The following is a 57,671-nucleotide window of genomic DNA, read 5'->3' as shown; positions in this document are numbered from 1 at the left end:
AAGCTCGATTCATTTGGTGAAGTGTATTCCGATATGACGAACCTGCGCATGCATTCGGAAGATTACGGCTTTGCTCTGGGGGCGAAAGCAGAACGATTCACGAACCCAGAACAACCGCAGCTTATCAATGAGTTGTGGGGCACAATGGGTAGTTGTTCTTCTCTCGCTTTAATTGCCTTTGCGGTCAGAGAGCACCACTTTAAGCAACCAACTACATTGTTAATGTTCGACTTTCATGGTGACAAAGGAGTTCTCCAATTACTGCAATGTTAGTGGGCACTCATCGATCAAATGGCAATGAAAATATACTCATATTATTAGGTTGAAGTTTGTAACACGAAAAAGCGTATAACTCATGCAGTGAAAGCGTAAGTAAAAAGGTCTAATAAGTTAGTAATAATAACTAAAATAATAGGCTTACTGTTTGTTTTAAATACCAACCTTGATACAAGTACGTTCAAGAAAATATTATTCAACTCTAATAATATTTATTCTATGAAAGAGTACTAAGTGTCTAATAATCAGAGTACAGCCAAAGGATATATCGATCAGTTGGTTGTTAAAGCTATTGAGAAAAAGAAACTGAATGAGCAAAGGCTAGCAGAAAAAAATAAGCCGAAGCTTGAGTACGTGCTTTTTTCACAGTTTGATGTATTAGACAAGCTTCCTTCTAAAAATGGTAAGACAACGGTTTACCATCTTGCAAAAAAAGGGCAGCCAGAGAAGCAAATCTGTTGCAAAGTTATCAATGATGACTCGCCAGAATTTGCGAGCAAAATGTTGATTAACGAAGCGAGCAGGCTGGAGCTTTCTCAACACCCTAGCGTGGCTAACTTTGTAAAAATCGGCAACGAATTCGAACGCCCATATTTGATGTACGAGTGGATCCAAGGTGAATCACTGGCAGAAAAAATGGAGCGTCATTCTTCTAAAGGCTTCCGCCACGACCACATCGCTTGGTTGGTGTATCAACTCGCTGGCGCTCTAGAGTTTATGCATACAAGAGGTATCTGCCATCTTGATATTAAACCATCTAACGTATTAGTGAGTGAAGGCGATTACGTTAAGCTCATTGATTTCGGCGCTGCTCGTTACATTGGAGAGACAGAACCTTACGCAGAAGCAAGCTTGAGCTACGCTTCCCCTCTTTATATAGAAACTGGCATCGCGGAACCGCAAGATGATGTTTACTCTCTCGCTTTGCTCGCTGGACACCTATTTTTAGGATCAATATTTGGTGATGCTTGGAATAAGCAGTTAAAAGATCGAAAGCGTCCGGCTTTGATCCCGGCTCATATTTGGAAATTGCTGAAAGAAGTCATCAACAAACCAAGAGGGCATGGCTATACCGCTATTTCTTTTGCTCAACAGTTAGCGCGAATCGATACGCAATCAATTAGCTCAAATTCTAACGCACCAATTTTCAGTAGCTTGCGTAACGCGGACTTGCTGCTTACACACTGTAAGCCAAATGATAAAACGGCGTATGGTCGCTTTAAAATATTAGAGGCGAGCTTAGTGTTGAGTGTGCTGGCAACAGCAGGAAGTTATTTGTATCAACAGAATAAAGATCAATTGGATGCCATTTTTTCCCGAGGTGTCACTACTGTAACTCACGTTATTACGCCCTCTGAAACGGCTTCTTTTTTGGCTCAGCCTCCATGGAAAATCAAAGAAGAATTGTCTCAAGCTACTCAGAGTATTGATATGACAGTAGCTTATCGAACAGCATATCAAGCTCAGCAGTTAAGCCTCTCGAATTTATATGAAGAAAAACAGGCTCAGTTAACGTCGTATCAATCGTTAGCGGATGGCTTACCAATGGCATTAGTCGAATTACGTAAGGAGCTTGTCACCTTGCGAGAAACCCTTGTTAGTGACGGTGCTCTGTTTCCATATGCGGATGAGGCGTTGACTAAAGTGATGTCTGGTTTAAATGTCGCGTCTATCGATTCCATGAAAGTATCTGCCATAGCTGGCAGTCGAGATAAGCAGATTGCTCGCTTAATTTTAGATGGTGAAGCTAAGCTCGCAGAAAATGAAATGAAAGAGACATGGTTGTTAAACCAGTCACAAGCCTATTTCTACAACCAAATCTTACCAAAGGCTGTGATGGAAAATATTAATGACTCCATCGATAAACATGCAGAGGCGCACTTTTACACCAAAGCAATTGAAGAAGCCGAATTAGCCAAAGCCTACTTCGGTAATACGCCAGAACTAGACAAAAAAATAAAGGATTTAATCGTCGCAAGAAGCGAATTTATTTTGTTTAGCACCGTGATGGAGCAATCCGTTTACGACAAACAAAAGCTACATGAATCCCTTGCCGATTTAGAACGGAATGCACCAAGTAAATTTACAGAAATCACGAAAATTCTAGATAGCATGGCGTCAGATGCGATTGAGCAGAGCCATCGATTATCTAAGCCAGCAAATGGCGCAATTGCGGTAGCGCGTGCGTTGAGAGATTACTTGACTGAAGGAGACGTGAATTTTGTCCAACATTGATATCGATCGTCTGCTTAATCCTATTTCTGATGAATCTCCAGTGGGAAACGATGCCCGTTACGAGTTTTGCTACGAAATGATGGAGTCCGAAGTGAAGAAATTCGGTTCCTTGTTTGGCGAAACAGTAGATTGGAGCGTGGTAAAAACGCACGCGACTGAAGTTCTAGAGCACCACAGTAAAGACTTAAAAGCCATTTGTTACCTCGTTCGCGCGCTAACAGAAGAGTTTGGTCTGCAAGGCTTTGAACAAGGTCTAAAGCTGCTTAGTGAGGCGTTAAGTCGCTTTGGCGTTGAATTGTATCCTTCGCGAAAGCGGGGGCGAGATGGCGCGGTCGAATGGTTGAACCATCAGTTTAAACTGGTCAGCAGCAAGTTAGCGGAAAGCGCTCAGTCATGGGATTTGGTATCAAACTGCATTTCGACTATTGAAGAAGTGCAGCGCCAGTACGACGAGGTTTACCAAGACTCAGAAGCGGATTTCTTTGAGATTCGCACTCAACTCAATGTTTTATCTCAACAAGCGGCGGCTGATGAGCAGAGCGATGATGCAGTCGTTAACGTTGAACAAGCGGCGCCTGCACCAGCTACGCAGTCTGCTGCCGAAGAAACGCCAGCGCAGAATGAAGTGCAAACCGCACCGGTGAAGGCGGTTCCGCCGGCCCCTAAACCTGCGCCAGTTAAGAAAGCGGTAGCAAAAGAAGTCGATGTCGATACGGACTTCTCTTCGCCTACGGCTTCTAAGCGCACCTTGAAGAAGGTTGCGGAAGTCATGCTTCATGCGAACCCAAGTGATCCGCTGGCTTACCGGATTTATCGTCATCTGACTTGGGATGACATTGATGGTCTACCCGACCACCAAAATAATCAAACGCCTTTGAGCTTGGCAGTGTCGTCCGATCAACAAGCGGAATACCGAGATAAAGCTGAACAAGAAAGCGACATCGACACCATTAAGCGTTTGGAGCGCACATTAACGGATGCGCCGTTTTGGCTGACGGGCCATTACTTCGTGTATTCGATGCTTAATAACTTGGGCTTTGATGATGCAGCGCTTGCTGTGAAACAAGAAGTGACGCGTTTTGTTGAATCGCTAGAGGGCATCGAGCACCTCTCATTTAAGAATTCTATACCATTTGCAGATGAAGCGACCTTGAGCTGGTTATCGACTCAAGATACTACTTCTTCGACTTCTCAACCCGTTGTTCAAACGGTTGTGATTTCGCAGGAAGACTCGCTGCCAATGGAGGATATCACTCTAGAAAATCTAGGGGAATGTGCCGCAGAGCTTGCCCACAAACTTGAGCTGGATAGCTCGGGACGAGGGCAGTTCATGCTGTATTTACAATTGATAGCAGCTTACCAGTCTGTTGGATTATACCCGTTGTGTTTGCCGTATCTTGAGAAGGGGTGGGAAGTACAAAAAGCGTTTAATCTCGTGAGCTGGGAACCCCACTTATCGTCACAGTTAGAAGACCTAATTCGAAAAACACTCCATCGGTTATTTGGAAGCAAGGATCTTCTACCTGAGAAGTATGAAGAGTGGAAAGCAATTTACGACTAATTAAAGAGTTAGATAAGGAACGAATTATGTCACGTGACGGCTCGGTGGCTCCTAAAGAGCGAATTAATATCCGTTATGTTCCAGCAACTGGCGATACGCAAGAAGACGTAGAGCTGCCGCTAAGCATGATGGTAGTTGGCGACTTTACTGCGCGTGCAGATGAGACACCAATTGAAGAACGTACTCCAATTAACATCGACAAAGACAACTTTAACGAAGTGCTAGAGGGCATGTCTCCAAACGTTAAAGTCAACGTTGAAAACCGTCTTTCTGATGAAGAAGGCGGCCAGATTGGTGTTGATCTGACGTTCCAAAACATGAAGGACTTCTCACCTGAAGCGATCGCGAAAAGTGTACCTGAACTAAACAGCCTACTTGAGCTTCGCGAAGCCTTGGTTGCACTTAAAGGTCCTCTAGGAAACGTGCCTGCGTTCCGTAAGAAGATCGCATCGGTTCTTCAAGATGAAGAAGCGAGAAAGAAACTGTTGGATGAACTAAGCATTGGCAACGACCAAGACGCGAAAGAAGAGTAAGGGATATCATGTCTGCAGAAGCACAAGCGCCAGAACAAGAAGCAGCCTTAGTTGAATCAGGCTCACTTCTGGATAGCATTCTTAACGAAACACGTTTAAAGCCAAGTGATGAAGGTTTTGACGTTGCAAAACGCGGCGTAGAAGCATTCATCAGTGAGCTACTAAGCAGTTCGAACACAGAGAAAGTCGACCAATCTCTGGTTGATCTGATGATCTCTGAAATCGACCAAAAATTGTCTAAGCAAGTTGATGCAATTCTTCACAACGAAGAAGTTCAAGCGATTGAATCAACGTGGCGTGGCCTTAAGTACCTGGTTGATCACACTGACTTCCGCGAGAACATTCAAATTGAACTGATCTCTGCGAAGAAAGACGAAGTTCTTGATGACTTCGAAGACGCTCCAGAGGTGGTGAAGTCTGGCCTGTACAAGCAAATCTACACACGTGAATACGGCCAGTTCGGTGGTAAACCTGTTGGCGCCGTCATTTGTGATTACGCTATGTCTGCCTCTTCGCCTGACATCAAACTGATGGAATACATGGCGAACGTAGGCGCAATGTCTCACGCACCATTCATCACGTCGGCATCGGCTAAATTCTTTGGCCTAGACAGCTATGAAGAGCTGCCAAACCTAAAAGATCTGAAGTCTGTATTCGAAGGTCCACAGTACGCGAAATGGCGTGGTCTGCGTGAGCACGAAGATGCACGTTACCTAGGTCTATGTACGTCTCGCTTTATGTTACGTACGCCTTACTCTGTAGAAGATAACCCAATTAAGGCGTTTGACTACGATGAGCAAGTGACAGACAGCCATGATAACTACCTATGGGGCAACTCAGCGTACGCGATGGCGTCTAAGATCAGTGAATCATTTGCTAAGTACCGTTGGTGTCCGAACATTATTGGTCCTCAAAGCGGTGGTACTGTACAAGATCTACCGGTTTACAACTTTGAAGCTATGGGTCAAATCGAGACTAAGATCCCAACCGAGATCCTGGTTTCTGACCGTCGTGAGTATGAGCTAGCAGAAGAAGGCTTCATTGCGCTAACCATGCGTAAAGGTTCTGACAACGCGGCGTTCTTCTCTGCAAACTCTGTTCAAAAGCCGAAAGTGTTTGCGAATACGCCGGAAGGCAAACAAGCCGAGATGAACTACAAGCTAGGTACTCAGCTTCCTTACATGTTCATTATCAACCGTTTAGCGCACTACATCAAAGTGCTACAGCGTGAGCAAATTGGCTCTTGGAAAGAGCGTTCTGACCTAGAAATCGAATTGAACAAGTGGATTCGTCAATACGTTTCTGACCAAGAGAACCCGCCAGCGGAAGTTCGTGGTCGCCGTCCGCTTCGTGCTGCGAAGGTTGAAGTATCAGACGTAGAAGGCGATCCAGGCTGGTACAAAGTATCGATGTCTGTACGTCCTCACTTCAAGTACATGGGCGCAAGCTTCGACTTGTCTCTAGTTGGTAAGCTAGACCAATAACCCATTACTGAAACCATCAAGCAGCCAGTGAAGACTGGCTGCTTTTTTCGTAGGATCGCATATGGAAAAAGGTTACCGTCTTTTAGAGCGGATCGAGCTAGGAGAACCAAAAAACTGCTACGAGAAAGTGGTGTCTCATAAGCATTTGATTGAATCCATTCACTCGCATCTCGCTGACTTGTTGAATACGCACTCCGGCAACGCAATGATCGACAATGAGTATGGTCTGCCAGATTTTAACGACGTACTTTCTAACAACACAAACCTCGTTCGCCATATTCAAAAAAACATCACGTCAACCATAGAACGCTTTGAGCCCCGACTGTTTAATGTCGAGGTTCATTACCGTGAAGACCACCATAATCCATTACAACTCGGCTTTGGTATTCGCGGCGAAGTTTCCCATAACGGCGGTAAAGTCCCAATGTCGATCGATGTCTACATGGGAACCGACGGCCAATTTAACGTTTAGTAGGTGCCACTTGAGTAACAGTAAATACTTTCAAGATGAACTCACGTATTTACGCGAGTCGGGTAGTGAGTTTGCCAAATATCATCCGAAGTTAACTCACTTTCTCTCTGAAGGAACTTTTGATCCAGATGTCGAACGATTGCTGGAAGGTTTTGCTTTTTTGACCGGACGCATCCGCGAAAAGATTGACGATGAACTTCCTGAGCTAACGCAATCTCTGATGACTTTGCTGTGGCCACATTACATGCGTTCGATCCCGTCTTTGTGCATTAGCGAACTAAAACCGCATACCGGAAGTGTTACTGAGAAAACCGTGGTGAAACGTGGTGCGGAAATGGCTAGCGAGCAGGTAGAAGGCACGCAGTGTTTGTTCCGTACTTGTTATGACGTCAATCTATACCCAATTACGATTACTAACATTGAACAAACTAACAGCCGCACCAGTTCGATGATTGATGTAACGTTATCGACGGAGCATGGCCTTGAGCTGTCTCGGATAGGTTTAGACACGCTGCGATTGCACCTGCATGGTGAGATTCATATTACTCGCACTGTCTTCTTATGGCTGTTCCGTTATCTAGATTACTTCGAGTTGGATGTTGGTGGCGGCTACAAACATCGTTTAGGGCCAGAATACGTTAAGCCAGTCGGGCATGAAGAGGACGAGGCGCTGTTGCCCTACAGCAAAAACTCCTTTGCAGGCTACCGTTTGCTGCAAGAATTCTTCTCTTTGCCAGATAAGTTCATGTTCTTCGACATTAAAGGCTTAGAGTGGCTAAAAGGCATTCCACAGCGCAGTACGGTCAAAATCAAATTCCACTTTAAGCGTGCTTTGCCTTCAGAGGTGGTGCTTAAAGATAAACACTTAAGGTTGCACTGCACACCTGCGGTTAACTTGTTTGAAAAAGACGGCGATCCAATCCGTTTAGAGCATCGACGAAACGAGTACAAGGTGCGTCCACAAAGTAACACTCAGGAGCATTACGAGGTTTATTCCATTGAGCAAGTGGAGAGTTGGAGTAAAGACGAGCGTCGCCGAAAACCACTGATTGAATTTGAATCGTTTGAGCACCAAATCAACCAGCGTGATAAGCGAGAGTTCTACAAATCCAAAGTGGGCGAGCGAGTAAGCGGAAGAGGGTTAGAGCGCTATATCTCATTCCATACTCACAATGGCGACATCGCGGATTTAGGGACTGAAACAGTATTGATGAAACTGCAATGCAGTAACGCGGACTTAGCGGAGCGCCTGTCAGTAGGGGACATCACGTACGCGACGCACAAATCGCCAACGTATGCGACGTTTAAAAACATTACTAAGCCAACACAGTCAGTAAGTCCTCAGGTTAATGGTGAACTTCAATGGCAGTTGATTGCCAACATGTCGCTCAACTACTTGTCTTTGGCCAATATCGATGTGTTGAAAGTGTTGCTCTCGACTTACGACTTCCACTCTCGAGTCGATAGACAAGCCCACCGCGCGTCGATTCATCGACTTGATGGCATTATTTCTTCAGAGATGAAACCAATCGATCGCGTATTTCGTGGTGTATCTGTGCGTGGTAACCAATTCAAGCTCGTGACGGACTCTAAGTTCTTCGTAAATGAAGGCGATATGTTCCTTATGGCCACGGTATTGAATGAATTTATCCGTTTATATTCGAGTGTGAACTCCTTTACCGAACTAGAGGTGTTCGATGAAGCGACGGGCGAGGTTTACAACTGGGCAAGCCTAATCGGGCAGCAGACGATACTATGATTAACACACTTTCTGATAAGTCGAATGAGTTTAGTTTCTACCAAGCGGTGTTGCTGTTAGAGAAACACTACCAGCTGGAGCCAAACTCAAATTTTGTTGCCGTGGGCGAGAACAAATACTTTCACCAAGAGCGAATTGAGTTCAGCGTGTCGCCAAACCTGTGCTTTCCAAAGAGTGATATGGACTTTATTACTCATATGGAAAGAAACGGACAGCAATATTCACGTATTGAGACGAACTTTCTTGGCTTGCATGGTTCAAGCTCGCCCCTGCCAGCGTCTTACACTGAGAAACTCGTCGGTCGTGATCCCGATGATAACCCAGTGAAGGATTTCTTCGACTTTTTCCACAACCGCTATACAAGCTTACTGTATCGTGTTTGGAAGAAATACCGATATCACGTGCAGTACAAAAGCGGGGCAAGCGATGCGTTTTCTGGGCGCATACTGCATTTGGCTGGTCTCTCTAGTGTTATGCAAGATTGTGAAGTCGCGGAGTTAGATCGAGCGAAAGTTCTGTCTTACGTGAACCAGTTATCTACGCGTACACGTTCACCTAAGCTTATTTCCGGTATTGTTTCGCACTACTTTTCACTGCCGAATGTGCGAATCGAAGAATGGGTTTATAGACGCGTAGAAATCGCTGAAAGCCAGCGTAACAAACTCAATCGTTCCAATTGTGTATTGGGGCAAAGCTTACACTTGGGACAAAGCATTGCGGATTTGAACGGCAAGTTTAACTTGTGTATCGACAACATTGATTTTGAAACGTTTAAGCAGTTTTCCTACGATGGTGAGTTACATAAGACGCTGGTGGGCTTGATGCGCTTTATTCTGCGTGACCCAATGTCGTGGGACCTAAAGTTGACAGTTAACCTAGACAGTATTCCAGAAAACAAACTGGGTAATGGAGAAGGGAACCAACTAGGTCAAACGTTCTGGCTTGGCAACCCAGGTGATAAAGACGCCAAAATTCGACTTATCGGAAGCATATAAGAAAGCCGCTCAACGAGCGGCCCTTTATGTTTTCCTCGAAGAGGTCAGAAAAGCTTAACGACTGATCGGCTGATGCAGTACAACGGTAGTATCAAGCCTTTGAATGCCGTTAAATGATTCAATTTCATTACAAAGATGATGAATAGACTGCAGGTCGGGCGCTTCAATTAGGGCAATAATATCAAAGTTGCCACCAACAACGCTCGTTAAGCGAACCTCAGGGATTTCTTTAAGTGCATTCGTTACATCATTCTTCTTACCCTTTTCACAAGAGATCAGTAGATAACTAGCGGCTTTTCGCCCTTCATTTTCTACGCGAATCTGTGCGGTATAGCCTTTGATAATACCGGTCTTTTCTAAACGATTAATTCTTTCTGCTACTGCTGTTCGAGACAAACCAATGTTTCGGGATAGATTCGCAATCGACTCTCGCCCATTCGACAATAGACTTGAAAGTATTTTTCGATCTAATTTATCTAAACCTTGTAAAGTCATGTTTGAAATCATGTGTTCTGCCTATTTTGTTTTTATATTGTTATTAAATCGACTCTGGGAGCGTAAAGTTATACAGCTCAGCAAGAGTGAATGGGTTTTTCTGTGTCAACGGAGTGATGCGTAAGCTCAAGTCCCTCCCTGACACTTTTATGTCACTGACAAAGCTGCCGTTATGAGTGTTTGTCAAGGTCGAGTCACCTAGCAATCTGTATATCGCCCATTGACCACTCTTATTTAAAACGTGCTGTCTGCCTTCATCGGTTACATCCTGGAGTGTGATACTAATATTGAAGTCACCATTTTGCGGTGGCCATGCCATTTCACGAATGCGGCTTGGACCGTGGTAGTAACTTATATTGGTATCTGCAATTTTTAAGCTCGCTCTAATCGCACTAGAATCAAGATCGAGTACTCTTGCACTAAACGGAATATGAACGCGGTTAGTGCTTTTATTAATTAATGTGTCTCGAATAACGTTATAGTTACGCAGTTGCACTAACAGAGCCGGAGAGATTGGCATCGTCTCGCCATCCACCTGTTTTGGCGTCCACAAATTGGTATCGTAGAACGGTGCAAAATTTTTCTGAATAAATGTGTCTAACAAGCCACCTGAAGCAAACAGTAATTCAAAATCTTCAATTGAGATTTCCTCAGTCGCTGTTAGATCAAATGGGTATCGTCCTAGCCCTATCTCTTTAAACTTGGTGTAAATCTCGCTGTACCATTGGGTTTGAATGCCTTTAGCGGACTCTTTAATCATGACTGACCAGCTTTGTTGAACCACATCTAACAACCAGCTACGAACGGGTTCCGGTGATTTTTGGGCAATCTGTTTAAGTTTGATTAATGGGTCAGCTTCACTGCTGTTCATTCGATGCTGAGCTGCCGCTAGCGCCGCCATTTGCGGGTCAGGTGCATCAGCGATGTCTTTCATATACGTGCGAACACGGCTTAGCGCAGTTACGGTCTCATCCCAAGGAGTAGGGGAGTTTGGTGTTTCACTGACCTGAAGTTGGTTTAATAAGTGAAAAGCTTGTTCAACACGTTTCATCAACAAGTAATCAGGCTTAACTACTTCCTCTACTGCGTCTGATGCGGAGTCTGCCGCTGCCACGAGTTTCGGGTCTAGCTTTGAAATCAGAGCATTTTTTTCACCAACGGGTGAAAATTGTGTGTTGGCATAGACCTGCTTCAGTACGGTTGTCATTGGTGAAGAAGGGCCCGAGATTAAGTCTATCGCGTTCGTTAGATCGCCGACATTGTCATAGTTCTGGACTTTTAGTTCACTCAGCGCATTGCGCCAATTACTGATGTAGTCGTCAGTATATTTTTTACGTACTTCCTCTTTGAAGGCTTCTTGTTCTTCACTAGTAGGAATAACGTGTTGTGACAGACCTAAAACCCAGTTGTCACTGATGACTTGTTGTGACATTAGGTCCACGCGTGGTCGATAAAAAGTGCTAAAACCAGTGGAGGTATAGATCTTATCTACGATCAAGCGTTCGCTATCGATTGGTGTGTTGAACACATTGCTAAACTCAAAACCCACAGCTCGTTGCAGATCTAGGGTTCCTAAATCAATCGAATTTGCTTCGTTTAAAATGCCTGCATAAACGAGATCAACATTCGAATTTGCTAGCAATGAGCGACGTGTTGCGCGAACAAGATCCATATTGATATCAATTGGATCAAACTGTGTGCGAAAGTAAGCGTCCAAATAGCGCATCGCCTGATTGACGACGTCATTTTGGTTGCTCAAGTCGTTCATCATTTGGAGAGTTTGATGACGCAAAAAACGGATATCACGCTTTGTTGGATCGTTTAGCATTAGATACCCCTTCAATAGAGGTAAAGCGCGTGTAAAAGTGTTTTGATTTTGTGTCAGTTGTAGACGGTAACCTTTCTCAATGATAGGTATCAACTGTTGAGCAACGTCCTTAAGTAATGCTTCGTAAGCGATGCGAGTGCTTTGATCCAAACGGCTAATGTTGAGTGGTAATATCTCTTCATCCAAAGCCTTAGAACCTTTAAGCCACGCCCCATAAGAAGGCTCTATTGCTTTCGTCGCCTTCGCTAAAAGCTCATCGAATCTTGCATCTTGCTCCACTTGTGATTTGTCATCGATACTCAAGAGTTGATTCATCACATGTAAGTTACTGTCTAATGTCGTGAAAAAGAAGTAACTGCCCCCAGTAAGCAGGATAATAGAGCCGAGTATTGCCAAACGGCTTTGTCTCTGAATTAGACGAAGATACGTCTTGTTTTCGCCCGCAAAGTCGCTTTCCGGCAATATTTGTGAATCAATCAGAAAGCGAGAGAAATAAGGCGTTTCTGTTAACTGAGTATGCTCTGACGCGATAATAGGTAAGTTGAAGTAATTACTACAACTTTTTGCAAGTAAATTGTACTTGCGACCGCCTTGCAGACTCGAACTAAAGAAAATCTCACGGATGTCTAGTGAATAGACACCGTTGTTAACATCACATAGACGCTCAAGCACATAGCTGACTTCAGACTGACATAGCTCAAACTGCTTAGGGAAAGCGAGTATTGCTTGTTTCTCATCAATGTCCGTTGAATTAGCGGATGCATCTAGCGCATTACTTTCAAGCACTCTCACTAGATTTCGATAGCTATCGCGGTAGTACTCTGCAAATACACCTTTGGCTTCTTTTAGTGGGATAGAGAGGAACTCAACACGTGTCTTGAGAGAGCTAAAGTGCATGTATTCTTTAAAGCCGTCTAACTTGTCTAGCTTTGACATAATCAAATAGATTGGCAATGCTGAAGACGTTTTAGAGTTGATGGTACTCAAGCGCGCCAATAACGACGAAATGGTGTACTCTTTTTGCTCTGGCTCAGAGACGATCATGAACTCGAAATCGGTGAAGAATAGACACCCAGAAAATGGCTTTCTAGGTCGATGATGAATAACTTCTTCAATGAACGTATTCCATAAAGAAGCATCACTGCTTGATACTTCCTGGAACACTAAGCGTTGGTCTGGTTTGATGTATACAGCGCTGTCAGATTCGTACCATTCAAAAAAGTCATTCTTAGCGGTTCTAGTGCGATCCATCGGTTTGATTGCACTAGAATTAAATAAAAATTGACGTCGCCCTGACCCTTTATTACCAAGCATCAGGTAAATTGGTTTCTTGCCTGAGTTAGCAAGAAGAGGCTGGATAACCATAGAAAGTGCTTCTTCCTCGGTTTCCAAATGTTGAGCTTTAGCGTTGTTCTTTTTCTTCAACCATAATGTGAATTGAAAAATGACGTAAACAATGGCGATAGCACCAAGGGTCAGCCAAAGATAAAGTTGATCGATTTCGTCAAGAAAAAGCAGATAAATAGTGGTGATAATTGCAGCCACTAAAAACATTAATATGGTAGAAATCACCACTGGATTTCTAAACAGTTTTTGTTTGAACATAAGCCTAAAACTTCTTTAATTGTATTGTTATTTATTGTCAGTTTTTTCAGCTTGTAGCTGACTCAATTTATATAGGTAGATGTTCAGTAAAAGGGTTGCGCGGTCAATTTCCTTTTGCTGTGAATACTTTTCAGCGTATTCAATACGACCTAAAAGCGGGAATAACGAGTTACTGTATTCGTACGCCTTTTCAGAGTTCTTATCTACATTCTGTCTAGCTACGTTGGCAAACACCGTTCTTGCGTCTGAGAATCGCTTATAAACATCCATAAACTGGTCTTCTAAATGGGCGCTCTGTGTCAAAAAGTTTTGACGTAGCTGCTGTGCAGAAGACGAATCCGGATAGATCGCGATTAATTCATTGGTCAAGCTATCGAGCTCGCTGACGTTACTTACTTTTGCCGAGTCCAAAAACCAGTTATTCATCATAATATCGACACGATTAATCGCCTGCGTTTTCAATGACTGAGCATATTTTTTATTTTCGTAATCTAACGAGGCGACCAAATTTACAAGTTCATTAAGTGAAGCTTGATTAATTTTTTGTTCCAATGTTCGATAACGTTGTTGCTCGTACATGAAATGTGAACATATCGCAGTAACAATCAAACCAATAACGAAGTAGATCATAAATCGACCAGACTTTGCCGGTGATGCTTTCTCTTGGCTATTTAGGTTGGGTGATGACACCGGTGCCGGAGAGGGAGACACATTCACTTTAATTTCAGGTGCCTTCTGCGTTGCTGCAGGAGCGCTAGTGTTGGCTTGTTTTTTCTCGCGTAACTCAGCCGCAATTTGTTGTTCTTTTATCTGCTCAATCCATTGATTCAAAATACGGCGAATGCGACCTAATGACGGCGCTTCAATACCGTAATGAAGACGAAGCTCTTCCTCAATCCTCAAGCATAATTGATGTGCTGCCTCTATCAATGGAAGCTCTTCTGGTAACGCCCGATGCTTATTAATTCGTTTTTCAGTATGCTCTACCATCCATTCAATAGCGCTCATTCGTGCCTTTGACTTTGAATGCTCTGGATACGCGTTGAACCAATATACGACACACACATCAAGTATTGAGTTTAACCCTTCAACAAGGCCTCTTAAGCCGTCGTTATAGGTTGACGCAACGGTAAAGTAACAGCAACAACGTAGGTCTTTCGCTTGGGTACTCAAGATCTTTTTTGAGAGTGTTTGAACCGTTTTCCACGAGACTCTCCCTGTGACTTTATTCAGGTTGTTTATTTGACGTTTAATTTCGTCAAAATCCTCAGAACCATTAGGATTAGAGCCGCTTGGGTTATTTTCATCGATTGGTCTTCGAGCGAAGTCGGTAAAAAACATAAGGAAAGTTCCAACTGATCATATAGAAGTATTAAGTTATATAGGATTTCACTACTGTTATATTAAATTATAAGCAGTGCACATCTGTCGCAATTCTATAGACAAAATAAGCGGATTAGATAATAAAAATTCATTAAAAGAAATTAAATTACTTTTAGTGTGATCTTTGTTCATAATATTAATATCAATAGTTAAGTCTATTTATAAGAAGAAACTTATATATGAAGATGAGAACGTTGATTAAAAAGTAACTAAATTGTTATCGAAGATTACGCTTTGTTCAATTAGCAATCAAATTCTGTTACTTCTATTTAAATAGAAAGATTTACTGTCTCGTCACTTAATCTGTAGTCGGTTCTTTAGTTTTTGTTTGTAGGTAAAACAACCAACCTGATAGTTGAAATGTATTAAATTATAGGTGTTTTTTTAGGCTTATTGAAAAAGAGAATATAATTGATATCTTTCGCCTCTAAGTAGAATATCGGTTTTCCTAGAGGGACGAAATGCTAAAACCAAGTCAAATTGGGCTGATTTCAGCCATGTGTCTATTTTCTTCTGTTGCAATGGCAAAAGGGGAGCGATATGGACTCTCTACCAGTATGTTGACTATCGATAGCATTAAATACGATGAAGGTAAAAGTGGTGAGCAGGATACGCTTAGGTTCGGCTTGGTTCATACTCGTCCTATTGATGAAAACAATAACCGTTGGCGTTGGTGGTTAGGGCTAAACTATCTAGCAGAAGATATTGAAGCGCCAGCAAACGGCTTATATCAAGAAGCGACGAACTATGAACTTCGTGTTGTTCCTCAATATGCGTTGACTTCTTGGAGTGTTTTCACGCCATACGTTGGTGCGGGCTTGTCTGTCGGTTACTCGCAATATTCTAATCGCTGGCAAGTAGACCAAGAGGGCTATCGTTATGAGAGTGTTGAAGACATCGACCAGTTTGAGTTAGGTGCGGTTATGACCCTTGGTACTGCTATAAAGTTAGGCAGTAATCCTGACGCCCATATACAAATTATCCCGCAGGCCTCTTATATCCTTCCGGTTGTAAATGATGGAATTGGTGGGCTTGAACTATCAGTTTCTTTGCTCTTTTGAGGTTCGTAAATGTACTCAAATCAGCTAGTTTTATTTATCTCAAAGTGTCCAGAGGAATACACCGGTGCAAAGCATATTGAAATGCCTGAAAGTGGTGGTTCGATAGGTCGTTCCCCAAGCTGTAGCGTGTCTTTAGCCGATCACAACCGCTTTATATCGGGCACTCATTGTTTGCTCAGCGTGTATGGAGATACCTACTATATAAGTGACGTATCAACTAATGGCACAATGGTAAATGGGAATAAAATACTAAAAAATCAACCCGTTGCGATAGTTGATGGCGACATCATTTCTTTAGGGCAATATGAGATTGGTGTTTCTCTTGAGCACGTTACCTCAACACTAGACATCGCCGCTGATATTGCTCCTGAGCGAGTATCTAGCGATCCTCTGGTTAGTCTAGGAGATGCGGTTGTCGAAGAGGAAGAAAAAGTCGGTGCCTTAGAAGATTTGTTTATGGAGACTAAACAGGATGACATTGATTGTCATGATCCTGTTGCTCACCTTAACTTTTCGATGCAGCGAGATGACGATTACTTAATTCGTGATAATGAGCGTACAGAATCTGAACAACCTAGAACCGTGGAAAGCACGCGTCAGGTGGTCGATGACAGTTTCAGTATATATTCCGAATTCGATCAGCCAAGCCTAATCCCTGAAGACTGGATGGCTGCGGAAACCAAGAGTAACGCATCAGTCAATGATGCATTAGCGCCAGAAAGCGGTAAGGCACATAGAGCCGATATTGCCTCAGCTGAGGTGATGCAACCTGGCACGGTAGCCCCAGATAGCACGATTCAAAGACAACATCGTACGCCTAATGTTACTGAGATGGTCGTAGAGCAGGCTAACACAGGGTCAAAATGGGAAGAGATGACCCAATCTTTTACGCCTTCTCCTAACACTAATCAGCAACTTCAAATACCTACGGCAGAGCACGCGATAAACAGTATGACGAAAGCACAAGTCGATACTGATGCGGCCGTTTGCTCTCAAGATATAGCGCAAGCGTTTTTTGATGGTTTGGGTATTCGAAATCCAGAGTTGATGACAAACGAGGCGCAGTTATTCAAGCAAATGGGCACTTGCTTGCGTTTATGTATTGATAACCTACAGAAAGAGTTGCACGAAGTGGAATCGTTAAAAGATGAGCAGAGTGCGAGTGAGGCTAACTCGAACATCGCAGAGCTAATGCTCACTTTGAATAGTCAGCAATTACTGGCTCCAAATGAACTGGTTGAACAAATGCTCGATGAGCTGAACGATCACCAAGTTATGTTTAACAAAGCACTGAATGAGCTCGTTTTAGAACAGTCTGAAACGAACGATCCCGTAGCATTTGCTAACAGGGTCGCTAGCCAGTCTTTGTTCTCAACTAAGTCAAAGCTGTGGGCCGAATACCTAGATTTCTACACTAATAATCGTCGCCTGCTTAATGAAACATCCTTAAAAGGGCTGATTAAGAAAAACTATAACAAAGTGATTAAGGGAAACCATGCGTAGTATCGCCGTATTACTCGGATTTGCCATGTTGTCCGGTTGTTCCATGTGGGATCAATTTAAAGAGTCCACGGGTATCACACCAGAAACTTCGTCGATTGAATTGGTTATTGAGGCATCACCTGTACTCAATGTGAGAAATGGGGGCCAGTCATCTCCAGTTATTCTCCGTCTTCACGAATTAAGTTCGCCAGTATTGTTCCGAAGCTTAGATTTCTTTGCCTTGTTTGAGAGCGATAAAGCGTCGTTGGGTGATGAGTACATCAAACGTTACGAATATCAAATACAGCCAGGTGGAAAAGTTCATGAAATGCTAACGCTAGACCCTGACACTCGTGCCGTCGGTTTTTCAGTGGCTTTTCGTGATATTGATGGTTCGTCATGGCGAAAAGTGGAAGTTATTGAAGAGAAGAGCGAGTACTACATCAAGCTCAAGTTAGAGGGCAGTGAGTTAATTTCTGATAACACTCGCGGCATTGAACAGGTTTACTTTTAAGGGATAGAAACATGTCTTTATACAATCCAGTTGTTTGGCAAGATGGAATGTTCATGAAGCCGCAGCATTTTCAACAACTCGATCGTTCGCAAAGTAAACTATCGAGCCTACTGAGTGCCAATGCATCGCCTTTGCATTGGGGAATTAAACGTTTAGAAATCAACTCTCAGTTACTAGCACTGGGTAAAATCGGTATTACTCGTGCTGAAGGTATTTTACAAGACCGGACACCATTTGAGCTTCCGTTGCTTGCTGAGCTGCCTGAAGTGAAAGATGTAGATCCTTCGATTGCCGATAAAGTCGTTTATTTGTGCTGTCCGTTACCATCGGAACGTTCTGAGTTATTTGGTACCAAAAAAGACGGTGCGCGCTATACGATGGAATCTCAAGAAGCGGTTGACGCTTGTTATGATTCGGAAGACATGGCAAATATCGTCGTCGGTAAGCTTAACTTTTGCTTAATGTACGATCATGAAGATAAGAGTGCTTACACGTCTATTCCGATCTTAAAGATCTCAGAAGTGAAGCCTGATGGCAGCGTGATCTTAGATGATAGTTTCATTCCTACCTGTATCGATATTCATGCGTCGACAGTACTGAGTAAATTTGCGACCGAGTTTGCTTCTATGTTGAAGCATCGCGCGGAATCGATAGTTCAGCGATTAGGGGTGGTGGATCAACAAGGCGTATCATCGGTTTCTGACTTTATGCTATTGCAAGCGCTCAACCGATACGAACCCTTGTTTTGGCATTTCGCCAGCACAGAAGCTGTGCATCCTGAGTCTTTGTATCGAATTCTTCTTCAGGCAGAAGGTGAGCTTTCGACGCTGTGCTCAACGACACGCCGACCTATTGAGTTTACGAAGTACAATCATGGTGATCTTACTAGCTGTCTTTCTCGCGTCCTAGACAGTGCAAAAATGACATTGAGCGTGATGTCTGAGCAAAGAGCAATTCCACTGACCTTAAAAGATCAGAACTATGGCATCAGAACGGCAGCAATCCCTGACAATAAGATCATTGATACGACAACCTTTATCCTCGCAGTTAAAGCCGACGTGACCTTGGATGTTCTGCATACCCAGTTTGTCAGCCAAACGAAGATCGGTTCTATCGATAACATACGTGACTTGATTAACCTTCAACTGCCTGGGATTGAGATCAAACCAATGCCAGTTGTGCCACGCGCGCTGCCGTATCACGCTGGCTACACCTATTTCGAGCTCGATAAAACGGGCGAAGAGTGGATGGCATTGAAGAACACTGCTGCGATTGCGATTCACGTTGCGGGCGATTTCGCTAACTTATCATTGCAACTTTGGGCCGTTCGTCTATGAGTTACGCAGAAACCGACGTCACCGTAGTCTTATTCCAACCAGAGCCTGGCAAACCAATGGAGGTAATGCCAGCGCCTGACTTGTCGAGAAACATCGCAGTACAAGATCTATCTATCGATAACATGGGTATTAACCCGCTAGTGGACCAGTTCTCATGGTTGATCGCTAGTCTGTCTTGTATGTCTTCGATCCCTTGGCTTGATGACCCGATGCCATTTCGTGAACAAGTGGCACGTGAGATTCGAAAAGGTGAACGAAAACTTAATGAAATGGAGCTCGATCGTGCTTCGGTTCTTGTTATTCGTTACTGCTTGTGTGCGGCGATTGATGAATCTGTTTGTCGGCAAGAGTGGGGGGCAAATAGTCACTGGAGCCAGAACAGCTTACTGTCTGAATTCCATAACGAAACATCTGGTGGTGACAAGTTTTTCGTTATTCTCGACCGCTTAAAAGCCGACCCTCGCAAATACCGTCACGTTATAGAGTTTCTCTATTTATTGCTTCAACTTGGTTTCCAAGGCAAGTACGGCCGTGAAGAGCGTGGTAACGAAAAGTTAGCGGAAATTGGCAGCACCATTTATCGATTAGTGCGAGATGACCGCCTAGCAGAACAAGAAAAAGTTTCTTTAATCAACCTTAAAGCTAAATACCTAAAGAAGCCGTTAAAAAGGGTAATTTCACCCAAGCTGATCTTGAGTCTTAGTGCGATGACGTTTGCGCTTATGTATGCGGCAACCTACATCGTCATAGACTTAAAATTTCAGCAACTGCTTGAAATGTATAGATAACCAGAGATCTAAAATGAGATCTTCTGTCAGTTTTAGGGCTTATTGTGAATATCACTGGTCTTTTAGTGAAATTCACTAGTTATTTAGAGAGATTGCAGTTTGCGATCTCTTTTATCATTCAATCAATAAAATTCAAATGGATTGGTTATGGGCGTAACAGTTGGTGCGAATGGACTTTCGATAGTTCATAAAGGCTCAGGTGGTGAAGCGAATGCAACGCTCCCAGATGTTTGTTTAACTAAGGTCGGCAAGCCAGTCGTTCCTATCCCTTATGGCAACAATGCTAAATCAGCAGACCTTGCAGGTGGGACTACGACAGTCTCTATGGATGGCGGTAACAGTGTCGCTATCAAGGGCAGTACGTTCTCAAAAAGTACCGGCGATGCGGGCGGTGACAGAAAAGGCGTTGCCTCAGGCACGATAGAAGCCGAAGCAAAATTCATTTCAGCTTCACCAACGGTTAAGTTTGAAGGTAAGGGCGTATGTCGCCTGTCCGATCAAATGACCATGAATAAAGCCAACACTGTGTGTCTTGGCGGCGCACAAAACCCATCGGTTTCTGTGAGTGAAGAGCAGGAAGGGACGTATACGGTTGATTTGTATCTCTCATACTCAGACGGTGAACCCGTTCAAGGCGCAACATACACTCTCACAGATCAATCTGGCGCGGTGTTTGAAGGAACTCTCGACGACAACGGTAAAGCATCTGTTGGTGGCGTTGCTCCGGGGGAGTTTGCTATAGAGTACGGCGAGGACAGCCGTGATTTTATGCCAAATGTCCCAACCAAGACCAACCCGAACTTTGATCCAAGTGCAAACGCGCAGCTAATTATTGAAGAAGCTAAGCGTGGAGAAGTCGGTTTCTGGGAGAATGCGTGGAAGAGAATGTCTGGTGCTGCAAGCTGGGTTTGGGGCGTCATTCTTGGTGACTTTAACGATGATGCCTCCGTAGAACAGATTATTGCCAATACGGCCCTGACCATGATCCCTGTTGTCGATCAAGCAGCAGATGTCCGCGATTTATCAGCGAACATTATGACGTTGTTGAATGAGGAAGAACGTGAAAAGTCGGAAAACTGGCTAGCTCTTTCATTAACGCTTATCGGTTGTGTCCCGACATTTGGTAGTGCAGTCAAAGGCACTTGTAAAGTTGCGTTAAAAGGCGGTAAAGGAACATCAAAAGATACTTTGCTTGCTGTTTTAAGAGGCATGGGTAAAGGCGATCCAGAAAAATTCCTACGCACGTTAGATTGGATGGATTATGCAAAACAGACCAGCCAGATTGTTAGCGATGTTCTAAAACCTTGCATTGAAGTGGCAACTGAGTTGGCTTCACACGCAAACAGAATGGGTGCAGATGAGCTCGGTACGTATTTCTTGAAGTTAGCGGATGAGGTAAAAATCATCGATAAGATGGTACCGGATAAGCTTAAAGAAGCGATGGGCGAGTTTGATGACCTTTTTGCTCGAATTTTAGGTAAGAGTGAGAAAACTTACCCAGCAAAAGTAAAACATAATACTGGCGAGTCTGCACAGTCAGGAAAGAGTTCTGCGAAGGCAAATGAGGATAAAGGGACTAAAACAGTTCGTTGTAGAGTGTGTAAGCGGGCAATCGCCGATAAACGACATAAGAAAAAATGTGTCCTTCCAGGAAGGAAAAAATGAGTATGAGCAATAACGGTTTTTCTCGACATGTTTCTGGTGAAGCATTACTAAAGGCCAATCATATATTAGCTGAAAAATGTGATTGTCCTCTTACTGGACATCATCTGATTAGCTTTAATTTGTTCGAAAAGCTATCAACTCAGCGAACAGAACAGATGCGAAACAAAGAATACAGTTGGAACAGTTTAGACAATATAGTAATACTTCCCAGCAGTGACAAAGGTACGGCTAAAAAGGTTGCGTGCAAGTATCGATTGCCTTGGCATTCTAGCGGTCATACGGGTAGAAATACAGTAAGTAAACTTAATCTTAAGAGTGATGAACAAGTGTACTCTAATGCAGAGCCTACCTCGATGTTAAATGGAGGGAATCCAATGAAGAGGGCTAGTATGCTGAACAAAGACAAAAATAAGATTAAAGCATATCCTTCTAAAGCCTATCATAAGTTTGTAAAGCAAGAATTGCTAGAGACGTTGGAAAAGCTACACTGTGAAATGCCACCTCCTGTATATCGAAAAGAACTGAATGATCTTTCGGAAAGAATTTGTGACATGATAAGTGAATTTACGATATTGCTTCACAATACAGGAGGTGACTTTTCTCCAAAAGGAAATGGTTGTAGAAGCTCAGATTGTCAGCAAAGAACACACAAAAATACAACTTGGCCGGAGATAGAAGAAATATGGAGTGGACTTTTTTATAAGAAAGCCCTTAAGTTCAATTATCTAAAGGTTGCTAGTAAATTATAGGTTTGAGATGGAAATAGCATACATAAATGAAGACTTTAACGAGGGTGAATCATTATTTACAGCCGTTGATAGTCGGTCGTCTTTCTATGATGATAATGATTTCACTCCCACTTCTTGTATAAGTGAGATTGTGTGGAAAGATGATGATATCTATGAAATGGAAGCGTTAGATTTAATCAGAGGCGGTGCTTTTAATGTCACTAAGCCTATTGCTGAACTAATTATGAGTTTCGACCCATACGGTGTTGAAGTTTATCCCGCAAAATTAACCTGTTCCGGAGACGGAGTGTTAACTGAGCGCTACATAATAGCAGTAGATAACTTAGTAGATGTCGTTGATTATGATAAAAGCATAAAAGTGACTGACGTAACTACTCGTTTTTACTTATCTGATGAAAAGATCAAGGAACTTCCGGATAGCAAGAGGCATGTTTTTAAACCTGTCGGAATGACAAAAACGTTCTTCTCAATCGAGTTGTTTGAAGCGCTTGTCCGTTTAGATGAGGAGGGTAAAATAAACACTAGTATCGTTGCCTTTTCATTTGATACATCCGAAGAGACGCCCCGAGTCTAGTGTAAGTAGGTAAATATAATAATGACTAACTACATAGTTTTATCTAAACAATCTTTGACTGACTTCCCATTCCAGCAAAGCCCTAAGCCAATAGTGCCAATTGAGCCTGATTTACTGCTTGAAATGACCTTTTCTCCAAAGTTATTTATCATCAGCGATATTGCGTCAAAAGTGGAGAAACTGGTCGTACACGGAGTAGAGTGGTTAGACGCTCGTGTCGATTGTTCTCCAAGCCAACCAACAGATGATCAAATTAAAGTTTACGAAGATTATCGAATGCCTTACATCCATCAAACTTATAAATTGACGGACAAAGAAAAACAATACGGCAAGTTAAACTGGTTAGACATCGAGTCAACGGAGTTTGATTTCTCTAAATTAGAAAATATTCCCTTAGAAGAACGATTAATATTTAAACTAGAAGAAGACTTTGGATTAGTTTTTATTCACCAGAGTGTGATTGACCTTCTTAAGAAAGACGTCAAAGACGTTTGGGTAAGGGATGTATAATTAATAGCGCCGAAAGGCGCTTTTTATTTTCTTTAAAATAAAGTATGGTCTCCCTCCTTTTAAAGTGGTAAGTGTTGAATAATTCAACAGTGGTTAGGTAAATGAATAAAATAACTAAACTCGCTTTGGCTTTGTCCGTATTGACATCTATTGTTGGGTGTCAACTGGTGTCAAATACGCCGATGCAATCGACAGCAACGAAGGAAATAATTGAAAAAGCAAAGGCAGAGTTTGATGGACAACGTTTTTATAAGTTGAATGAATATGATGAAGAAATCAACGTTTCAGATGACGGGGTCATTACCTTCAAGTCTTACTTACCACGCAGCGGCGGCTATGAATGGGTACCAATTGTGATACGCGATACTAGTTTTCGTGTTTCTTGCGATTATTTCAGTGAATATGTTGAAGCTGGAATGGTTGTTCAGGTTCAGTTTGTAGGTAAACGCGGGCGCATTGAAAATTACGACAAGCAACGTTGTGAAGAGTTTGGCGAGCCAACATGGCAATAAGATCTATGGATAATTAAAGCGCCGACAGGCGCTTTTTATTTACGTTTTAGTTAACCGTTAGAAAAGATGTAGACCAATCTTCGGAAGATTAGGCAAGCAATGCGTAGTATCTGGTCACAAGTTGGTATGAACTTGCCTTTTAGAAAACGCTAATAAAATCGCTAAACAGCTACATGCTAATAGAACGACACCTAAGTTTTGTGCTGTTCCAGCCATCGCTAATCCCGTCCCGATCATGATGTAGTACATGAGCCCAAATAAAGCGCCTGCGCTACCTACCTGTTGTTTATAATCAACGAGTGCGTCACTGAGTATATTGGGTATCGCAATCCCATAAGACATGACGACTAACACCATTGGAGCAACAAACCAGATTGATTGGCTCAGAATCAACACACCGACTGATCCCAAACTAAGCAATACTGCTGAGAGCCAAAGTAGTTGGCTTTTTCGAACATTTTTAGACACTAGGGATTTGTTTAAATAACTCCCAAGCAGAGTGCCTAACCCCAGTACCATGCCACTGTATCCAAATTGTTCGGAGTTATACCCAAGTGCTGAGAAAGTAAATGCGCCAAGCTGGTAATAAGAAAATAGAGCAATGTTATACAAAGCAACCAATAATCCTGAGCGCCAAATTCGCGCGTCTCTTACCATTTTCCAGCTAAGTTGATGCAACCGTACTGGTGTCTGTTCCTTCTGTGTTTCAGGAAGCTTAATAACGTTATAAGCGAGCAATACTAACGCGATTAAAAACAAGGCAAAAAACACATAACGGTATCCACCAAGCGCTGTAAGCTGCCCGCCTAATAGCATGCCAACTACCGGGCTGATTGATATACCCATCCCCATTAAGCTAAAGACTTTACTCAGTTCTTGACCGTCAAACGCGTCACGAAGCATGGTCTGTGTGACAACGGATCCTACCGCGATACCAAATGCGCTTAGGGCTCGCGCGGCCATGACAACAGCAAAGCTTTCGGTTTGAGTTGCGAGTAAAGATGCGCAACCATAGATAAAGAGCCCAATAAGCATGGTGGGCCTTCTTCCCAGTTTATCTGCGAGAACTCCCCAAACTACAACGCCAATGGCAAAAGCTAGGAAGTAAATAGACAATGTTTGGGCTGCTTGTGCGTGGTTTACATCAAATGATAGAGCGATTGAGCTCAACGCTGGGCTATAGATGGTTTCTACAATTTGCGGAAACATCAACATAACCAGCATGAGCCATAAAGAGGGCTTAGTATTCATATTGTTACCCATCGTTAATGAAGTTGGCGGGCAGTATAAATGAGGCTATGATTGATCTAATAACAACATAAAAACCAAATACATCAACATTCGGACAAAATGGCGCTTATTAACGAAAAAACACAATTTGATGCAGACAAAATTTCTAATTGTGTAGTGGGAATTGCTGCGGATATTGGCAAGCACGACTCAGGTATGCATCAGCACAAAAAAGGGCAGTTATTGTACGCACCTCAAGGTTGTATGAGTTTTGCTCTGGAAGACTCGATTTGTATTTTGCCACCGACAAAGGCGGTTTGGATCCCACCTAATACGCCGCATCGCGCACTAATGACGAATGTGGTGGCGTATCGATCTTTGTATTTTGATTGTGAGGAGTTTGCCTGTCCGAGTAAGATCACGATGATAGAAGTGAATAATTTACTCCAAGCTCTTATTGATAAAATGTCATTTTGGGAGTGGGATAAGCCTAGCAGCGAGATGGTAAATACGACGGCGCTTTTTTGGGAGGAGTTTTATGCTGCGAAACGTTATTCGTTTCAGTTGCCTTTGCCATCGCATCGGCGCTTAACAACGTTTCGTCGAGAGTTGGTTGAACCTTCATTTCTAGCTCCTTCGCTTACTACTCTTGCAAGCAAAGTTGGGGCAAGCACCAAGACGGTAACACGATTATTTAAGTCGGAAACGGGAATGAACTATCAAGATTGGCGGCAACAGTGGAGGCTTTTAAAAGCAGTTGAATTGTTATCAACGGGCATGCCAGTCAGCGCAGTTGCCGATTGGCTGGAGTTTTCGTCAGACAGTGCTTTTATTGCATTTTTCAAAAAGCAAACTGGACAAACACCTCTGACGTTTATGAAAACCAAGCCTTAAGCGTCAAAATGCTCACACTCTTTCTAGAACAAACCCCAGGTTCACAGGCTCAGCCTATAAAGCATACATAGACAGGTACCAACGTGCAGGTTACTTGTCTTTACTCTGCAGTTTGCGAAAGTATTGCGTAGTAAAATCAACAAAGGCTCGGATGCGTTTTGGTTGATGTCGGTCGTGATGATAAAGGAGTGAAAATTCCACACTCGGAATGCTCCAATTGGTAAACACTTCTTTTAGCTTGCCTGTCTGGAGTTCTTGTTGACAATAAAGTGCTGGCACACGGATGATGCCATTTCCCGCCAAGGCTGCTTTTATCATTACTCTGCCACTCTTACATCGTAACTGTCCACGTATCTGGTGTTCCGTTGACTGCTTTGTATTCGTGTTCTCAAATGCCCACCGTGTCACACTACCTGTCAAACAAACGTGTTTTTCTAAGTCCTTTGGATGAGAAGGATAGCCATATGTTTCTAAATAGTTTGGGCTTGCGTATGTCCCCATTTCCACATCGATCAGTTTGCGAGCGATAAAGTTGGAGTCGTCTAACTTTCCCATTCGAAAAGCGATATCGAATTCATCCGCGATTAAATCGACACGATGGCTACTAAAATCTAAGTTAATGCTCACTTGTGGGTGTTGGATTAGAAATTGAGCAACGATATCTGCGACAACGTCTTCTCCTAAATAGCCCCCCACACAGTTGATACGAATGTCACCTCTTAAGTCTTCTACATCATCAACCACTGCCATAACAGCTTGATCAATATTGTGAAGGGCAGTTTCACACTGTTTATACAGAACCTTGCCTGCTTCGGTGAGGTTCAGTGTTCGAGTGGTCCTTTGTAGCAAAGTGACACCAATCTGTTGCTCCAGATTTGTTATTTGACGTGAAACGTGTGAGCGAGAAACGCCAAGTTGCTCTGCTGCTTTCGTGAAGTTTCCTAGTTGAGCGATTAGGACGAAAGAGCGAATATCCGCAAGGTTGATGTGTGTTTGCATGATGACTTCTTCATAATTCAAAAAAGTATTGTTGCAGTATAACAACAGTGTTTCAACTAGGTCGGTATATATCAACAAACAAAGTTTTCTTAAACTTACCGCCACTGATGTAAACCGTTCGATTAAGGATTCAAAATGAAAAAGTTAATTGTTATTACAGGCGCTAGTTCAGGCATTGGTGAAGCGATTGCACGTCACTTCAGTGAACAGGGCCATGCTCTTCTTTTGTTAGCAAGACGTGTAGAACGTTTGGAAGCATTAAACTTACCAAATACGCTTTGTGAAAAGGTAGATGTGACCGACAAAGCTTCTTTTGAGGCTGCAATTGAGAAAGCTGAAGCGTTGTATGGTCCGGTAGATGCACTTGTAAATAACGCAGGCGTTATGCTTCTAGGTCAGATAGATACTCAGGAAGCATCGGAGTGGAAGTGCATGTTTGATGTGAACGTAATTGGTTTGCTCAATGGCATGCAGTCCGTCCTAGCACCTATGAAAGCACGTAACAGTGGTACGATCATTAACATCAGCTCTATCGCGGGCAAGAAAACATTCCCTGATCATGCTGCTTATTGCGGTACCAAATTTGCGGTTCATGCTATTTCTGAAAACGTACGTGAAGAAGTTGCATCATCGAATGTTCGCGTTACGACGATTGCACCTGGTGCAGTGGAAACGGAATTACTTTCACATACAACGTCTCAAGATATTAAAGATGGTTATGACGCCTGGAAGGTGGATATGGGCGGCGTGTTGGCAGCAGACGACATTGCACGAGCAGTGCTGTTTGCTTATCAGCAACCGCAAGGTGTATGTGTTCGTGAAATTGCTTTGGCACCGACAAAACAACAACCTTAACATCGAGTTACGGCGATTTTAGGTCACTAAAGCCGTAAAACTTTGCATATCGATTCGTGATTGAGATGGCATCTTTAAACTAAGTTGCGTGAAAATTTAGGTCATCCATTTAAATCCGGACACTAAGTGTGTTATTGCTTATACCCAAGTTACTCAAGGTGAGAAAAAACTTTGAGTAATTTGGGTTTTTATTTGGTCTCAACTTTAGGTAGCGGAATTTATTTAGGTCGAAGGCGATAGTTGTGAAGAAAGGAGAGTGTGACGTAAAACAAAATGAAGCAATATCCGTCTCTTAATGAGAATTGATTTCATCAACGTCACAAGCCGTTACAATTATCCGTTAGGTATTATACTTTGTGGGTGGTTAATATTTAACCAAACAAGGAGGTGTGTATGAAACGATTCGCAAACATACTTTTTGCAACACAAGGATTGCCAGGCCATAGTGACGCCCTCGAACAAGCTATGAGGATTGCATCTAGCAACAAAGTGCCTGTCTCAGGGCTAATAGCGTGTCCTGATTTCCCAACAGACATGATCCAGTATCAGCAAAGTTATGAGCAATCGCTGCAAGACTCCCTCAAACAAAGTATTCACGAATACAGACAGAAGCTGGGACTCTCTGAAGAGGATCTCGCATTTCCTCTTACTGTGAAAAGCAGTGAAAAGCCCGCTGTCTGTATTATTCAAGAAGCATTAGCTGATAACAAAGATCTCATCATCAAAGAAGCTGAACCGCTCGGTGAAGGTGCTGAGGGTTTCAAAGCTATTGATATGACTCTGTTACGAAAATGCCCTTGTCCGCTTTGGTTGCACCGACCAATTGATAAGCCAAGAGATAAGCGCCGTGTTGCTGTGGCTATCGACCCATTAACGGCAAGCGATGAACAGCACTCATTAGCCGTGCGTTTACTCGAATTATCGCGTTCGATAGCCGACACCTGCGATAGTCGTTTACACGTGATTTCTTGCTGGGAGTATTACTTAGAAAACTACCTTAATGGTAACGCTTGGATTCAAGTCGATGATGCTGAGTTGAAACATGAACTCGACAAAGCAAAAGCCGATCATAAACAAGCTCTGCAACAGCTGTTGGAGGAGTCTGGGATTACAGGTGAAATTGTGATTCACCACCTGCATGGAAAACCCGACGAAAAGATTCCAGATTACGTAGAGAGTATTGAGGTAGACGTGCTGGTAATGGGAACCTTAGCGAGAACTGGTATATCTGGCTATGTCATTGGTAATACGGCTGAAAATATTTTGCAATCGATTAACTGTAGTTTGGTCGCTCTTAAGCCCGATGGCTTTGTCTCACCGATTCAGTAATTGGGGTGTAACAAAGTTGGGTTTAAGTTATGTTTTAGGTAAAGGAGGGAGATGGATCTCTAGAACATGGAATTATCAATGTATCAATAAGTTATCAGAGGAGAGTGACATGAAAAACCTATGCCCGAAATGCCACACAGAAATGATAGAACGTTCGAATGTTTATGTTTGTCCGAGAAATGATATCGGTGACTGCACCTACGATGCATTCGAGTTAGCTGATGACGATAATCCATATACATTCAGCCAAGAACACGTAAGTAGTGACCTACGTTCTTATGCCGTAGCAGACAGCAAATAGCGGTTTGTATCGGCGTTCCTCTAAGTAGCACTCAGTGATTACTGTTTGCTACTTTTCCCTTGGTTTCATGATCGTTTTTGAAGCGCTTGGGCTAAAACAATACAGTGGAGTTTGTCATTTGCGCCGAATAGCGCGTACCTTCTTATAATAACGAATGGGCTGCGATGTTGAATAACATAACGGGTAAAGAAAACCTGCCGAAAAACCTAGATAATCAGTTGGTCTTACTGATTTTCCCTGCGCTGCCAGTTTTAATCTTCTCTTTTCTCTTCTATATCTATACTCCTGCAGGCGTGAGCTGGAATGCGGAATGGATACCAAGCCTCGATATCAACCTTAGCTTTAGATTAGATGGTCTTTCATTTCTTTTTGCGGGACTGATCAGTGGGATTGGCGCACTGATTCAAATCTACGCTTTGGCTTATTTACGAGAAAGTGATAGCCGGTTTTCCTTTCATTTGTATCTAACCCTATTCATGCTTGCCATGCTAGGGATTGTGATGAGCGATAATATTCTGTTGTTATTTGTTTTCTGGGAACTCACCACCATCACTTCTTACTTACTGATCGGGTTTAATCACGAAAATAAAACGTCTCGGAAAAACGCCTTGCAGTCGCTGATTGTTACCGGTGCTGGTGGACTAGCGTTGCTAGCGGGTCTTATCTTGCTGGGAGCAATGGCAGGGAGTTATGAGCTAAATACCATTATCGAGCAGGCAGGAACTATTGCGCAGCATGAATGGTTTATCCCATCTCTAGTGCTCATACTACTCGGTGCATTTACTAAATCTGCGCAATTCCCGTTTCATTTTTGGCTACCTAACGCGATGGCAGCTCCCACTCCGGTCAGTGCGTATTTACACTCGGCAACAATGGTAAAGGCAGGCATTTACCTATTAGCACGTTTATCGCCAGTTTATGCCCACAGCGAGATCTGGTTTTATGCTTTAGTCATCACTGGGAGTATCACGGCCATTTGGTGCACATTTGTCGCATTAAAACAAACTGACTTGAAGCTGATGCTAGCCTACAGCACGAATGTTGCTTTGGGTAAATTAACATTATTACTAGGTATGGGCACAGATTTGGCCGTTAGTGCAGTATTGATGTTTATTCTCGCTCACTCTTTCTATAAAGCTGCGCTGTTTATGGTGGTGGGTAATATCGACAAAGCGACAGGAACACGAGATATTGATCAATTGTACGGTCTGAAGTCAGTGCTCGTCATCAGCATGGTTGCGGGGAGTTTGGCTGCGTTGTCTAAAGCGGGGTTCCCGCCGTTGTTAGGTTTTTTGAGCAAAGAATACATGTACAAATCCGCAGTAGAGCTCAATAGCTGGATCGCCTTTGTACTTTTAATCGTGAATATACTGATGGTCGCGCTAACCATTATGCTTATTGCGAGACCATTCTTTGCTCGCCGTGGTCTCGTGCCGATTGAAACTAAGCCAGTTGAGACAAAAAAAAACCTGTGGATCTCGCCTTTGCTCTTGGCACTTGGCAGTCTCCTGGTCCCGTTATTCGGTTTAAATTGGTTAGATCGCAATATTATTTTTCCGGGCTCTGCTGACATTCTGCCCACAGCAACTCTTAAAGAGACATCACTATGGCATGGCGTGAATGTACCGTTAGTGTTAAGCGTTATTACGCTAGCGTTGGGGTATGTGGTGTACCGTGTTTATCCAGCTGTGTCTGCATTTTTTCAGCGGTTACATCTATTCGTCCCCAAAGCGGAGAATATTTTTGAACGACTATTAGATGGCATGATGACAGTGGCGAAGTGGCAAACGGCGCGGTTACAGCAAAAGAAATTGAGTCGCTATGTCCTATTATTTTTCACGGTACTTGCCGTTGCGTTACTGAGTCAGGTAGCGCTTATTCCTCTGCCTTTGGTTGGCGAACTTTCAAGTGTCACTTTCTATGAGATTGGTATTGCCTTATTGTTGATTGGTGCTGCGCTCGTATGTACGTTGTCCCACGCAAGACTTCTTGCGATTTCTGCGCTTGGTATGATTGGCTTCATGACCACGCTTATTTTTATGATTTATAGCGCCCCGGACGTTGCGAAGACTTTACTGTTAGTGGAAACATTAATGGTGGTCTTTCTTGCATTGTTAATGCGTCATATGCCACGTCTAACCACCGTGCCCAAGCATTCAATAAGACGTAAAGTAGCGAATATTTGCATAGCAGGTGTGATAGGAGTTTCGGTTACTTTACTTTTGTTAGGAATCACGTCTCAGCCGATGGACTCTTCGGTGTCAGATTTCTTTGCAGAAAACAGTGTCCCGGGTGGACATGGGCGAAACATTGTTAACGTTATTCTGGTCGACTTTCGCGCATTTGATACATTGGGAGAAGTTGTCGTCGTTGTTATTGCTGGGATTGCGGCAGTGAGCTTGCTTAAGACAAGAGCGAAAAAGCAAAATCGTATCCAATCATTAATTTTTGCAACCACGGCACACATCGTTTCGGCACTCATGCTCGTATTTTCAGTGTATCTGTTGTTACGTGGTCATAACGAACCGGGTGGTGGCTTTATTGGTGCGTTGATTGCCGTTATTGGTTTATCACTTCTCATGTTCGCGGAATCACCGAAATACGTTCGTTCTAGGTTGTATTTCAAACCGTTTCTCATTGCGTTATCTGGCATCGCATTGAGCTTAGTTTCTGGTGCTTTGAGCTTTGCGTTTGATAAACCGTTTTTGACCGGACTGTGGTGGAAAGACGTGATACCACTAGGGACGCCATTGGTTTTTGATGTTGGTGTTTACCTTGCCGTTATAGGTGGCGTGATGGGTATGCTGCTTCGTATTAATGAGGAGCTAGAGTGATGGAAATAGTCTGGAGTGTTGTCATTGGAGTATTTGTCGCAGCAGGTGTTTATTTAATGCTTGAAAAGCATATCTTGCGCCTTTTGTTCGGCATCATGTTACTCAGTAGTGCGGTTAACCTTGCTATTTTTACCGCTGGAAGGCTGACGCCTGGAGAGCCGCCATTGATTGGCGATAATGCTCTTTTACCACCAGATAGCGCGGCAAATCCTTTACCTCAAGCGCTTATCTTAACTGCGATAGTCATCGGTTTTGGACTACTTATTTTTTCTTTAATGCTGTTCTATCGAGCTTATAAAGACACTGGAACTGCAAACGTCGATGAAATGCAACGTTCTGAGGAGGGTCAATGAGTTCGATTTTGCTTACGTTACCGGTAGTTCTCTCGCTGAGTACGGCGTTGATTATCTTCTTCGTCCGTCGCTCAACAAAAAGTGTTGAGTGGTTGAGCGGTGTAAGTGCGATTTCGAACCTTTTCGTTGCGGGCTTTCTCGCAGAAAACATCATAAATAATGGTATTCAAGCCGTTGCTTTTGGTCAGTGGAGTGCGCCATTTGGTATCGTGTTTGTCGCAGATTACCTCAGCGTTGCTATGGTGATGATCACGGCGGTGATTGGTGCGATATGTGTTTTCTACGCGATGGCGGACCTTCACCGAAAGCCCTCCTATAGCAATTACCATGCGTTAATGCACATGTTGCTTGCTGGCGTTTATGGCGCTTTCCTGACTGGAGATATTTTTAATCTGTATGTTTGGTTTGAGGTCATGCTCATTTCATCATTTGGTTTAATGGTGTTAGATGCAACGAAAACTCAAGTTGATGGTGCAGTAAAGTACGTGATGTTGAACCTGATTTCGACGCTGGTATTTTTGCTTGCTATCGGCTTGTTGTATGGCGCAACGGGCACCTTGAACCTGGCCGATCTCTACACCAAAGTAGGGGAAAATGAATTGAGCATCAACATGATGCTGTCCGCGCTATTTTTGTTTGCCTTTTCTATTAAAGCGGCACTCTTTCCTTTATTTGCTTGGTTGCCAGCTTCTTATCACACGTTACCAAGCGGTGTGGTGGCACTGTTTGCCGCGTTGCTTACTAAAGTCGGTGTATACGCGTTGATAAGAGTCTTTACCTTGGTATTTCCGCTCGCCGAGAGTGGTTGGCAACCGACGTTAATTTGGGTCGCAGGGCTAACCATGTTAACGGGCGTTTTAGGAGCGGCTAGCCAATTCGACATTAAGAAAATTCTTTCTTTTCATATTATTAGCCAAATAGGCTATATGATCATGGGGTTGGCTATTTACACTCCCTTAGCTTTAGCCGGTGCCATTTTCTACATTGTTCATCACATCATTGTAAAAGCGAATTTGTTCTTAATAGGTGGATTCATCGAGCGCAAATATGGCTCTAGTCAACTTGAACATTTGGGTGGGGTATACAAAGCTATGCCTTGGTTAGCGTTCTTGTTTCTTGTCCCTGCGTTTTCTCTGGCCGGTTTCCCACCGCTATCGGGTTTCTGGGGAAAGCTATTGGTCATCAAGTCGAGCATACAGGCTGAGTATTACTGGTTAGCAGGTACCGCGTTATCGGTGGGGTTGCTTACTGTCTACTCGATGACGAAAATTTGGAGTGAGGCATTTTGGAAAAAGCCATTTAGAGAGAAGCCAGAACAGACTCTGCAGGCCAAAGTACATTGGTTGTACTGCGTTCCAATTATTGTATTGACAACGTTGACGCTAATCATTGGCTTAGTGGCGGAGCCTTTTTATCAATTTTCCGTTCAAGCTGCAGAACAACTGTTAAATCCGACTGAATACATCAGAGTGGTGTTAGGAGGAAATGCATGATCTATCTATTCCTCAATTTTTTCTTAGCGTTAGCGTGGATGATGCTTAATGGCAGCTATTCGAGTCTGAATTTTGTTGTCGGATTTACGGTCGGCTTTTTTGCTTTAAGGTTGAGTCAACCATTTGGATTGAAAACGAGCTATTTTCAACGTTTTGCATCTGCATTGAAGTTATTGGTGTACTTCGCTTATGAAATGGTTATATCGGTTGCGAAAGTGGTGTGGGACGTTGTGACACCTACTCATTTGAGTCAGCCTGATATCGTTTATGTCCCTCTGGAGGTCGATTCTGATCTAGAAATCACATTACTGGCGAACATGGTTTCTTTAACACCGGGCACGCTTAGTTTGGATGTTACGGCTGATAAAAAGTATCTTATCGTTCATGCCATGTTTGCACCTGAACATGAAGAGGTTATTCGCGGAATTAAAGATGGGTTAGAGCATCGAATTTTGGAGGTGACGCGTGGATAGTTGGCTGCAAATAACGGTCACTTTTGCCTATTCTGGGCTACTACTCAGCTTTGTTATGGCTTTTGCTCGTTTAATTCTAGGACCAACGCTAGCTGATCGAGTGGTGGCGTTAGATCTGATTTCATTTATCACTATCGGATTTATTACGGTTTACACCTTAGACAGCGGTGAGGACGCTCTGTTAGATATCGCCATTACATTAGGTTTGGTTGCATTTCTCGGCACGATCGCATTTGCACGTTTGATCGTTAAAAGAAAGGAGAAAGAATAATGGACGTGTTGATTGGACTATTTTTATGCTTAGGAACATTGTTGACCTTGGTTGCAAGTCTAGGTGTCCTGAGGCTTCCTGATTTGTATACCCGAATGCATGCAGCTACCAAAGCTGGAACTGTCGGAGTGAGCTGCTTGTTATTAGCGGTCGCTTTCTCACTCCCTGAAGTTACCGTGATCTCTAGGGTTATCGGTACGATGTTGTTTATCGTTCTCACTGCGCCAGTCGCCTCCCACCTGCTCGGCAGAGCAATGCGAGAGGTCGGATATAAGATTTGGCGTAATGATTAACCATTAGCGTCGAATAGTACTACGCCCTAGTTGAAATAAACTCGAAGCTGTATTGATGAAGTCGGAAGTAATTGACGGTATATTCAAATGCACGACCATCTTCTAGGTAACCAGTGGACTCAACTTTTAGAATAGGGGAAGCTTCTGATTCATTCAGGTATGAGGCCGTCTCTGCATCTAACAAGTACGGTTTGACAGACTGACTGCTTTTCGCAATTTTCAATCCTTTGCTATTTTCAATGTACTCATATTTAGAACCATTCATTATGGCTATGCTCAAGTCTGGAAATAACATTGCTGGCATATGAGTGACTTCGTAAATTTCAGGCTCATCATTAATACATCTGAGTCTATGTATTTCATATGTATCATCATTGGGCGAGAGATTTAACTGCTTAGCAACCTGCTCATTCGGCTTTTTAAGTTCGAACTTTATGACTTGAGAGCTAGGCGTTTTCCCCTGTTTACTGACTTCCTCGATAAAACCCAGCAAATGTAAGGCATCATGTTGGGCTTTTAGATCGTTTACATAAGTTCCACTACCTCTTGTCCGACTAATTAAATTATTGTCGACCAGAATTTGTAAGCTTTTTCTGATGGTTACGCGGCTTACGGAAAACTCTTCTTGCAAATCACTCTCTTTTGGAAGCATCGATTTAGGTTGTAGTTCCCCATCTTTGATCTTTTTTTCTAATCGTTCCGCAATGTCTATGTATTTGGGTTTCATAATACCTCGCTAAGTCTTGGATCATGATAGCAAGAATGTGATCTGAGATGTAGTTAATACTTTTCCTTAGGATCTTTGTGTGATTTTTATCTCGTATCTTTGTGCTTACACTTTAAATGTATCATAAAAGTATTAATACTTATTTTATACATTTGCAGGGTAAACATTTGAGGTAGCGGAATGAAACGTCAAAAATTAACGATTGTTGGTGCTGGCAGTACATACACACTTGGTATGATGAACAGCCTTATTGCTGAAAAAGATAACTTTCCACTCGCAAAAGTCGTGTTTTACGACATAGATGAGAAACGCCAAGAGTCGAATGCATTAGCTACTGAAATTCTATTGCGAGAACACTATCCAGAAGTTGAAGAGTTTGTTTATACAACGGATAAATCTGTCGCATTCTCAGATTCGGACTTTTTCTTTATCCAGATCCGCACTGGTGGGTTGGCCATGCGCGAGCGCGATGAACAAATCCCGCTATCCAACTCTTGTGTTGGGCAAGAGACATGTGGCGCGGGAGGAATGGCATATGGACTTCGCTCTATCGGCGACATGATCCAGCTAGTGAACGAGATCCGACAAACGTGTCCAGATGCGTGGATTCTTAATTACACCAACCCGGCGGCAATTGTCGCTGAAGCTTTAAATCGTGAATTTCCGCATGATAAGCGAATTCTAAATATCTGTGATATGCCAGCAGCGATTATGGTCAGCTATGCGCAATTGTTAGGATGTGAAATTTGGGACTTCGTTCCTGAATATTTTGGGCTTAATCACTATGGCTGGTTTACCAAAATTCGTAACAAACAGGGTGAAGACTTAACGGACAAAATTAAAAATATCATCCTAAAAGAAGGGATCAGTGCGGTTGATGCGGAAATAGCGGATGACCCATCGTGGCAAGCCACATTCAAAAACATGAGAACAATGCTTGTTGATAATCCAGAGTTTTTGCCGAATACGTATCTTCAGTACTATTTGTACCCTGAAAAAATGGTGGCGAAAGAGGATATCAACAATACCCGCGCAAGGCAGGTAATTAACGGCCGTGAGAAACGAGTGTTCGAATTGAACGCAAGAATAATTGAAGCGGGCACCACGAAGCACGAAACACTGCATGCCGATATCCATGGTCGATACATGGTGAGAGTTGCGGCTTCGCTTGCCTACAACTTGAGCGATGTGTATCTCGTCATCGTACCGAATAATGGTGCTATTACAAATTTACAAAATGACGCCATGGTAGAAGTTCCAGCTGCGCTAACTAGTGATGGACCGAAAGCTTTTACTGTAGGAAAAATCCCAACCTTCCAAAAAGCCATGATTGAAAGCCAACTTGGTTACGAGAAATTAGTCGTGGATGCTTGGTACGAAGGAAGTCAGCGAAAGCTGATTAATGCACTCACACTTAACCGTACCGTGGTTAATGTGCCAAAAGCTAAAGAAATAACAAAACAATTACTAGAAGAAAATAAAGCCTACCTTCCTCAATTTTTTCAATAACAACTGGACGTTCGGGGCCTACTTGTAGGCTCCGTGAATGAAACAAGAGGTTTATATGAAAGACATTATTCAAAGGTTCGGGGCCGCGATGTTTGTTCCCGTTCTATTATTTCCAGCAGCGGGCATGTTATTGGGTTTCTCTGTTGTGCTGTTAAATCAAGAAGTGTTTCCTTGGGCACTAGAGGGGAGTGCTTGGGTTAAAGTCTCGACGATCATTTTACAGGCATCTCTCGCTGTATTTAAAAATATGGCACTTATTTTTGCCGTTGGGTTACCTATCGCTTTAGCTAAAAAAGCATCTGGTCGCGCTGTACTTGCAACACTCGTTTCCTACATTACGTTTAACTACGTTATTGGTGGAATCCTTCAATTTTGGGGACCAGAACTGGGCGTTAACTATATGGAAGGTGAGCGAGGTTTGACTGAAGTTGGTGGCATTCTAACGCTTGATACCAACTTGCTAGGTGCCATTTTAATTGCAAGTCTCTCTGTTTGGGTTCACAACCGATTCTTTGATAAAAAGCTACCGGATTGGGCAGCTGTATTTGGCGGAACGCCATTGGTTGTGATCATTAGTTTCCCAATTATGGTCGTGATGGCAATTCTAACTTGTTTGACTTGGCCAAGTATTCAGCATGGTATTAATAATCTGCAATCATTCTTGGTTTCTGCTGGATCGTTAGGGGTATGGCTATTTACGTTTTTAGAGCGAATCATGATACCAACGGGGTTGCATCATTTCGTATATGGTCCCGTTTTTTATGGGCCAGTTGCAGTCGATGGCGGAACGGTTGCCTATTGGATTCAAAATATACAGACATTCGCCCAGAGCTCGGAAAGTTTAACGACACAATTTCCTCAGGGTGGTTTGATGTTGACGGGAATGGGTAAAGTGTTTGGTTGTACGGGTATCGCACTAGCACTCTATTCAGTTGCGAAAAAAGAAAATAAAAAGATGGTGATGGGGTTAGTGCTCGGAGCCGCAATCACAGCAATTCTTACAGGGATCACCGAACCAATAGAGTTTACATTCTTATTTATCGCACCTGCGCTGTTTGCTTTGCATGCGTTGTTATCTGCGACAATGGCAACGATCGCCTTTATGTTTGGTGTTTCCGGTAACTTTCAGACTGGCTTGATAGACTTCATTTTCCAAAACTGGTTGCCTTTGGCTGGTAACCATGCAGGAACATACGTGATTCAGATTATTATTGGTCTCATGTTTACTGGTGTTTACTTTGTTACGTTTCGCGCGCTTATTTTAAAATACAACATACTTACTCCGGGACGTGAAGGTGCAGATAGTAAGTTGTATTCCAAAGCTGACTACAAAGAAGCGAAAGCGGTCCATAACAGTAGCGCAAGTCCGTCACAAGCTAGTGCCTTTATTGAAGGTTTGGGTGGAAAAGAAAACATTGACTTGTTAACTAATTGCGCGACGCGTCTGCGTGTTAAAGTTAAAGATGTCTCTCTGGTAAAGGAGAACGCATTTTTCACACAGCACGGAGCGGTGAATATTGTTAGAAATCAAGAGAGCCTTCAAATCATCGTTGGTTTAACGGTGCCACAAGTTCGCGAAGATATGAGCCAACTGATAAAAGCTTAACCCCCAAACTAATGCTCCAGCTCATATGGCTCAAAGGTGAGATAGAATTATCTCACCTTTTTTGTGTACATGAAGCATATTTCGCGCAGTTTCCACGAAAGTGGGGAGGAGTTATCGAGCGAGCTAAAAATACAGTTAGGTTATACCCGTCTGTATTGTTGGAAGACTTGTTGAGTCTCTAAGTGACAGTGGCGCCACTTTCTATGTTGAAAAGCGTTTTAATTTCTTCCAGCACTTCTGGGTTAGCAATAGCACCAATGTTTTTTACAGCTTGTCCGTTTACCAATTGTTTCACTGCTAGCTCAACCAATTTGCCTGAGCGCGTTTTAGGAATATCACTGATAGCAAAAATTTGTCGTGGGACATGGCGCGGTGAACATTTTGTTTTCAATGTTTGGCGAATTGAATCGGTGAGTTGTTGGGTTAACTCGACGTTGTGAGCGAGTTTTACTAGTAACCAGATTTCTTCAGACTGCTGGTTTAACTTGCCGACAGCGATGGAGTCTTCAACCTCGGGTAGCGCGTTCACTTGCTGGTAGATTTCAGCGGTACCGATTCGTACGCCGCCTGGATTTAAGGTTGCGTCACTACGGCCATAAAAAATAAAGCCGCCATGTTCGGTTTGCATCACATCGTCGCCATGGTGCCAGATATCGGTAAACTTGCTCCAATAAGCGTTGTGATAACGTTCGCCGTTGTCGTTCCAGAAGCCAATAGGGAAGTTAGGTAGCGAGTTATTGCAAGTCAGTTCGCCGCGTTTTTGCGTAATAGTATGTCCACCATCCTCTAGAACACGTGCGTCGATTCCCAGCCCTGCGCCTTGGCATTCACCTTTGTAAACTGGTGAAATAGGGTTTCCAAGTACAAAGCATCCGCAAATATCCGTGCCGCCAGCGATAGAAGCGAGATGCAAGTCCTGCTTGATGTGCTGATAGACATAATTAAATTGTTCTGGGTAAAGCACCGAACCAGTTGAGCACAGAGTTTTGAGTGACTTCAGGTTATGTTCTAGTTTTGGAGAGCAGTTCGCCTGCTCCAGTGCCTCTAAGTATTTCGCTGAAGTACCAAACAGCGACACGTTATGTTCTTCAGCTAATCGCCATAAGACGGAGTGATCAGGGTAAACCGGACTACCGTCGTAAATCACTAAGGCTGCACCACTCGCAAGAGCGGAAACATGCCAGTTCCACATCATCCAACCACATGTTGTGTAGTAAAAAACCTTGTCTTGCGATTTGATGTCGCAATGCAGTTGATGTTCTTTGAGGTGATTGAGCAAGGTACCGCCTGCGGAATGGACAATACACTTAGGTTGACCTGTTGTACCAGAAGAATACAAAATGAATAACGGGTCATTAAACAGTACTGATTGATATTGAATTGATTGTGGAGAAAAGTCGTGAGTAATATCGGACCAAGAAACAAACTCAGAAGTGCTAGCACTTTCAGCGTTTTGTAAATATTCGATTTGGCATACGCTAATAGTAGTCTCTTCGGAGGCACTGCTTAACTTACTACTAAGAGTGGTGTTCTTGTCCGTCATATCGAAAGCTTTGCCTCCGAACTGGTAGCCATCACAGCAAAAAAGAACTTTCGGCTTGACCTGACCAAAACGCTCTACGACACTATCGATACCAAAATCAGGAGAGGTTGAAGTCCAAATGGCACCAAGACTGGTGGTGGCCAGCATGGCAATAACGGTTTCAGGAAGGTAGGGCAAATAACCCGCAACGACATCGCCTTTACCGACACCACAATTGAGTAGCCATTGTTGAATGGCGGAAACTTGTTCAAGCAACTGTTTACCGGTGAGTTGTCGGTGTTCACCGCTTTCATTGCTAAAAACAATAAACTCACGCTCTGGTGCTTGTTCAGCCTGAGATAGGAGGTTCTCTGCGTAGTTCAGCGTGGCGTCAGCAAACCATACTGTGTCTCTATTTACATGGTGATGACTAGAACCTGTTTGTGTCCATTTGGGACTGCCAAGGCTCTTGATTTGCGAACCCATATCTCCGATTACGTTGCAAAACTGCCAAGTATGTCGCCAAAATTCATCATTGTGCTCAATGGACCAATGGTGTAGAGACGGGTAATTGTTGATTACGGCACCTTCGGCTTTGTCTTTATTAACCTTTTCAATGAACCGTAATAAGTTGCTATTGCTGACGCGCTCAGCAGATGGTGACCAAATAGGTGTAGAATTTGGCATAGGTCCCTCTAATTTCAATTCTTTTGAATATGACCAAAACAAAATAAAGGGGCGAACATAGCAGTGTTCGCCCCTTATCTGATCGTTTAAAGTTGTTCGGCAAGCTGAGGTAGTACCTCAAATAAATCACCAACCAATCCATAGTCGGCAACTTCAAAGATAGGAGATTCTGGATCTTTGTTGATCGCGACAATCACTTTGGATTCCTTCATTCCTGCAAGATGCTGGATGGCACCGGAAATCCCAACCGCTATATAAAGCTTAGGTGCAACGATTTTACCGGTTTGACCCACTTGTAAGTCGTTGGCAACAAACCCGGCATCAACCGCCGCGCGAGAAGCGCCAATGGCAGCACCTAGTTTATCGGCCACTTGTTCGATCAACGCGAAGTTCTCTTTGCTACCGACCCCGCGTCCACCTGACACAACCACCTCTGCCGCGCTTAATTCAGGACGTTCTGACACGGTTTTATCGACAGAAACCAATTCAACCATTGGAGCTGAGATAGTGACCTGCTGATGCTTAATATCAGCTTGGTTGCGACAAGTAACCGGCTCAAACGCAGACGCGCGCACGGTGATGACGCGAACCTTGTCGCTGGTGGTCACTTTGGCAAATGCGTTTCCTGCGTAAATAGGGCGGATAAAAGTGTTTTCATCGATAACTTGGACAATATCGGAAATTTGCCCAACGCCGAACTTCGCTGCTACTCGAGGTGCAAGGTCTTTCCCTTTTGATGATGAGCTAGCCCAGATTGCGTCAAAACCTTCAGCAATACTCACTACAATAGGTGCGATACTCTCGGCAAATTGATGCTTAAGTTGCTCATCATCGACACAAATTACGTTTGATATACCATCAACGCGACAAGCTTGCTGAGCGACTTCTTCACACTGGTGGCCCACTACGATCAAAACATTGTCTTGGCTGACTTGTTTTGCTGCATTAACCACTTTGAGTGTGTCCGCATGCAATTGGTTATTGTCATGCTCTGCTATGATTAAGTTCTTCATGAAATCACCTTCGCTTCGTTACGCAGCTTATCGAGAAGCTCTGAGACAGATTCAACCTTGATGCCACCTTTTCTTTGCGCTGGCGGTGTGATTTCTTGAATGGTTTGGCTAAATACCACTTCAACACCCAGACTGTCAGGTGTGATGGTATCTAACGGCTTGCGCTTAGCTTTCATGATATTAGGCAAAGAGGCAAAACGCGGTTCATTCAGGCGTAAGTCAGTACTGATCACCGCAGGTAAGTTCATCGCGACCGTCATCAAGCCGCCGTCCACTTCTCTCACGACCTGAACTTTTTGATCTTCAATCTTCACGTCGGAAGCGAAAGTTGCTTGAGGCCAGTCAAGTAGGGCGGCCAGCATCTGAGCCACTTGGTTGTTGTCCGTATCAATGGATTGTTTACCCGTAATCACAAGCTGTGCTTGTTCTTGCTCAACTAGAGCTTTGAGCAGCTTAGCAACAACTAATGGCTCTATTTTGTCTTCAGTATCGACATGAATAGCGCGATCGGCGCCTAATGCAAGCGCGGTACGTAGTTGCTCCTGACACTGGCTACCGCCAGCACTGACAACGATGACTTCATCTGCAATACCTTGCTCCTTTAGTCGTACGGCTTCTTCAACGGCTATTTCGCAAAATGGATTAATCGTCATCTTGACGTTATTGGTTTCAACATCGCTATGGTCCGCTTTCACGCGAACTTTAACGTAGGGATCAATGACCCTTTTGATTGGCACTAGTATTTTCACGTTAGATTCCTTTTACAGTGAAGACTATGTGTTTACAGTGAAGACGATGTGATGACGTCTTTAAAATGATGTTAATTTACCTTTACGTTTGCGTCAACTTTAAATATATTGTTGATTAACAAGTTGGCAACATGCAAAGAAAAAGGAATGCAATCATGGAAAGAGACTGCATGGAATTTGATGTTCTGATTGTAGGCGCTGGTCCCGCAGGTTTGTCTGCGGCATGCCGAATCAAACAATTAGCAGCAGAAAAAAAACAAGACCTCTCTGTTTGCGTGGTAGAAAAAGGTTCTGAAGTTGGAGCGCATATTTTATCGGGTGCGGTGTTTGAAACGCGGAGTTTGGATGAGCTTTTTCCCGACTGGGAAGAGAAAGGCGCTCCGCTCAATACCAAAGTAAACCAAGATAAAACCTACTATCTAGGCAATGACATCAATGGTCATGAACTGCCTTCTTGGGCGGTGCCTAATACGTTACATAACAAAGGTAATTACATCATAAGTTTGGGCAGTCTATGCCGATGGATGGCGTTGCAGGCTGAGAACTTGGGGGTGGAGGTCTACCCAGGTTTTACCGCCAGTCAAGCGATCATCGATGAAGATAGTCGTGTTTGTGGCGTGATCACGGGCGATATGGGATTAGATAAAAATGGTGAACAAAAAGAAAATTTCGAACCTGGTATTGAACTGCGAGCGAAGTTTACTTTATTTGCTGAAGGCGCACGGGGGCATATTGGTAAGCAGTTGATTAACCGATTTAATCTTGCTGAAGAGAAAACGCCTCAACACTACGCTATCGGTTTTAAAGAGCTGTGGGAAATCCCATCAGAGCAGCATCAGCAAGGTTTAGTAGTGCACGGATTAGGTTGGCCGTTATCAAATGAAGCTACAGGTGGCAGTTATCTCTACCATTTAGAGGGAAACCAAGTTGCCGTCGGGTTGATTGTTGACTTGAATTATAAGAATCCGCACTTGAGTCCATTTGATGAGTTTCAACGTTTTAAACACCACCCGTTGATTGAGCAATACCTCAAAAATGGGAAGCGTATTAGCTATGGCGCGAGAGCGATTACCAAGGGCGGCTTTCATTCGCTTCCCACGCAGCAGTTTGCTGGTGGCTTGTTAATTGGCTGTGATGCAGGAACACTTAACGGCGCTAAAATCAAAGGCACACACACCGCAATAAAATCTGGAATGCTTGCCGCTGAAGCAGTATGTGAAGCCCTTGAGAGTCAGTCAGTTACTGCTGATTATCAAAAGCATTTCAAACAGTCTTGGCTGTATGAAGAGCTTTATCAAGCACGTAACTTCTCAAGTGGAATCCACCGCTTTGGATCGTGGCTGGGCGGTGGTTTAGCGCTGCTGGAACATAACGTGTTAAAAGGTAAAGCTAAGTGGCATATCCGCTGTGATAAGCCTGATCATCAGTCTCTGTTATTGGCGGAAAACAGCAATGAAATTGTCTATCCGAAGCCTGATGGCGTGTTAAGTTTCGATCGCCTCTCTTCCGTTTATCTATCCAATATCTTCCATGAGGAAGATCAACCATGCCACTTACGACTGGAGAACCAGCGGATCCCTATTGAGCAGAACCTTGAATTATATGCAGAGCCAGCACAGCGCTATTGTCCGGCTGGCGTGTATGAAATCGTACAGGGGGAGCAGCAGCCAGAGCTGCAAATAAATGCGGCCAACTGTATCCACTGTAAGACGTGCGACATCAAAGATCCAAGTCAAAATATTACCTGGACTCCGCCAGAAGGTGGTGGTGGTCCTAACTATCCAAATATGTAAGCGTTTGAGAATAATTTTTATTAACAATTTATTTACTTAAAGTTTGCGTTAGTTCAAATCTTTCTCGATGAACTCGATTGCAACTTAATCTTTCAGGCACTATTCTGATTTTAAATTGACGTTTACGTAAACTGAATACAAAGTTGATGCATAGGTGTAAAAGCGGTTACCAGTATCAAAGTTAGGTTTGATCAAATAGTGCTCAATGGAACGCACTTAAATAACGAAAGGGAGATCAACTATGGTATCGGAATCGCCTCTGTTGCAGGTAAACGATATTTCATTGGCTTTTGGTGGGGTGAAAGCTTTAACTGACGTGAGCTTCCATGTGAATGAAAAGGAAATTTTTTCAATCATTGGTCCAAACGGTGCAGGTAAAACCTCAATGCTCAATTGCATCTCTGGTCGATACACACCAAACAAAGGCTCTGTAATCTTCGCTGGAGATGACGTAACTAAACGTACACCAAGCCAACGAGCTGAGTTAGGGCTGGGAAGAACCTTCCAAAACTTAGCGCTCTTTTCTCATATGTCGGTACTGGACAACATCATGGTTGGCCGACACCACCTACTGAAAAATAACTTCGTCACGGGGCCACTCTATTGGTTCTCCAATGCGCAGAAAGAAGAGATGGCGCACCGCAAATATGTGGAAGACGTGATCGATTTTCTAGAAATCCAGCACATCCGAAAAGCGACTGCAGGCACGCTATCTTACGGCTTACGTAAGCGTGTAGAGCTTGCTCGTGCCATTGCCTTAAAACCTAAGTTACTGCTGCTTGATGAACCAATGGCAGGTATGAACTTGGAAGAAAAGGAAGACATGGCACGTTACATCATGGATCTGAATGAAGAATTAGATATCACGATCATCATGATTGAGCACGACATGGGCGTGGTCATGGACATCTCTAATCGCGTTTTGGTTTTGGATTTCGGTAAACACATTGCTACGGGTGAGCCTGAAGAAGTGATGGCCAACCCACATGTGAAACAAGCGTACTTAGGCGAAGAGTTACCGACATTAGAGGAGAGTGCATAATGGCACAGCAACATAATGATTGGGCAGATATAACCCGCTTAGATACCTTTCCAAAAGTGTTGCAACACAATGCCAAGAACTGGCCCGAACAAGTCGCAATGCGTGAAAAGGAGTTTGGTATATGGCGAGAGTTCACTTGGAAAGATTATGAAAACCGCGTCAAGTGGATGGCACTGGCACTACGAGATTTGGGTATTGGTGAGCAAGATGTCGTTGGTTTGCTAGGTGATAACCGCCCGGAATGGGTATGGGGCGAGTTAGCGGCACATGCGATCAAAGGTTTCTCGCTGGGCATCTATCAAGATTCTATGCACGAAGAGGTGGCGTACCTTATCAACTATGCCAAAGCAAAAGTCGTGATTGCCGAAGATGAAGAGCAATGCGACAAGCTGCTTGAGCTTGGTGATGAAATTCCTAGCGTTGAATACATTATTTACTGCGATCCTCGTGGAATGCGTAAATACGATGATCCAAGATTGATTGATGTTGAACAGGTCTACAAAAAAGGTCAGCTGATTGATAAAGCGGACCCAGACAAATATCTCAATATGGTTGTTGAAACCAAAGGCAGCGATCTTTCAATTCTTTGTACAACGTCGGGTACGACTTCTAAACCAAAATTGGCTCAGCTACACAGTGGCACGTTCTTGGATCACTGTGCGGCTTACTTGCGTGCAGACCCTCGTTCCCCAGGCGACAACTACGTTTCTGTTCTGCCTTTGCCTTGGATTATGGAGCAGGTTTACGTGGTTGGTCAGGCGTTGATTTCTCGTCAAATCGTTAACTTTGTGGAAGAACAAGAAACCATGATGTCCGACTTGCGTGAAATCGGTCCAAACTTTGTGCTGTTAGCGCCGCGAGTGTGGGAAAACATTGTGGCAGACGTGTCTGCACGAATGATGGATTCGACACCGTTTAAGCAAAAGATGTACAAACTGGGCATGAGCTTAGCCAACAAAGCGTTAGAGCAGGGCAAACGTTCTAAACTCGCCGAATGGATTCTTTTGCGTGCTTTGCGAGACCGTTTAGGCTTTTCGAACCTAACATCTGCTGCAACGGGCGGCGCGGCGATGGGGCCTGACACTTTCCGTTACTTGCAAGCGATCGGTGTACCACTCAAGCAGCTTTACGGTCAAACCGAAATGTGTGGTGCGTACACCGTCCACCAAGCCGATGACGTGGACTATGATTCGGTTGGCGTTGCGTTTGATAATGCAGAAGTGAAAGTCATCAACCCAGACAGCAATGGCGTTGGTGAAATCATCGCGAAAAGTACAGGCATGTTTACTGGCTACTTAAACAACCAAGCAGCATATGATGAAGATGTTCAAGATGGTTGGATGCACACAGGCGATGCGGGCTATTTTAAAGATTCCGGTCACTTGGTGGTGATTGATCGTCTGAAAGATATGTCGGAAACCAGCCACGGCGACCGCTACTCTCCGCAGTTCATTGAAAACAAACTCAAGTTCTCGCCGTTTATTGCAGAAGCCGTGGTGGTAGGTAAAGGTCGACCTTGGCTGTCTGCCATCATCTGTATTCGCTATGCGATCGTCGCGAAGTGGGCAGAGCAACGCGGCTTGGCATTTACCAACTACACCAACTTATCTGCTCAACCAGAAGTGTACCAAGCGATTCGTGAAGAAGTTCAAAAAGTGAACGAATCCCTACCGGATGCACAGAAGATCAGCAAATTCATTCTACTTTACAAAGAGCTGGATGCCGACGATGGCGAGTTAACTCGTACGCGTAAAGTGCGTCGTGGTGTGGTTGCAGAGAAATACGGAGACATCATCGAAACCATCTACAGCGACGATCCAAAAGTCGATGTCGATACAGTGATCACTTATCAAGATGGCACTAAAACACGCATTCAAACGTCGCTAGTTATTGAAACGCTTATTGAGCATGAGCCAACACTAGTGGATAGCGAACAACGGAGGATCGCATAGTGAATACGGATTTATTACTGCAACTCGTCATTAATGGCGTGATCGTTGGCATGTTGTATGGCGTTGTCGCCATGTGCTTTGTATTGATTTACAAATCGACCCAGGTGGTCAATTTTGCTCAGGGTGAGTTCTTGTTGATTGGCGCGTGGGTATGTTGGGCGGCATTGGTGCACCTACAGTTACCGTTCTTTATTGGCTTTTTACTCACGCTCGTGTTCATGATGATTTTTGGTATCGCCGTGCAAACCATTGTGCTCAGACCGTTGATTGGTGAACCGATTATTTCTGTGATCATGGTGACCATCGGTCTATCGATGTTTTTCCAAGCGCTGATGAAGTGGATATTTGGCGTCTCTGCTGTGTCGTACCCGCAAGTGTTTGAAACCAACGTGGTGAATATCGGAGGTTTGAATGTTGAGTTTGCTTACATTCTGAGTTTGATCTTCTCAATGCTCATCATGGGCGCGTTTTACTGGTTCTTCAAATTCAGCAAAATGGGTCTGGCAATGCGCGCAACGGCATTTAACCAGCAAGTAGCCCAGAGTCTTGGCATTTCCATCAAGAAAGTGTTCGCCATCAGTTGGGCCATTTCGGCAATGGTATCTGCAACAGCAGGGATTGTTATCGGTATCGTTAACGGCGTATCTGACGCGCTATCCATTATTGGTATCAAAGTTTTCCCAGCCGTTATTTTAGGTGGCTTAGATTCGGTAGTCGGCGCAATTGTCGGTGGTATCACCATCGGGGTGCTAGAAAACTTGGCTGAGTTTTTTGATAGCCAATACCTGCAAGTGGGTAACCTGTACAACATCGCACCATTCTATGTGCTGTTAATCATTCTTGCCTTCAAGCCATATGGCCTGTTTGGTACCAAAGATATTGAGCGTATTTAAGGAGAAATAACATGGCTCAACTTAGCATGCGCCCATGTGGGGATTTTCGAACCACATACAAAAGCGATACGCCAATTTTTGAAACCAAAACCATCAGAAGCCTTGCGATTGCTGGTGTCATCGCCATGCTGGCAGCACCGCTGGTCTTGGATATTTACTTCCTAAACCTGTTTATTCAGATTGCATACCTCGGTATCGCGGCATTGGGCTTAAACATTCTGGTTGGTTTTACCGGACAAATCTCGCTAGGTCATGGTGCGTTCTTTGGCTTTGGCGCCTTTGCATCGGCTTGGTTAAATAACCAGTTTAACATTCCAGTCGTGTTTGCGATTCCGCTCGCGGGTTACTTAACCATGATTGTGGGGATGCTGTTTGGTCTGCCAGCGGCTCGAATTAAAGGTTTATACCTAGCTATCGCAACGTTGGCGGCGCAGTTTATTCTAGAGGACTTCTTTGCTCGCGCAGATTGGTTCAGTGGCGGCTCATACGGTGCTAGCGCGAACCCAATTAATTTGTTTGGCTTTGAGTTTACGACTGACGAAAGCTTTTTCTATATCGCTCTGTTTGCGCTGATCTTCATGTATATGTGGGCATCAAACTTAATCCGTTCTCGTGACGGTCGCGCGTTTGTCTCAGTACGAGATCACTATCTGTCAGCAGAGATCATGGGCATCAACCTAACTAAGTATCGTCTGCTCTCATTCGGAGTGTGTGCATTCTATGCTGGCATCGGGGGCGCACTCTACGGACATTATCTAGGGTTTGTATCAGCAGAAGGCTTCACCATCATGATGTCTATCCAGTTCTTGGCAATGATCATCATTGGTGGCTTAGGCTCAGTCAAAGGTACGCTGATGGGGACGATATTTATCGTACTGCTGCCTGAAGTTTTAGAGTTTGGCGTAACGGGGCTTTCAGCGTTTGGTGATACCACCGCTTTCACTGATGGTCTGGCTTACTTCAAAGAAATGGCGATTGGTTTAGTCATCATGCTGTTCCTCATTTTCGAACCTCAAGGATTATCGCATCGCTGGCAACAGATTCGAGCATATTGGAAACACTATCCGTTCTCATATTAACGTGGAATTAAGTGGAATATACCTCAATAACAAGGACAACGAGTTATGAACAAAGGACATTTAGCGACAACGTTGGTGCTGTCATCTGCACTGTTTACTACCACAACTTGGGCAAAAGATTCTGTGTTTGTCGGGCAATTAGTCGACTTTTCTGGACCAACTGCCTATGTGAGCAAGCCTTATGGTTCTGGCGTGCGAGACGCATTGCGTTGGATTAACCAAAACGGTGGCATTAACGGTACCGAGCTCGAATTTGAAACAGTAGACATGGCGTACAAAGTACCAGTGGCGATTTCTAACTATAAACGTTGGGTGGCGCGTAAAGACATGGTTGCGCTGCAAGGTTGGGGTACGGCGGATACCGAAGCACTTATTTCGTTTGTCACCAAAGACAAAGTGCCGGTGTTCTCTGCTTCTTACTCTGGTCACTTAACTGACCCAACTGGCAAAAACCCAAAAACCGCGAAACCAGCGCCTTATAATTTCTTTTATGGTGCGTCGTACTCAGATGCGTGCCGTGCGCTAGTTAAGTGGGCGAAAGAAGATTGGGAATCTAAGGGCAATCAAGGTGCGCCGAAATTTACGCACATTGGCGATAACCATCCATTCCCGAATGCGCCAAAAGAAGCGTGTGCAGAGTACGCTAAAGAGCTTGGTTTTGATGTGCAAAACCCAGTCGTTGTGTCACTAAAACCAGGGGACTTCAAAGCGCAATGTTTGTCGCTGAAAGAGTCAGGCACCAACTATGGTTACATTGCTAATATCGGTAGCTCGGTTATCTCACTAGTGAAGTCTTGTAACACGGTTGGGACAGAGTTCCAGTACATGGCAAACATTTGGGGCGGCGACAAGCCAGTGCTTGAAGCAGCAGGCGATGGCCTTAAAGATTACGTTTTCCCGGGTATGACGGCGTTTTGGGGAGATGATAATGAGGGCATGAAGCTGGTTCGTGAGATTTCTAAGCAGTCTGAATCAGAGCCGGGCGAATTCAGAACTCACCATTACATTCGCGGTATTTGTTCTGCGTTCTATATGAAAGAAGCAATGGAGTGGGCGAAAGACAACGGTGGTATCACAGGTGAAAACATCAAGAAGGGCATGTATGTCCATGACAACTGGGTACCACAAGGCTTAGAAGGTGTTTGTGTCCCTGCGAACTGGAAACCGGAAGATCACCGAGGCACAACAACCGTGAACGTCTTTATGGGCAACAACGATGGCGGCGCAGTTGATATTAAGAAAGTATCTCAGGTGACATTGTCACGTCGTGACGATTGGCTAGGTTACTAATCTACGACTTATTAATAACAAAGCTTACTGAAAATAAGGATGGGTGAGAGAACACTCTCACCCTAGCAAGGAGTAGCTTGATGGCTGAATTAGCAACGAATATCGAACCGGCAGAAATACTGCTTTCAGTGAACAACATTGAAGTCGTCTACGACGAAGTAATACTAGTACTTCGCGGTGTGAGTTTAGAAGTTCCAAAAGGGCAGATTGTGACCTTACTGGGCGCCAACGGTGCGGGTAAATCCACAACGTTGAAAGCCATTTCTGGTTTATTGAAAACCGAAGATGGTGAAGTGACGCGCGGCGAAATCAACTTCATGGGCGAGCGTATAGACAACAAAAGCCCGGAAGAGATCGTCCGTTCGGGCATCTTCCAAGTTATGGAAGGGCGCCGAATTGTTGAAGATATGACGGTAATAGAAAATCTTCGCTTAGGCGCTTATACACGCACTGACAACGAAGTTGAACAAGACATCGAAATGGTGTTTGACTATTTCCCGCGACTCAAAGAGCGCACTGGCCTGGCGGGCTATTTGTCTGGCGGTGAGCAACAAATGTTAGCGATTGGCCGAGCGTTAATGGCTCGACCGAAGATGATTTTGTTGGACGAACCGTCTATGGGGCTTTCTCCGCTGCTAGTTAAAGAAGTATTCAGCATTATTAACAAGATCAACAAAGAGCAAGGCATTACCATGCTTTTGGTTGAACAGAATGCCAACTTCGCTCTTCAAGCGGCCGATTACGGTTACATCATGGAATCAGGCAAAATCGTACTAGATGGCAGCAAGCACGAATTGCTAAACAATGAAGACGTAAAAGAATTCTACCTTGGCGGCGGCGATGAAGATCGCAAGAGCTTTAAGAATCTGAAATCTTACAAACGTCGTAAGCGTTGGTTGTAAGGAGCAAGGATGAACGAACTATTTGATGCGAAAGAATCGTTGTCTCTACAGGCGCGAGAAGAGTCGCTGTTTCAACGTTTGCCAGCACTGATTGAGAATTCGAAAGCCAATAGCGAACATTACGCAGCGCATTTTTCTGAGTTAGATCCTACATTGGCAAACAATCGTGAAGGGCTTGCTCAGTTCCCGATTACACGTAAGTTCAATGTACCTAATCAGCAGCAACTTAAACCGCCGTTTGGTGGCTTAAATAGCGTTGCCATTGGTCAAATGGCGCGCGTATTCCAATCTCCTGGGCCGTTGTATGAGGCTCAAACGGATGAGGCCGATTTCTGGCGTATGGGGCGCGCGTTTCACGCTGCTGGGTTCTGTGCGGGTGATTTAGTGCATAACACGCTCTCTTACCATTTCTCTCCTGGCGGATTTATTATGGATGGTGGCGCAAGGGCTTGTGGCTGTGCGGTATTTCCGGCTGGAGTAGGCAATACCGAAGCGCAAATAGAGGCAATTAAACAGCTTCAACCTAATGGTTACACTGGCACACCTTCGTATTTGCTGACGTTGCTACAAAAGTACCAAGAGAAATACAATGAGCTGCCTAGCTTTGAGAAAGCTCTGGTCTCTGGTGAAGCGGTTACAGCAGACATGGAACAGATGTTTGAGGAAAAAGGCATTGCAGTCTTTCAAGCCTACGCAAGTGCAGAGCTTGGTTTGATTGCTTATCAAGTGTCTGGTGAACAAGGATTAGTGATTGCCGAAGATATTATTGTTGAAATCGTTGATCCTGATGGTGTTCCTGTACAACCGGGAGAAGTCGGTGAAGTCGTTGTAACCTCGCTTGATGAGAAGTTCCCGCTGATTCGCTACGCAACGGGAGATTTATCGGCATATCTAGAGACAAGTTCTGATTCTTCACGCACGAATGCACGAATTAAGGGCTGGATGGGACGAGCAGACTCCGCGGTGAAAGTAAAAGGGCTGTTTGTTTATCCGCATCAGATCCAAGAAGTCTGTCGTCGCCACGATATTAAAGGCTCCTTGAAAATTGAGCGCGATGGCTTCAACGATGCCATTACTTTCTGTTGTCATGATGTGCATGTATCAGCAGAGGACATTCAAGCAACACTCCAGTCTGTCACTAAACTGAAAGGCAATGTCCAGTTTGTACCGAACCAAGCGGAGCAGCCGTTAATCAATGATCTTCGCAGTTAACTCATTGGTGGCATAAGTGCAGTAGAAAGTGGTTGTCATAAAAAACTAACAACGTCAGACAAAAGGCTAGAAAAGGGATATCACATTGCGCTGCGTATCCCTTTATTTTTTACTACCGCAATCAGGGAGCGGGTAAATGAAACAGGCACCAATGATTAACACACAATTCTGGGATGATTTGTTTATCCGAGGCACTATGCCTTGGGATGCCCAATCGACACCTCAAGAACTCAAGGATTATCTCGACAATTCACTTCATGTAGGCCAGTCAGTGTTTATTCCTGGGTGTGGTGCCGCTTATGAACTGAGCACTTTTATTCAATATGGGCATGACGTGATCGCGATGGATTACAGCCAAGAAGCGGTAAAAATGGCGCAATCAACGTTAGGTAACTACAAAGATAAAGTCGTATTGGGTGATGTATTTAATGCCGATTTTTCTCACTCGTTTGATGTCATTTACGAGCGGGCCTTTCTCGCAGCACTACCGAGAGATATGTGGTCAGAATACTTTTCGATGGTGGATAAATTATTGCCAAGCGGAGGTTTTCTAATTGGTTTTTTCGTCATTGATGATAATTACCTATCACGCTTCCCTCCATTTTGTTTGCGAAGTGGGGAGTTGGCAGCTTTTCTAGAGCCCACGTTTGAACTTGTGAAGTCCTCAGTGGTGGCAAACAGTGTTGAGGTTTTTAAAGGCAGAGAGCAATGGATGGTGTGGCAGAAGTGTTAGTCGCTTTTAATCTTTTTGAAGAAGTATTCGCGGAAACTTTCTGGTTCTTTGTGAATCGCTGATATATAAGTCTTCACTCTATGCCTGATGGAATGCTCACATAGTTTGTCGGTTTGTGTGAAAAATTAATTTCTCGTTGCTGGTTTTAAGTTGTTGAGATATCTCTAACAGCGGTTGAGTGGTTGAGTTTATTGCTGGCACGGGTTATGTGCTCAGAGCGTAAAGCGACAGATCAGCATCGATCCGAAAGGTAGTAGAACGTCTCTTACTGATCTGTCTATTTCATGCTTATACTATTTTAGGTTGACCATCTGATGCGGTGGCACCGCCGTCTACAGGTAGGTTTGCGCCATTAATGAAAGATGCGTCATCACTTGCCAAGAAAGTCACGACAGACGCAATTTCTTCAGGTTCGGCTGCTCGGCCAAGCGCAATGCGCTCATTGAATTTATCGCGGATGTCCTGCGGCCAGCCGTTCGTCATGTTGGTTTTTACTAAGCTTGGGCATACGGCGTTAATTCTTACCCCATCCGCACCATGGTCCAATGCCATCGCTCGGGTAAGGTTCACCACTGCGCCTTTACTCGCGCAATAGAATGCGGCACCCCAGTCACCACCCAAACCGGAAACGGACGCGGTATTTACCATACAACCTTTCGTTTTTAAGAGTTCAGGTAACGCAAACTTCGCGCAATAAACGACGCCGTCAATGTTTACACCAGAGATCTTCTTCCAGTCTTCCACACTACCTTCAATCACGGTACCAGGGACATGTACGCCTGCATTGTTTACTAAAATATCCAGTTTACCGAAACGGGTAACAACATCAGAAATCAGTGCTGCGACTTTGTCTGGATCAGAAACATCAATGGAATGTGCCGACACACGCTGTTTATCAAAGCCCTCAACGGCGTTTGCCAATTGCTCTTCATTCCAATCGGCAAGAGCGACGTTTGCGCCTTCTTCATACAAACGTTTTGCGATGGCCAAACCAATGCCATTGGCAGAGCCAGTCACGAGTGCGACTTTATTTTTTAATCCTCTCATGCGATTTCTCCTTCGAAACTTACAAAAACGGGATCTTGATTTTTCTCTGTGCGCGGCAACATCAGTTTGTCGTTGTCGCTGTAATCTACGGGGATAGCCACCACTGCTGGTCCTTCAACATCCATGGCTTTATTCAATGTCGGTAGCAATTCGTGTTGACTAGTCACTGCGAAGCCTTTCGCGCCAAATGATTCGGCGTACGCCTTGAAATCAATTGGTCCAAATTTCACACCAGAGCAGCGCTGATATTTGTTGATCTCTTGCATTTCTACCATGTTGTAGGCGTTATCAACCCACACAATATGGACGATATTGCAGTTCAGTCTAACCGCGGTTTCTAACTCCATGCTCGATTGCATAAAACCGCCGTCTCCTGATATCGATACCACTTTGCTACCAGGTTTTAGTAGGCTGGCACCAATGGCCCATGGCAGTGCAACGCCCATCGTTTGTTGGCCGTTAGACACCAGCATTTGGCGAGCTCGAAAACAGCTTAAGTAACGAGCGATCCAGATGTGGAAGCTCCCCATATCAAGGCATAGCGTGGTATCTGGTGTGATGATAGATTGCATGGCTTTAATTAGCGCCAGTGGATGAAACCCTTGCTTGTGATAGACATTGGGATAGGTCTTGATCACTTGCCGTTGCAGTGCTACCTCTTCCAGTACTGAAAGTGCCGTTGGGGAAAGGCGAGCATATTCAGAGATATAGCTGCCCATCTTGTCTAATGACTGCGCAATGTTTCCGACGATTTCAACACAAGGTTGATAATTAAGTTGGTATTCTGCCGGTTCAATATCGAGGTGAATCACTGGGTTGCGGTGGCTGTTCCAAAGCTCAGGGTCATACTCTATTGGGCTAAAGCCGATGGTGAGAATTAAATCGGCATCACGCAGTAAAACATCGCCGGGTTGGTTGTTAAATAAACCGACACGCCCAGCAAAGTGATGATAGTAATTGATATCTACCGTGCCGGCGGCCTGGTAAGTGCCGACAACGGGTAGCTGCGTATTTTGAAGAAATCGGGCGATAGCAGCAGCGTTTTGACTGCGGCTCGCGTGAAGGCCAAGTAAAACCACACAGCGCTTTGCTTTACTGATTCGACTGACCGCATCTTCGATTGCTGCGATGTCAGCGCAACCAGGCTGTGTGTAAGGCGAGGGGACAATAATGTCCGTTTGGGTTTGCTCGGATAAAACATCTTGGGGGAGACTCAAAAAGCAAGCCCCAGGACGACCTGACTCTGCGATACGAAATGCGTTCGCCATGATCTCGCTTGCGGCGTCCACATGCTGCACTTCAGCACTGAACTTAGTTATAGAGCGAAAAATACTGACGGTATCCATGCTCTGGTGTGTTTGTTTTTGCTGGTCAGTTCGTTTCACCGCACCACCGATAGCAATCAGCGGATCGCCTTCGGAGTTTGCTGTTGCCACCCCCGTAACTAGATTTCCACAGCCAGGGCCTGACGTAACCATGGTGACGCCTGCTTTGCCGGTTAGTCTTCCCATAACGCCCGCCATAAATGCGCCGTTAGCTTCGTGGCGTACCGGAATCATTTGGATGTTAGTGTCTTCAATCGCATCGAACAGTCGATCGATTTTTGCACCGGGAATACCGAAAATGTACTTAATGCCGAGAGACTCTAGCTGTTGAGCGATCAACTGAGCTCCATTTTTATTTGAAGGTTTGGATTGCATTTGTTGTCCTTATTATTTGCCTGACTTTGTTACTTTTCCGCCTTTTCTATGGCGGTATTTATATCTTCCGGAGCCAAATTGGCACTGAGGAAGTCTGTGGATACCGGGGTATCAATCACTAGCCGCGAGACTTTGCCAATCTGGAGGAACCCTGACGAAATGCTGTAATCCTGAATATGACCACCTCCTTGGCGGTCATCGGTAATAAAGTGTTCGTGATAGCCGGGCACATTGATGCCAGTCGTATATTTAGGACTGCGAAAGCCGGCGACCACGCCTTGCTTATGCGTGAAGCGGAACGTTGGTTGTTCTTTGACCACTTCAAGCATTGGCCGATAAGGGCGTGTTTGTTTAGGTACGGTACGAGTACGAACTGAATCGAAAACGCCGTCAATGCGCACTGCGCAAAATAGGTTATCGCTTGGAACCATGTCGTCTATGAGGCTATGGACTTCATGACGTGACATGCGCGATGTTAGTGGCAGCTCGATATCAGGCTTAAAAAAAGTCATGACAGCAAAGGGCGTTTTTTGCGCCAGGTCTGCCGGGTTTGCGGAGCCATCCGACTTGAGTTGAAAAACTTCCTTATCAAACGCAATCAACTCACCATCCAATTCATTGAACGTACCTAAACCAAAATCCCCATGTTTCAGCAGTTCTTCTATGGTTGTTGAGCCTTCGTAAACACCAGCTATCAAAGCACTCATTAACGAAGTCTGATAAATCTCACCATCTCCGGTAACGTGATGGTATTCAGAAAATTCTTTCGCTACTTCAAGCGAACAAGCACATAGAGGGTTATAAAATCCACGCATGAGTAAGACCAGTTATGCAATGAAGAGTATATTTAGATTGACTTCTACACGGTGCTAAATCCAATATAAAAAAGATTTATTTTGATATGGAAAATATATGGAATTTCGCTACCTGAAGTATTTTGTCGCGGTCGCCGAGACTCGTCACTTTACCCGAGCAGCTGAACAGTTAGGGATTGCGCAACCTCCTTTGAGTCAACAAATCAAAAAGCTAGAGCACGAGCTTGGCGTGGACTTATTTAAGCGCTTGTCTAGAG

General features: G+C 44.0%; 52 protein-coding genes (2 of these 52 running past the window's edge). 40 read left to right on the top strand and 12 right to left on the bottom strand.

Features of this window, described 5'->3' with window-relative positions; genetic code table 11:
- From H9L11_RS22565 to tssG, 8 genes are all read left to right on the top strand, one after another.
- Positions 1-273 carry the 3' portion of a hypothetical protein gene (locus tag H9L11_RS22565; RefSeq protein WP_033906406.1) on the top strand. The gene continues 672 nt to the left of window position 1, outside the view, so 273 of the gene's 945 nt are visible here — the last part of the coding sequence; its start codon lies beyond the left edge, outside the window; the stop codon is at positions 271-273.
- Between the two features lie 237 nt (positions 274-510).
- A complete protein-coding gene (locus H9L11_RS22560; RefSeq protein ID WP_033906407.1) occupies positions 511-2,511 on the top strand; it encodes a protein kinase in 2,001 nt (666 codons plus the stop codon).
- Positions 2,498-4,072 carry a type VI secretion system protein TssA gene (gene tssA / locus H9L11_RS22555; RefSeq protein ID WP_205391217.1) on the top strand — a complete coding sequence of 525 codons (1,575 nt, stop codon included), beginning with the start codon at positions 2,498-2,500 and terminating at the stop codon, positions 4,070-4,072. Before H9L11_RS22560 ends, tssA begins: the two co-directional genes overlap by 14 nt.
- Before the next feature lie 26 nt (positions 4,073-4,098).
- Positions 4,099-4,605, top strand: a complete 507-nt coding sequence (gene tssB / locus H9L11_RS22550) for a type VI secretion system contractile sheath small subunit (protein ID WP_005373381.1) — start codon at positions 4,099-4,101, stop codon at positions 4,603-4,605.
- Between the two features lie 8 nt (positions 4,606-4,613).
- Positions 4,614-6,089 (top strand): type VI secretion system contractile sheath large subunit, encoded by a 1,476-nt coding sequence (tssC, locus tag H9L11_RS22545; protein WP_005373378.1) that lies wholly within the window; start codon positions 4,614-4,616, stop codon positions 6,087-6,089.
- 61 nt (positions 6,090-6,150) lie between these two features.
- Entirely contained in the window at positions 6,151-6,561 is a 411-nt protein-coding gene (gene tssE / locus H9L11_RS22540; RefSeq protein ID WP_033906409.1) for a type VI secretion system baseplate subunit TssE, read from the top strand.
- A gap of 10 nt (positions 6,562-6,571) precedes the next feature.
- Positions 6,572-8,320 carry a type VI secretion system baseplate subunit TssF gene (gene tssF, locus H9L11_RS22535; RefSeq protein ID WP_033906410.1) on the top strand — a complete coding sequence of 583 codons (1,749 nt, stop codon included), beginning with the start codon at positions 6,572-6,574 and terminating at the stop codon, positions 8,318-8,320.
- On the top strand, positions 8,317-9,315 hold the full coding sequence (gene tssG / locus H9L11_RS22530) for a type VI secretion system baseplate subunit TssG (RefSeq protein WP_005373373.1): 999 nt from the start codon (positions 8,317-8,319) through the stop codon (positions 9,313-9,315). The genes tssF and tssG overlap by 4 nt, the downstream gene beginning before the upstream one ends.
- Positions 9,316-9,369: 54 nt before the next feature.
- On the opposite strand, the gene H9L11_RS22525 is transcribed toward tssG, so the two are convergent.
- The 3 genes from H9L11_RS22525 to H9L11_RS22515 are packed head-to-tail and all read right to left on the bottom strand — an operon-like array spanning position 9,370 to position 14,584.
- Positions 9,370-9,822, bottom strand: coding sequence for an Lrp/AsnC family transcriptional regulator (locus H9L11_RS22525; RefSeq protein WP_005373369.1), 453 nt, complete (start codon positions 9,820-9,822; stop codon positions 9,370-9,372).
- Between the two features lie 31 nt (positions 9,823-9,853).
- Positions 9,854-13,243: a type VI secretion system membrane subunit TssM gene (gene tssM, locus H9L11_RS22520; RefSeq protein WP_205391216.1), complete on the bottom strand. Its 3,390-nt coding sequence runs from the start codon at positions 13,241-13,243 to the stop codon at positions 9,854-9,856.
- A gap of 27 nt (positions 13,244-13,270) precedes the next feature.
- Positions 13,271-14,584 (bottom strand): type VI secretion system ImpA family N-terminal domain-containing protein, encoded by a 1,314-nt coding sequence (locus H9L11_RS22515; RefSeq protein ID WP_005386112.1) that lies wholly within the window; start codon positions 14,582-14,584, stop codon positions 13,271-13,273.
- Between the two features lie 503 nt (positions 14,585-15,087).
- Here H9L11_RS22515 and H9L11_RS22510 point away from each other — a divergent pair.
- From H9L11_RS22510 to H9L11_RS22465, 10 genes are all read left to right on the top strand, one after another.
- Entirely contained in the window at positions 15,088-15,687 is a 600-nt protein-coding gene (locus tag H9L11_RS22510) for a hypothetical protein (protein WP_054574680.1), read from the top strand.
- Positions 15,688-15,696: 9 nt separating this feature from the next.
- Positions 15,697-17,190 (top strand): FHA domain-containing protein, encoded by a 1,494-nt coding sequence (locus tag H9L11_RS22505; protein ID WP_086047486.1) that lies wholly within the window; start codon positions 15,697-15,699, stop codon positions 17,188-17,190.
- Positions 17,183-17,683 (top strand): type VI secretion system lipoprotein TssJ, encoded by a 501-nt coding sequence (tssJ, locus tag H9L11_RS22500; RefSeq protein ID WP_005386118.1) that lies wholly within the window; start codon positions 17,183-17,185, stop codon positions 17,681-17,683. Before H9L11_RS22505 ends, tssJ begins: the two co-directional genes overlap by 8 nt.
- Before the next feature lie 11 nt (positions 17,684-17,694).
- Positions 17,695-19,020, top strand: coding sequence for a type VI secretion system baseplate subunit TssK (gene tssK / locus H9L11_RS22495; RefSeq protein ID WP_005373357.1), 1,326 nt, complete (start codon positions 17,695-17,697; stop codon positions 19,018-19,020).
- Positions 19,017-19,808, top strand: coding sequence for a type IVB secretion system protein IcmH/DotU (gene icmH / locus H9L11_RS22490; protein WP_005373354.1), 792 nt, complete (start codon positions 19,017-19,019; stop codon positions 19,806-19,808). The genes tssK and icmH overlap by 4 nt, the downstream gene beginning before the upstream one ends.
- 147 nt (positions 19,809-19,955) lie before the next feature.
- Positions 19,956-21,473 (top strand): PAAR-like domain-containing protein, encoded by a 1,518-nt coding sequence (locus H9L11_RS22485; protein WP_136976744.1) that lies wholly within the window; start codon positions 19,956-19,958, stop codon positions 21,471-21,473.
- Positions 21,474-21,475: 2 nt separating this feature from the next.
- Complete coding sequence (locus tag H9L11_RS22480; RefSeq protein ID WP_226083226.1) at positions 21,476-22,222, top strand: AHH domain-containing protein; 747 nt, start codon at positions 21,476-21,478, stop codon at positions 22,220-22,222.
- A 7-nt stretch (positions 22,223-22,229) separates the two neighbouring features.
- Positions 22,230-22,796: a hypothetical protein gene (locus H9L11_RS22475; protein WP_047008198.1), complete on the top strand. Its 567-nt coding sequence runs from the start codon at positions 22,230-22,232 to the stop codon at positions 22,794-22,796.
- A gap of 21 nt (positions 22,797-22,817) precedes the next feature.
- Complete coding sequence (locus H9L11_RS22470) at positions 22,818-23,306, top strand: hypothetical protein (protein WP_033906419.1); 489 nt, start codon at positions 22,818-22,820, stop codon at positions 23,304-23,306.
- Between the two features lie 101 nt (positions 23,307-23,407).
- Positions 23,408-23,818: a hypothetical protein gene (locus tag H9L11_RS22465; RefSeq protein WP_033906420.1), complete on the top strand. Its 411-nt coding sequence runs from the start codon at positions 23,408-23,410 to the stop codon at positions 23,816-23,818.
- 114 nt (positions 23,819-23,932) lie between these two features.
- Here the strand turns inward: H9L11_RS22465 and H9L11_RS22460 are convergent, their stop codons facing one another.
- Positions 23,933-25,069 (bottom strand): multidrug effflux MFS transporter, encoded by a 1,137-nt coding sequence (locus tag H9L11_RS22460; RefSeq protein WP_064369329.1) that lies wholly within the window; start codon positions 25,067-25,069, stop codon positions 23,933-23,935.
- A 99-nt stretch (positions 25,070-25,168) separates the two neighbouring features.
- On the opposite strand from H9L11_RS22460, the gene H9L11_RS22455 reads away from it, so the two are divergent.
- Complete coding sequence (locus H9L11_RS22455) at positions 25,169-25,942, top strand: helix-turn-helix transcriptional regulator (RefSeq protein WP_064376645.1); 774 nt, start codon at positions 25,169-25,171, stop codon at positions 25,940-25,942.
- Positions 25,943-26,032: 90 nt separating this feature from the next.
- Here the strand turns inward: H9L11_RS22455 and H9L11_RS22450 are convergent, their stop codons facing one another.
- A complete protein-coding gene (locus H9L11_RS22450; RefSeq protein WP_005373334.1) occupies positions 26,033-26,941 on the bottom strand; it encodes a LysR family transcriptional regulator in 909 nt (302 codons plus the stop codon).
- 135 nt (positions 26,942-27,076) lie between these two features.
- Here H9L11_RS22450 and H9L11_RS22445 point away from each other — a divergent pair, with 135 nt between their 5' ends.
- The 9 genes from H9L11_RS22445 to mnhG all read left to right on the top strand — a co-directional run bounded on the left by H9L11_RS22445 (position 27,077) and on the right by mnhG (position 35,143).
- Positions 27,077-27,796 (top strand): SDR family oxidoreductase, encoded by a 720-nt coding sequence (locus H9L11_RS22445; protein ID WP_205391215.1) that lies wholly within the window; start codon positions 27,077-27,079, stop codon positions 27,794-27,796.
- A gap of 393 nt (positions 27,797-28,189) precedes the next feature.
- Complete coding sequence (locus H9L11_RS22440; RefSeq protein WP_005373330.1) at positions 28,190-29,125, top strand: universal stress protein; 936 nt, start codon at positions 28,190-28,192, stop codon at positions 29,123-29,125.
- Between the two features lie 109 nt (positions 29,126-29,234).
- On the top strand, positions 29,235-29,426 hold the full coding sequence (locus tag H9L11_RS22435) for a hypothetical protein (protein WP_005373328.1): 192 nt from the start codon (positions 29,235-29,237) through the stop codon (positions 29,424-29,426).
- A 164-nt stretch (positions 29,427-29,590) separates the two neighbouring features.
- A complete protein-coding gene (gene mbhE, locus H9L11_RS22430; RefSeq protein WP_205391214.1) occupies positions 29,591-32,260 on the top strand; it encodes a hydrogen gas-evolving membrane-bound hydrogenase subunit E in 2,670 nt (889 codons plus the stop codon).
- Positions 32,260-32,613, top strand: a complete 354-nt coding sequence (locus H9L11_RS22425) for a Na+/H+ antiporter subunit C (RefSeq protein WP_104980551.1) — start codon at positions 32,260-32,262, stop codon at positions 32,611-32,613. The genes mbhE and H9L11_RS22425 overlap by 1 nt, the downstream gene beginning before the upstream one ends.
- Positions 32,610-34,106, top strand: coding sequence for a Na+/H+ antiporter subunit D (locus H9L11_RS22420; RefSeq protein ID WP_205391213.1), 1,497 nt, complete (start codon positions 32,610-32,612; stop codon positions 34,104-34,106). The genes H9L11_RS22425 and H9L11_RS22420 overlap by 4 nt, the downstream gene beginning before the upstream one ends.
- On the top strand, positions 34,103-34,579 hold the full coding sequence (locus tag H9L11_RS22415) for a Na+/H+ antiporter subunit E (RefSeq protein ID WP_005373320.1): 477 nt from the start codon (positions 34,103-34,105) through the stop codon (positions 34,577-34,579). Before H9L11_RS22420 ends, H9L11_RS22415 begins: the two co-directional genes overlap by 4 nt.
- Positions 34,572-34,850: a cation:proton antiporter gene (locus tag H9L11_RS22410; protein ID WP_005373317.1), complete on the top strand. Its 279-nt coding sequence runs from the start codon at positions 34,572-34,574 to the stop codon at positions 34,848-34,850. Before H9L11_RS22415 ends, H9L11_RS22410 begins: the two co-directional genes overlap by 8 nt.
- Positions 34,850-35,143: a monovalent cation/H(+) antiporter subunit G gene (mnhG, locus tag H9L11_RS22405; protein ID WP_005373314.1), complete on the top strand. Its 294-nt coding sequence runs from the start codon at positions 34,850-34,852 to the stop codon at positions 35,141-35,143. Before H9L11_RS22410 ends, mnhG begins: the two co-directional genes overlap by 1 nt.
- 19 nt (positions 35,144-35,162) lie before the next feature.
- On the opposite strand, the gene H9L11_RS22400 is transcribed toward mnhG, so the two are convergent.
- Complete coding sequence (locus H9L11_RS22400) at positions 35,163-35,870, bottom strand: GntR family transcriptional regulator (RefSeq protein ID WP_054730587.1); 708 nt, start codon at positions 35,868-35,870, stop codon at positions 35,163-35,165.
- A gap of 180 nt (positions 35,871-36,050) precedes the next feature.
- On the opposite strand from H9L11_RS22400, the gene H9L11_RS22395 reads away from it, so the two are divergent.
- Both H9L11_RS22395 and H9L11_RS22390 read left to right on the top strand, forming a co-directional pair.
- A complete protein-coding gene (locus tag H9L11_RS22395; protein ID WP_205391212.1) occupies positions 36,051-37,379 on the top strand; it encodes a 6-phospho-alpha-glucosidase in 1,329 nt (442 codons plus the stop codon).
- 55 nt (positions 37,380-37,434) lie between these two features.
- A complete protein-coding gene (locus H9L11_RS22390) occupies positions 37,435-38,985 on the top strand; it encodes an alpha-glucoside-specific PTS transporter subunit IIBC (RefSeq protein WP_203345359.1) in 1,551 nt (516 codons plus the stop codon).
- Positions 38,986-39,163: 178 nt separating this feature from the next.
- Here the strand turns inward: H9L11_RS22390 and H9L11_RS22385 are convergent, their stop codons facing one another.
- The 3 genes from H9L11_RS22385 to H9L11_RS22375 form a co-directional block, all read right to left on the bottom strand.
- Positions 39,164-41,194, bottom strand: a complete 2,031-nt coding sequence (locus H9L11_RS22385; protein WP_205391211.1) for an acetoacetate--CoA ligase — start codon at positions 41,192-41,194, stop codon at positions 39,164-39,166.
- 86 nt (positions 41,195-41,280) lie between these two features.
- Positions 41,281-42,207: an FAD-binding protein gene (locus tag H9L11_RS22380; protein WP_053349217.1), complete on the bottom strand. Its 927-nt coding sequence runs from the start codon at positions 42,205-42,207 to the stop codon at positions 41,281-41,283.
- Positions 42,204-42,956, bottom strand: coding sequence for an electron transfer flavoprotein subunit beta/FixA family protein (locus tag H9L11_RS22375; RefSeq protein ID WP_042523555.1), 753 nt, complete (start codon positions 42,954-42,956; stop codon positions 42,204-42,206). The genes H9L11_RS22380 and H9L11_RS22375 overlap by 4 nt, the downstream gene beginning before the upstream one ends.
- 155 nt (positions 42,957-43,111) lie before the next feature.
- Here H9L11_RS22375 and H9L11_RS22370 point away from each other — a divergent pair, with 155 nt between their 5' ends.
- The 9 genes from H9L11_RS22370 (at position 43,112) to H9L11_RS22330 (ending at position 53,852) form a co-directional block, all read left to right on the top strand.
- The gene (locus H9L11_RS22370; RefSeq protein WP_033906429.1) at positions 43,112-44,749 is read left to right on the top strand and encodes an electron transfer flavoprotein-ubiquinone oxidoreductase; all 1,638 of its coding nucleotides are present in this window, start codon (positions 43,112-43,114) and stop codon (positions 44,747-44,749) included.
- 241 nt (positions 44,750-44,990) lie between these two features.
- Positions 44,991-45,791, top strand: a complete 801-nt coding sequence (locus tag H9L11_RS22365; RefSeq protein ID WP_005373297.1) for an ABC transporter ATP-binding protein — start codon at positions 44,991-44,993, stop codon at positions 45,789-45,791.
- A complete protein-coding gene (locus tag H9L11_RS22360; RefSeq protein WP_005373296.1) occupies positions 45,791-47,743 on the top strand; it encodes a long-chain fatty acid--CoA ligase in 1,953 nt (650 codons plus the stop codon). The genes H9L11_RS22365 and H9L11_RS22360 overlap by 1 nt, the downstream gene beginning before the upstream one ends.
- Complete coding sequence (locus H9L11_RS22355) at positions 47,743-48,636, top strand: branched-chain amino acid ABC transporter permease (protein ID WP_205391210.1); 894 nt, start codon at positions 47,743-47,745, stop codon at positions 48,634-48,636. Before H9L11_RS22360 ends, H9L11_RS22355 begins: the two co-directional genes overlap by 1 nt.
- Before the next feature lie 11 nt (positions 48,637-48,647).
- Positions 48,648-49,715: a branched-chain amino acid ABC transporter permease gene (locus H9L11_RS22350; protein WP_005382737.1), complete on the top strand. Its 1,068-nt coding sequence runs from the start codon at positions 48,648-48,650 to the stop codon at positions 49,713-49,715.
- A 45-nt stretch (positions 49,716-49,760) separates the two neighbouring features.
- Complete coding sequence (locus H9L11_RS22345; RefSeq protein ID WP_033906430.1) at positions 49,761-51,005, top strand: ABC transporter substrate-binding protein; 1,245 nt, start codon at positions 49,761-49,763, stop codon at positions 51,003-51,005.
- An 80-nt stretch (positions 51,006-51,085) separates the two neighbouring features.
- Positions 51,086-51,907, top strand: a complete 822-nt coding sequence (locus tag H9L11_RS22340) for an ABC transporter ATP-binding protein (protein ID WP_005373283.1) — start codon at positions 51,086-51,088, stop codon at positions 51,905-51,907.
- 9 nt (positions 51,908-51,916) lie between these two features.
- Positions 51,917-53,119: an AMP-binding protein gene (locus H9L11_RS22335; RefSeq protein WP_033906431.1), complete on the top strand. Its 1,203-nt coding sequence runs from the start codon at positions 51,917-51,919 to the stop codon at positions 53,117-53,119.
- 136 nt (positions 53,120-53,255) lie between these two features.
- Entirely contained in the window at positions 53,256-53,852 is a 597-nt protein-coding gene (locus tag H9L11_RS22330; protein WP_033906432.1) for a methyltransferase domain-containing protein, read from the top strand.
- Between the two features lie 288 nt (positions 53,853-54,140).
- On the opposite strand, the gene H9L11_RS22325 is transcribed toward H9L11_RS22330, so the two are convergent.
- Genes H9L11_RS22325 through budA form a run of 3 tightly spaced genes read right to left on the bottom strand, consistent with a single transcriptional unit; the run spans position 54,141 to position 57,414 of the window.
- Positions 54,141-54,899 (bottom strand): SDR family oxidoreductase, encoded by a 759-nt coding sequence (locus H9L11_RS22325; RefSeq protein ID WP_033906433.1) that lies wholly within the window; start codon positions 54,897-54,899, stop codon positions 54,141-54,143.
- Positions 54,896-56,599 carry an acetolactate synthase AlsS gene (alsS, locus tag H9L11_RS22320; RefSeq protein WP_053349211.1) on the bottom strand — a complete coding sequence of 568 codons (1,704 nt, stop codon included), beginning with the start codon at positions 56,597-56,599 and terminating at the stop codon, positions 54,896-54,898. The genes H9L11_RS22325 and alsS overlap by 4 nt, the downstream gene beginning before the upstream one ends.
- 29 nt (positions 56,600-56,628) lie before the next feature.
- The gene (budA, locus tag H9L11_RS22315) at positions 56,629-57,414 is read right to left on the bottom strand and encodes an acetolactate decarboxylase (RefSeq protein ID WP_005392587.1); all 786 of its coding nucleotides are present in this window, start codon (positions 57,412-57,414) and stop codon (positions 56,629-56,631) included.
- Positions 57,415-57,511: 97 nt separating this feature from the next.
- On the opposite strand from budA, the gene H9L11_RS22310 reads away from it, so the two are divergent.
- Positions 57,512-57,671 carry the beginning of a LysR family transcriptional regulator gene (locus H9L11_RS22310; RefSeq protein WP_205391209.1) on the top strand. Its footprint extends 722 nt past the window's final position, so the window shows 160 of its 882 coding nt (coding positions 1-160); the start codon lies at positions 57,512-57,514; the stop codon falls past the right edge of the window.

Origin of the sequence: Vibrio sp. sp1, from assembly GCF_016920955.1 — a bacterium.
Classification (GTDB): domain Bacteria; phylum Pseudomonadota; class Gammaproteobacteria; order Enterobacterales; family Vibrionaceae; genus Vibrio; species Vibrio alginolyticus.
This window is presented reverse-complemented; position numbering and strand designations above follow the sequence as displayed.

Coding starts and splice junctions, on each gene's coding strand:
- H9L11_RS22465 (WP_033906420.1), top strand. CDS start 23,408: ATGAATAAAATAACTAAACTCGCTTTGGCTTTGTCCGTATTGACATCT.
- H9L11_RS22385 (WP_205391211.1), bottom strand. CDS start 41,194: ATGCCAAATTCTACACCTATTTGGTCACCATCTGCTGAGCGCGTCAGC.
- H9L11_RS22345 (WP_033906430.1), top strand. CDS start 49,761: ATGAACAAAGGACATTTAGCGACAACGTTGGTGCTGTCATCTGCACTG.
- H9L11_RS22525 (WP_005373369.1), bottom strand. CDS start 9,822: ATGATTTCAAACATGACTTTACAAGGTTTAGATAAATTAGATCGAAAA.
- H9L11_RS22330 (WP_033906432.1), top strand. CDS start 53,256: ATGAAACAGGCACCAATGATTAACACACAATTCTGGGATGATTTGTTT.
- H9L11_RS22415 (WP_005373320.1), top strand. CDS start 34,103: ATGATCTATCTATTCCTCAATTTTTTCTTAGCGTTAGCGTGGATGATG.
- H9L11_RS22470 (WP_033906419.1), top strand. CDS start 22,818: ATGACTAACTACATAGTTTTATCTAAACAATCTTTGACTGACTTCCCA.
- H9L11_RS22440 (WP_005373330.1), top strand. CDS start 28,190: ATGAAACGATTCGCAAACATACTTTTTGCAACACAAGGATTGCCAGGC.
- H9L11_RS22445 (WP_205391215.1), top strand. CDS start 27,077: ATGAAAAAGTTAATTGTTATTACAGGCGCTAGTTCAGGCATTGGTGAA.
- H9L11_RS22350 (WP_005382737.1), top strand. CDS start 48,648: ATGGCTCAACTTAGCATGCGCCCATGTGGGGATTTTCGAACCACATAC.
- H9L11_RS22365 (WP_005373297.1), top strand. CDS start 44,991: ATGGTATCGGAATCGCCTCTGTTGCAGGTAAACGATATTTCATTGGCT.
- H9L11_RS22455 (WP_064376645.1), top strand. CDS start 25,169: ATGGCGCTTATTAACGAAAAAACACAATTTGATGCAGACAAAATTTCT.
- H9L11_RS22335 (WP_033906431.1), top strand. CDS start 51,917: ATGAACGAACTATTTGATGCGAAAGAATCGTTGTCTCTACAGGCGCGA.
- H9L11_RS22475 (WP_047008198.1), top strand. CDS start 22,230: ATGGAAATAGCATACATAAATGAAGACTTTAACGAGGGTGAATCATTA.
- H9L11_RS22360 (WP_005373296.1), top strand. CDS start 45,791: ATGGCACAGCAACATAATGATTGGGCAGATATAACCCGCTTAGATACC.
- H9L11_RS22325 (WP_033906433.1), bottom strand. CDS start 54,899: ATGAGAGGATTAAAAAATAAAGTCGCACTCGTGACTGGCTCTGCCAAT.
- H9L11_RS22420 (WP_205391213.1), top strand. CDS start 32,610: ATGAGTTCGATTTTGCTTACGTTACCGGTAGTTCTCTCGCTGAGTACG.
- tssJ (WP_005386118.1), top strand. CDS start 17,183: ATGCGTAGTATCGCCGTATTACTCGGATTTGCCATGTTGTCCGGTTGT.
- H9L11_RS22505 (WP_086047486.1), top strand. CDS start 15,697: ATGTACTCAAATCAGCTAGTTTTATTTATCTCAAAGTGTCCAGAGGAA.
- tssC (WP_005373378.1), top strand. CDS start 4,614: ATGTCTGCAGAAGCACAAGCGCCAGAACAAGAAGCAGCCTTAGTTGAA.
- H9L11_RS22370 (WP_033906429.1), top strand. CDS start 43,112: ATGGAAAGAGACTGCATGGAATTTGATGTTCTGATTGTAGGCGCTGGT.
- mbhE (WP_205391214.1), top strand. CDS start 29,591: ATGTTGAATAACATAACGGGTAAAGAAAACCTGCCGAAAAACCTAGAT.
- H9L11_RS22515 (WP_005386112.1), bottom strand. CDS start 14,584: ATGTTTTTTACCGACTTCGCTCGAAGACCAATCGATGAAAATAACCCA.
- H9L11_RS22435 (WP_005373328.1), top strand. CDS start 29,235: ATGAAAAACCTATGCCCGAAATGCCACACAGAAATGATAGAACGTTCG.
- budA (WP_005392587.1), bottom strand. CDS start 57,414: ATGCGTGGATTTTATAACCCTCTATGTGCTTGTTCGCTTGAAGTAGCG.
- H9L11_RS22450 (WP_005373334.1), bottom strand. CDS start 26,941: ATGCAAACACACATCAACCTTGCGGATATTCGCTCTTTCGTCCTAATC.
- mnhG (WP_005373314.1), top strand. CDS start 34,850: ATGGACGTGTTGATTGGACTATTTTTATGCTTAGGAACATTGTTGACC.
- tssG (WP_005373373.1), top strand. CDS start 8,317: ATGATTAACACACTTTCTGATAAGTCGAATGAGTTTAGTTTCTACCAA.
- H9L11_RS22400 (WP_054730587.1), bottom strand. CDS start 35,870: ATGAAACCCAAATACATAGACATTGCGGAACGATTAGAAAAAAAGATC.
- alsS (WP_053349211.1), bottom strand. CDS start 56,599: ATGCAATCCAAACCTTCAAATAAAAATGGAGCTCAGTTGATCGCTCAA.
- tssM (WP_205391216.1), bottom strand. CDS start 13,243: ATGTTCAAACAAAAACTGTTTAGAAATCCAGTGGTGATTTCTACCATA.
- icmH (WP_005373354.1), top strand. CDS start 19,017: ATGAGTTACGCAGAAACCGACGTCACCGTAGTCTTATTCCAACCAGAG.
- H9L11_RS22340 (WP_005373283.1), top strand. CDS start 51,086: ATGGCTGAATTAGCAACGAATATCGAACCGGCAGAAATACTGCTTTCA.
- H9L11_RS22380 (WP_053349217.1), bottom strand. CDS start 42,207: ATGAAGAACTTAATCATAGCAGAGCATGACAATAACCAATTGCATGCG.
- H9L11_RS22395 (WP_205391212.1), top strand. CDS start 36,051: ATGAAACGTCAAAAATTAACGATTGTTGGTGCTGGCAGTACATACACA.
- tssB (WP_005373381.1), top strand. CDS start 4,099: ATGTCACGTGACGGCTCGGTGGCTCCTAAAGAGCGAATTAATATCCGT.
- H9L11_RS22485 (WP_136976744.1), top strand. CDS start 19,956: ATGGGCGTAACAGTTGGTGCGAATGGACTTTCGATAGTTCATAAAGGC.
- H9L11_RS22425 (WP_104980551.1), top strand. CDS start 32,260: ATGGAAATAGTCTGGAGTGTTGTCATTGGAGTATTTGTCGCAGCAGGT.
- H9L11_RS22480 (WP_226083226.1), top strand. CDS start 21,476: ATGAGCAATAACGGTTTTTCTCGACATGTTTCTGGTGAAGCATTACTA.
- tssE (WP_033906409.1), top strand. CDS start 6,151: ATGGAAAAAGGTTACCGTCTTTTAGAGCGGATCGAGCTAGGAGAACCA.
- H9L11_RS22510 (WP_054574680.1), top strand. CDS start 15,088: ATGCTAAAACCAAGTCAAATTGGGCTGATTTCAGCCATGTGTCTATTT.
- H9L11_RS22390 (WP_203345359.1), top strand. CDS start 37,435: ATGAAAGACATTATTCAAAGGTTCGGGGCCGCGATGTTTGTTCCCGTT.
- tssK (WP_005373357.1), top strand. CDS start 17,695: ATGTCTTTATACAATCCAGTTGTTTGGCAAGATGGAATGTTCATGAAG.
- H9L11_RS22460 (WP_064369329.1), bottom strand. CDS start 25,069: ATGAATACTAAGCCCTCTTTATGGCTCATGCTGGTTATGTTGATGTTT.